This is a genomic window from Coprococcus sp. AF19-8AC (assembly GCF_003603115.1).
Taxonomy (GTDB): Bacteria; Bacillota; Clostridia; order Lachnospirales; family Lachnospiraceae; genus Coprococcus; species Coprococcus aceti.
Map to the genome: position 1 here is coordinate 692,057 of NZ_QTMI01000001.1, position 57,671 is coordinate 749,727.

Sequence of the window (57,671 nt, forward strand, 5' to 3'; positions counted from 1 at the left end):
GAGAATTTCATAAAATGTCCCGGTTTCACTTCATCTATGTTCTTGAACACACCACAGCCGGGAGTTTTGGACGGACCGATTCCAAACACTTCACACAGTCCATTTGCATCTATGACAGGTCGTATGCCCGGATAGCATAGTATCCCTTTTATCTCCGATGCAAATACCAGAGTCCTGTCGTCTGTCACTGAGTAATACAGTGGCTTGACACCGAAGTGGTCTCTGTACAGATATATTGTCTGGATATGCTCATCATATATTGCAAATGCAAATATACCGTTCAATCTATGTACAAAGTCCGGGCCATAATGCAGAAAGCAGTTGAGTATAACCTCTGTATCCGATGTTGTGTCAAATGTATATCCAAGGGCTAGCAGCTCCGATTTCAGTTCCTTTGTGTTGTAGATCTCACCGTTGTACACTATGTATACAGCATTTTCTCCGATTGTCTTTTTCATGGGTTGTTCGCCTCTTGCCACGTCACGTATGGACAGTCTGGTGTGAGCAAGCCCACAGTGGGATGACAGCACTGTATTCTGTGCATCCGGACCTCTGTGAGCAAGCGCATTATTCATGTCGTTCAATATGTATGAGTATCGTTCATGTTCGGTATTGAAATCCCTGCTGGAGTTATAGAATCCTGCGATGGAACACATATATTTACCTCTTTTTGTGGTATCTATATATTATATTGGGGAGTTGATTTTATAGAACTTTTAGATGATATGCGGTTGTAGTATGATTAAATAAAAGTTATAATCTAAACAAGATTTTTATATGAAGGACTGACATTGCGCTTGGAGAGGCACATACAGGAGGACATATAAAATGACGATATTTAAAGATAAGACTATAACGGACAATTTTATTTTTGGCGCTGTAATGCAGAATCCGAAATTGTGTAAAGCACTGCTGGAATGCATTTTAAACATAAAAATACGGGAGATAAAATATCCAGAGCTTGAAAAGACGATAAGCAAAGGCGTAGGCTCAAAAAGTGTTCGACTTGATGTGTATATTGAAGATGAATTCGACACAATATACAACATTGAGATGCAGACAACAAATAAGAAAAATCTTCCTAAAAGGATGAGATATTATCAAGGTATAATAGATATCAATATCATCGACAAGGGCGAAGATTATAACAAGTTAAAGAAGAGTTATGTAATATTTATATGTGATTATGATGAATTTGGCATGGGTCGTCATATCTATACTTTTGAGAATACGTGCATTCAGGAACCTGCACTTAAGCTTAATGATGATACTGTAAAAATTATACTTAATACAAAAGGCACTATGGATGATGTGAGCGATGAAGTAAAAGAGCTTCTCCACTATATTGGTGGAGATAAACCATCAAGCACTCTAACAAAATTGCTTGATGAAGAGGTTAATAATGTTAAAAGCAATAAGAAATGGAGGCGCGAATTTATGACATTGTTGATGAGAGATAACGAAAATAAGCTGTTGGGCAAATATATGCATCTGATTGATCAGGTAAAGAAGCTAGATGTAAAAGATGCCGAGATTGCTGCTAAAATACTGGGAATCAAAGAACAGCAAATATATGAGATAAAAGATTACATAGCAGAACATCCTGAGATGGACGAGGATGATCTTGCTGAACATATAGCATATTGGCTTGATCTGGACTGATAATTTGTAGATAAATGTATTTAAAGCAAAGTGCATGAATCGGTTTTTCATGCACTTTATTTTGTTATATCACACCACAGGTGTAATGCAGAATAAAGCATGCGTTGATATAATTGAATATGCTGTCATGTTATGATTATTGCGACAATAGAGCTTGGAGTTTATAGAAATACATATCCATAAGAAACAATACAGAAAGAGGAAATCTATCGTGAAAAATACAATAATACAGACTAATAAAAAATACCTTCCGGGACTGTTAAATATTGCGGTTCCGATCATGCTTAGCAATCTGATATCTCAGCTCCAGATGCTTATAGACAGAATATTCTTAGGACATGTAAACAGCATGTACATGAGTGCACTTGGCAATGTGACTTCACCGATGTGGACCACCATGTCGTTTTGTTTCTCCATCGTGACAGGAGCGTCTATACTGATAAGCCAGAGCGTTGGTGCAGGAGATACCGAACACATAGAGGAATACTCCGGTGCCATGGTGAAATACAATAATATCATACCGATACTGTTATTTTTCTTCTGGACATTCTGCGCTGAATTTGTATTCAGACTCATGGGTGTGTCAGACGGCCTGATGCCGATGTGTCTTGATTATTCCAGGTATTATGCGCCCGTATTTCTTATAACAGGACTGGGCGGTGCATTCAGCGTCATACTCCAGACATCAAACTATACCAAACCACTTGTCGTATATGGAATATTAAGATCTGGTGTGAATATACTCCTTGACTGGGTTATGATATTTGGAAGATTTGGGTTTCCAGCCATGGGGATAAAGGGTGCAGCCATAGCGACGACAATAGCGGAGTACTCTGGACTTATATTTGCAGTGATATTCGTGGTATCAAGCAAGAAGCTTAACACTAAACCATCAATGAAATGGGTAGTAAAGGCACATATAAAGCCGTATCTTTTGTCGGCAAAGCTGGGAGTGAACACAGCTCTTGAGGATTTTGCGTGGAACCTCGGCAATCTGTTGCTTATAAGGATTCTCAACGCCATAAATGAGATGGCTGCCGGAATTTATTCCATCATATTCAGTGTTGAAGTCCTGGCGGTTGTCATCATTGGAGCGATAGGAAATGGTACAATGACACTAACCGGTGAGGCAAAAGGAAACAATGATCTGGGTAAATACAAGGGAGTATGTGTCTGTGCGTATGGCTTGTGCATAGTAGTTGGAATCATTACACTCGGTGTCTGTTTTGCGTTTCCGCAGCAGATCATATCACTTTTCACCAACGACAAGAGTATAATTGCATCGTGTGGGATATATCTGATCTTTATCAGTATCAATCTGTTCGCAAAATCAGCAAACATAGTTGTTGGCAATGCGATCAGGGGCAGTGGCAACACGATATGGATGCTCATAACACAGCTGTTTGGCACGGTGTGGGTGGTTTCTGTGGCGCTTTTGTTTGTGTTTGTCCTTAAGCTTGGAATAGCAGGCGTCTTTCTTGCAGTCATAGTGGACGAGATCGTTAGATCATTTATCAATCTCGGTAAATATCTGAGGATAGTGAAGAACTGGGAAAGCACAGACTGGGGGAAAGAAAGTCTTATATGAAAGGGGATATATGATTTGATTTTAGAAACTAAGAGATTGATATTACGTCACTGGCAGGAGAGTGACGCAGATATATTATTTGAATATGCAAGTGACCCTGATGTGGGACCTATAGCTGGCTGGCCTGTGCATGAGAGCAGGGAGTACAGCCTTGATGTGATACGGAATGTATTTAATGGGCCGGAGTGTTATGCTGTGTGTCTGAAGGACAGCGGTCTGGTTGTCGGTGCCATCGAATTACTGTTAAATGGAAGGACAGATATGACAGACCGCGATGACGAATGTGAACTTGGATACTGGATAGGAAAGCCTCACTGGTGCAACGAATACGCACCGGAGGCGGCTGGGAGGCTTATAGAACATGGATTCCTTGATTTGGGCATGAGAACGATATGGTGCGGTTACTACGATGGCAATTCCAAGTCACGCATAGTACAGGAAAAGCTCGGATTTGTGTTTCATCATACCTGTGATGAAGTGGATGTGCCTCTTTTGAATGAAGTCCGGATAGGACATACGAATATTCTGACGAGAAAACATTGGCTGTCTGGAAAGATGAAGAATGCACTGTATGATCAGCTGGCCAGGGATTATTGCTGTGATGCGGCCGATATATATTCCAGTGACAATATATTCTCTGAATACAGACAGATAGCAGGGCAGAGGCAGTTCAAAGGACAGGAAAAGTGCCCGCTCAAAATAGCTGTGGTAAATGGCAAGCTGTTATTTACCGGTCGTAGAGAGATTGTAGATGAATGCAGAAAACGCTATGAGAATGCATCTGGAAAATGGTTCATGGATATAGAGAATTTTCGTGAACTCGACAATATTCTTTCCAGATACGGATGCAAATTGAAATCTGCCCACCCATTTTACCTTCCGACGAAACTGAGCGAACAGGCAGCGAGAAAAGATAATACAGATAAAACCGTTGATTCGATGATAAAAGAAGATTTTAACCTTGTCAGGTATACTGGGGATGAAATCCTGCAATTCAAAGGAGATGACAGATGGGATGAAGCTTTCTGTTTTGATGATAACACACCTGATGTGCTGGCTGTGGCTGCTGTATCAGATGGTGAGATTATTGGTATGGCTGGCGCAAGCGCTGACAGTGACGACTTCTGGCAGATTGGTATAAATGTTGTTCAAGATGCTGAGGGAAGGCATGTGGGTACATCGTTGGTATCTGAACTGACCAAGGATATACTCAGATGTGGCAAAATTCCATATTATGGAACTGGCATGTCCCATATAGCCTCCCAGAGAGTTGCCGCTGCGGCAGGTTATGATGTGTTCTGGTTTGAACTGCTGGCGGGCAAGTAAAAGAATCGTTGACACATCTTCATGTTAATGATAAAATAATCACATCTAAGGGTCGTAAAACGACCGGGAAATAGTCAAATGCTATGACGAGGAGGAGTACATGCATCCCCCCGATCAACAGAGAGAAGACGATGGTGAGAGTCTTCATCAGGAATGTGTGGAAGGTAGCCTTCGAGCAGTGGATTGAAAGATTGCAGCATACATATTTGTCGGCTGTTGTCGAGTAGGTTTCAACGGTTTTCCCCGTTACAGGAATAAGATATTAATAATGATTACAGTGATAATTTATTATAGTATCTGATGAGTGCAGACATTTGTCTGAATTTAGGTGGTACCACGGATATGAGCATATTCGCCCTAAGCGTAAAACAGTTGCGCTTAGGGCTTTTTCTATGCATGGGATGCATATATACATCCCGAGGCGTAAGTTTAGATTATCATGAACTTTACAGGAGGTATAAGATATGGAGATCAATGGAGCAAAGATGTTTGTAAAAGCGTTGCAGGAAGAGGGGGTAGACACTCTGTTCGCATACCCTGGTGGAACGGCGATAGACCTGTTTGATGCGTTGTATGATGCAGAAGGTATCGATATGATACTTCCAAGACACGAGCAGGCGCTTGTCCACGCAGCAGATGGATATGCACGTTCAACAGGAAGAGTTGGAGTGTGTCTGGTAACAAGTGGTCCGGGTGCGACAAACCTTGTAACGGGAATTGCCACAGCCAACTACGACAGCGTGCCACTGGTATGTTTTACAGGACAGGTTCCAATGAATCTTATTGGAAATGATGCTTTTCAGGAGGTTGATATAGTTGGAATCACAAGAAGCATATGTAAGTATGCAGTCACAGTAAGAAAGAGAGAAGATCTTGCAAGGATCATTAAAAATGCTTTTTACATAGCAAGAACCGGAAAGCCAGGTCCTGTAGTTGTTGATATTCCTAAGGATATACAGCTTGCCATGGGAAGTGACGAGTATCCTACAGAAGTAAATATCAGAGGTTACAAGCCTTCAGAGGGTGTACATGTTGGACAGATCAAGCGAGCCCTTGCGGAGCTTAAGAATGCAAAGAAGCCTGTGTTCCTCTGCGGCGGCGGAGTCAATATCGCACATGCGAGAAAAGAAATGCAGGAGCTTGCAGAGAAGACCGGTATACCTGTAGTTACTACAATTATGGGTAAGGGTGCTATACCTACTGACCATCCACTCTATGTCGGTAACATCGGTATGCATGGTAACATGGCATCCAACAAGGCTATCATGGAGAGCGATGTTCTTTTCTCCATCGGATGTAGATTCAATGACCGAATAACAGGTACTATAGATACATTTGCCAAGAATGCCAAGATCATACATGTTGATATAGATGCAGCGTCCATATCAAGAAATATAAAGGTAGATATACCTATTGTTGCTGATGCCAAGGTTGCCATATCCAAGATGCTTGAATATGCAGAACCTCTTGATATCAAAGGCTGGGTGGATGACATTATGAATGTCAAGGCTGAGTATCCTATCAACATGAACAGATATGATGGTGTGACCCCTGAGGCTATCATCAGAACCATAAACGATATGTACAGCAATCTCATCGTTACAACTGATGTTGGACAGAATCAGCTCTGGACAACGCAGTACATTGATATAGACGAGAACAAACAGCTCTTAACTTCTGGAGGCCTTGGAACCATGGGTTATGGATTTCCTGCTGCCATAGGCGCAAAGCTTGGCAACATGGATAAAGATGTTATCTGTATATCCGGAGACGGCGGAGTCCAGATGAACATTCAGGAGATGGCTACAGCTGTTGCGCTTGAGCTTCCTGTTACCCTCTGTATACTGAACAACGGCTATCTCGGCAATGTACGCCAGTGGCAGGAGCTGTTCTTCAATAAGAGATACAGCAGTACATGTCTCAGATACAGAAGAAGATGTAACAGAGACTGTCAGAATCCGGATAAATGCTGTCCAAAGTATTCTCCTGACTTTGTAAAACTGGCAGAGAGCTATGATGCAAAGGGCATCAGAGTTACAAAGCCTGAGGAAATCAGGCCGGCATTTGAGGCTGCCAGGGCAAATACAAACGGACCTACAGTTATAGAATTCTTCATCGATCCTACGGCCAACGTATTTCCTATGGTTCCGGGTGGAAAGTCACTGAATGACATGATACTTGACTGCTGATATTGATAAATTGATTTTATATTGGTAATAGAATGGTACATATATATATTTGTATATTATCCAGATGAAAGGGGTATATAGAATGAGCGTAAAGAAGAGATGGATATGCCTGTTCGTAGAGAATGAGGTAGGTGTACTTGCAAGAATTTCAGGTTTGTTTTCAAGCAAATCATACAATATAGATACTATAACCGTTGGAGTAACCGAGGATGAGACAATATCCAGAATGACCATCGGTTTCACCAGTGATGACAGGACATTTGAGCAGGTGAAAAAGCAGCTCAATAGAAGTGTTGAGGTTATCAAGGTAGTTGACTACACTGATATAGCCATTCACAACAACGAGATTTTATTTATCAAGGTCAACAGCTGCTCAAATGAAGATAAGGACGAGGTATTCCGAATTGCAAATGCATTTGGCTATAAGATAACAGATTATAATAAGAAATCTGTTCTTGTTGAGTGCGTTCAGACGGATGCAAAGAACGACAATGCCATAAAACTGTTCAAGGAGAGTTTCCCTAACAGGATAGAAGTTGTAAGAGGCGGCAGTGTTGCAGTTGAAGCGATAAGCATGTCGGACAGATAGAACAACCGGCAAATAGCGGTCAAAATGATATTGCTGGTAAAATAGTCTGTAAAAAGATTATGAAAGGATCCGTAAAATAAAATGAAATTTGTAATACAGCGTGTCAATCACGCATCAGTCGAGGTAGATGGCAAAGTGATCGGCAGCATACAGAAAGGTTTTCTGGTTTTTGTCGGAGTATACGATTCGGATACCAAAGAGATTGCTGACAAGATGATAAACAAGCTTGTGAAGATGAGGATATTTGCCGACGAAAATGGCAAGACAAATCTTGACATAAACAGTGTAAACGGCCAACTCCTGATCGTATCTCAGTTCACTCTGTGCGCAGACTGCCGGAAGGGAAACAGACCATCATTTACGGGGGCAGGAGCGCCTGATATGGCCAATGATATGTATGAGTATATAATTGAAAGATGCCGTGAGTTTGTGCCTGTGGTTGAACATGGAGAATTTGGCGCAGATATGAAAGTAGATCTGTCCAATGATGGGCCATTTACCATATTACTTGACAGTAATGAATTGTAATATATCCATGATTTGCCGAAAAAATTGTAATATATTGGGAAAATTTTATAAAATCCAACAATATTGTTGAAAAAATGAATATTTGTTAATATAATTACAAGTGGAGTTTCTATATGCAAAGGATAATATTATAGAGAGAACTAATACTGAAAAGGAGAACTATACAATGACAAAGGATCAGATTGAATCTAAAACCTTTAAAAAAGGACTTTTTGGATATAATAAGGATGAGGTTAACAGCTTCCTGCGCTCAGTTGCAGAAGATTATGCAGAACTTGAGACAAAGTATGCAGCTCTTGAGTCAGAGAACGAAGTGTCAAAGAAGAACCTTATGGAGAACAGCGTAAAGATTTATGAGCTTGAGAAGCAGCTCGAGCAGGCTGCTCCTGGTTCCAAGAAGGAAGCCAACGCAGCAAATGCTGAGGCTAACAAGATAATAAACGACGCTAAGAAGAAGGCTAACGAGGTTATCGCAAATGCAAAGGCTGAGCTTGCCAAGCTCAAGGAAGAGATGGAGACACTCAAGAGCGGATCAAGTGCAAAGGTTGCTGAGGCTGCAGATAAGGTTGAAGCTGCAGTTGAGGCGGATCCTATAACAAAGCTTAAGATGAAGTCGCAGGGCGGAGATGCACCTCAGAAGCTCAAGATGACACCAAAGGCTGCTCCAGAGGCAGAGCCAAAGCCGGCAGCATTCACAGGTAAGAGTGCTCAGGCTGCTCAGGAGGAAGAGGAAGAAGAGCTTATCATCGGAGAAGTTGAAGAGGGCGTTAAGCGTAATCAGGTACTTATCGGCGATGGCGATGAGGATGCAGATTTCGAGTTCTTATAAGATTGGGTGTTTATATGACGTATAAAGAATGCGTGGAGTGTATTGACGGCGTTCTCAGTTCTTTGGAATTGGCGGATATTGGTGATTGTTGTCTTCAGTTCAATGTTATCGGCAATGATAGTGGGGTGTTCTACATAGATATAAGGGATCATGCTGCCAGATTAACAGAGGATTCGGACAGGGAGTATAAGGTTAAATATGTATTTACAGTTCCAGTTCTTTCGAGACTTTTGAGAAGAGTTGTCGATCCGATGTATGCGTATACTACAAGTAAATATAAGATGATGGGAGATGTGTCTTTGGGAAGATGCATCCTCGTCAAACTCTGCGAGGCTTCGGCCTGACAGATAAATAAAGAAAACCGGTGGTATCATGATAGATCCGCCGGTTTTTTTTTGTTGTATAAGCACAGCACGTGTAATTGTATAAGCGCGCAGGCTTAAAATGTATTTTTTACAGAAGATCAGCAACTTCTTTGAGAAGTCTCTCTGTCTTATCCCATCCAAGACAAGGATCTGTGATAGACTTACCATAGCATCCACCATCTACTGGCTGGTTGCCATCCTCAATATAACTCTCAACCATAACACCCTTTACAAGATTCTTGATCTCAGAATCGTAATTCCTGCTGTGGATTATCTCTTTGACAATTCTTGGCTGTTCAATAAATTTCTTGCCAGAATTATTGTGGTTGGCATCAACTATACATGCATGATTTACGAGGTTGAACTTCTTGTATGTGTCAGCAAGGAGCCTGAGATCCTCATAGTGATAATTGGATATAGACTGTCCATGCTTATTCAGTGCACCTCTCAATATACAATGTGTCAAAGGATTTCCGTCTGTATGTGCCTCCCATCCAGAATAGAGGAATGTGTGGTGATGCTGTCCTGCTATACAGGAATTCATCATAACGTTGTAGTCACCACTTGTAGGATTCTTCATACCTACAGGAACATCCATTCCACTTGCGGTAAGTCTGTGCTGCTGATCCTCAACAGAACGTGCGCCTATGGCAACGTAAGAGAGGATATCATCTACATACTGCCAGTTTTCTGAATAAAGCATCTCATCAGCAGCGGTGAGTCCTGTCTCCCTGATAGCTCTTATATGCATTTTTCTGATGGCGTAAAGGCCCTCGAGCATGTCTGATGCCTTTGTAGGATCAGGCTGATGGAGCATTCCTTTGTAACCATCACCAGTAGTTCTTGGCTTGTTAGTATATATACGTGGAATGACCAGTATCTTATCCTTAACTTCATCTGCAACCTTTGCAAGACGATTCTGATAATCGCAAACAGCATCCTCATTATCTGCTGAACAAGGTCCGATGATAAATATAAATCGGTCATCATCGCCTACGAAAATTTTTCTGATCTCTTCATCTCTTCTGGCTTTGATGGCTTTCAACTCGCTTGAAAGAGGGTATAGTTCCTTGATCTCATCGCCAGTTGGTACTCGTTTAACTAATTTCATACTCATGAAACATGTCCTCCTTTTTTCTAGCCATTGATTATATCAGAAAAACTTTACAAAATAAAGAAAATAATACTATATTGGTGGGATAAAAAGTCATATTGCCGGATAAATGCATAATATAATATATAAACAGAAACTGAAAGAGGAGTTGTATGCTGCATTTTCCGGATAGAAAAAAGATGGGCAGGAAGAAAAATATCAGAAGATTATCTGTTATAACGGTACTCATCTTTATCATATTTGCAAACACAGTGAGTACGAATCTTATGGTATATGCAGAGGAACAGACAGAGACTCAGGCGGCAGACCAGACAGAAGTTCTGGAGGTGGAATCTCCAAGCTGTATACTCGTTGAGGCATCCACAGGTCAGGTGTTATTTGAGAAAAACTGTGATGAAGCCATGGCTCCGGCTTCGGTTACAAAGGTTATGACGCTTCTTCTGGCTTTTGAGGCGATAGAGGCCGGACAAATGACTCTTGATGATATTGTAACTGTGAGTGAACATGCTGCGTCCATGGGCGGATCGCAATGCTTCTTTGAGGCAGGAGAAGAACAGACTGTTGAAGATATGATAAAGTGTATTATAATTGCATCCGGAAACGATGCGGCTGTTGCCATGGCGGAAAAGGTTGCCGGAAGCGAAGAAGCGTTTGTGAAAAAGATGAATGAGAGGGCTGCTGAGCTGGGGATGACAAATGCAAGTTTCAAAAATGCGTGTGGCCTGGATGCGGATGGACATAAAATGTCAGCAAGGGATATCTCCATAATGTCCAGAGAACTCATAACAAAATATCCTGCCATCTTTGATTATTCAGGCATATGGATGGATTCGATCATACATAAAACACGAAGGGGCGAGAGTCAGTTTGATCTCGTCAACACAAATAAATTTTTGAATATGTATACAGGAGCAACCGGCCTTAAGACAGGTTTCACAAATACCGCAAAATATTGCATGTCGGCGACTGCTGAGAGGGACGGCATACAGCTTATTGCTGTCATCATGGGAGCTGATACAAAGGATATCAGAAACAAAGACGCCTGCAGGCTGCTTGATTATGGATATTCGATGTGCCAGAAATATACAGATCTGAATATTCTTCAGGAAAAAGAGATTTCCATAGACAATGGCACCGAAAGTTGTGTTACAATTAAGACCGACTCACAATTCACCGGGATCCTGCTTGCGGGAGAACACGCGGAGGATGTGAAGAAGAAACTGGAGATGAGAGATCCTCTGACTGCCCCGGTTGACAGTGGTGAAGAGCTTGGAAAGATGAGCTATTATATTGGCGAGAGGTGCATCGGTTCAGTGCCGATATATGCGGCGGAGAAGGTTGATTCCATGAGTATGAAGTACGCTTTCGTTAAAGTGCTCAAGTTACAATTTACATATTGAGGTTAAATACATGAAGATTTTTTTAGTTGTAGTTATCGTACTATGCATTATAACGCTTGTTAATGTTTTGATAGAGAGTTACCGCGAAAACAGAAGAATCTCGTTTTCAAATTATCAACTGCATGACAGGAGAATAAGAAAAAAAGCCCGGATAGTCATGATATCAGATCTCCACAATGCGGAATTTGGAAAGGACAACGAGAAGCTTATAAGCTGTATAGAAAAGATCAATCCGGATTTCATACTGGTGGCGGGGGATATAATAGTCGGGAAGCCGGGACTTACAGTAGATATAGGTATACATTTCCTGAATGAACTTGGCAAGCGTTTTCCTGTGTATATGGGAAAAGGAAATCATGAGATGCGCGCATCCATATATGAAAAATATGGTGATATGTGGAACAGGTTATATGAAGGAACAAAAGATAACATCACCTGGCTTATAAATGAAAGTGTTCATCTTGATGAATACAATGTCACGATATACGGACTTGACATGAAGACGGAATATTACAGAAGATTCAAAAAGCTCGATATGGATGAAGAGTATCTGCTGAATGAACTTCCACCGATAAGCAGATCCGATTACAATATACTTATAGGACATGATCCCGATTATTTTGAAGAATATTCCAGATGGGGCGCTGATCTTACTGTATCCGGCCATGTACATGGCGGACTTGTGATCCTGCCATTTCTCGGAGGCGTGATATCGCCTATGATCAGACTGTTTCCGAAATACTATAAGGGGTTATATTCCTGCGATGGACATAATATGATAGTCAGTGCAGGACTCGGACTTCACACTATCCGAATCAGAGTTAATAACGAACCGGATCTGGTGACCATCAATTTGTCCAGATAACAGTGCGTTAGCCTATTATATTTAAACATAATTAAGAGTTGAATTATAGCAATATAGCATATAATATTATGTATGTTGGACATAAGTTCGCATGGAATTATGTGCGAAGGGGAAGAGCGTGATTTTATGAACAATAACACAGATGATAACAATATAGATAAAGATAATGTGAACACTGATGCCACTGAAGAGACAGTTGCTGAAGAGACAATATTCGGAGGGACAGAGGCCGAACCGGAGACTGCGGCATCGGATGCAGCCATTCCCGATGGAGCAGGAATACCGATATTCCCAGATAATGAAGCTTCTGATGAAGCGGACGAACCGGATGACAAGCCTGCAAAAAAGACTCACAGAGCTTTGAAGATCACAGCGGCTATATGTGGAGCGGTGGTCGTATGTACATATATAGTTATATCGATATGGTTCATGTTCCATTACAACTACAAGACATACATCAATGATATAGACTATTCGTTTTACTCACTTGATGATGTCGATGCATACATAGAGAGTTACATACAGGATTATTCCCTCGCACTCAAGCTCAGGGGCGGTGAGGAACATGTCATAAAACCAGAAGATATATCGCTTGATATAAAGCCGAATATAACAGCCAAGAAGATCATAAGCGAACAGAATGGTTTTATCTGGCCTTATTACATGCTAAAGAGAAAAGATTATGACCTTTACTATTCAGCGTCGTATGACAAGGATGCTCTCGAGAAGCTTTTGAAGAGCTATGACAGTCTTGACGAGTCCAAGATGGAGAAACCGGAAGATGCCTATGTTACGATCAAGGATGGAGAATCAACAATTATTCCTGAATCTGAAGGAAATTATCTTGATTTTGACAGATTATGCTGTATAATAGATGAGGCGATTGTTAAAGGTGAATCCGTGCTTGATGTATCGGAAAGTGACGCATACGAGAGTCCTGAGCTCACAGCCGACAGTGAAGAGATAGTAAATGAGCAGAAGGAACTTGCAAAGATCCTTGAGATGACCATTACATATGAGATAGATCAGGTGTCATGGAAGCTTACCAGCAAGGAATATGGCGACTGGATCAGCAACGTAAAAGGAAAATGGAAATTCTCAGAAGACAAGGTGCATGAGTATGTCGAGAATATCGCAAGCAGATACGATACATACGGTGTGCCGAGGAATTTCAGAACTCATAATGGTGATGTCATCACTCTGGCGAATACCTGGTATGGCTGGATGATCGATGTGGACGGTGAGACAGAAGAGCTCATGAAGCTTCTTGAAGCCGGAGAGTCCACAACACATACACCGCCGTTTGACTGCTACGCTGCAGTTTATCACGATGGCGGCGATGATATCGGTGATTCATATATCGAATGTGATTTTGGCCAGCAGCATGTATATGCATATGTAGACGGCAATCTTGTGTGGGATTCCGACTGCGTAACCGGAAGCCTTGCAAACAATGGCAAATACAGAACACCTGAAGGTGTATATACGATCCTGTATAAGAAGACACCTGCTGTGCTTATCGGCGATGACTATGAGACTCCTGTAACATACTGGATGCCATTCATAGGCGAGCTGGGAATCGGATTCCATGATGCATCGTGGAGAAGTTCATTCGGCGGTGATATATACAAGAACAGCGGATCCCATGGATGTGTAAATCTTCCTGTATCCGCGGCAGAACAGTTGTTTAATATAGTATATGACGGAATGCCTGTCATCTGCTATTATTAAAGTGTAATTGGAGACGTACCCAAGAGGTTGAAGGGTCCGCACTCGAAATGCGGTAGGTCGGGCAACCGGCGCGAGGGTTCAAATCCCTCCGTCTCCGTTATAATTTATATAGATCCTGGTCAGGAATAATATCCTGACCTTGTTTTGTATTATGGGGGTGATGATTTGGTAACATACGATCAGTTGACGGAGGCTGCCTCGTATTTGAGACATGCGATAGGAGATGTTCCTGATATAGCCTTTATCCTGGGCAGTGGTCTGGGACATATGGCGGACGTTATTGAGAACCCTGTGTATGTGGATTACGGAGATATTCCACATTTTCCTGTATCTACAGTAGCAGGACACAGAGGCCGCTTCGTATACGGATGTATCCACGGGAAAAAGGTCCTTATCATGCAGGGACGGGTCCATTATTATGAAGGATACGATATGAGCCAGGTTGTCATGCCTGTCCGTGTCATAGGGCTGCTTGGTGTAGATAAACTTCTGCTCACAAATGCTGCAGGCGGAATATCTGAGAAGCTTGAGCCGGGCGATATCATGATGATAAGTGATCATATTTCAACATTTGTACCATCGCCACTCATTTGCAGTTACTACAATAAATTGGGTGTGAGATTTCCCGATATGACACATGTCTACGATGTGGAGCTGAATAGCTATATCAGAGAAGCATTTGCTGAAAATGATATTGATTTCAGGTCGGGTGTATATATTCAGGTCACCGGTCCTCAGTATGAGACTCCTGCAGAGATAAGAATGTTTGCGGTAATGGGGGCAGATGCAGTTGGAATGAGCACTGTATGTGAAGCCATAGCTGCAAGACATATGGGAATGCGTGTCGCAGGTCTTTCCTCAATATGCAACAAAGCTGCAGGCCTCGGCGGAGAGCTTTCGCACGAGGAGATCATTGCGGCGGGCGATGAAGCGTCAGGAAGACTTGTTCGTATCATAGACTCATTTATACAGAAAATATAATTATGGAGATCATATATGGATGTAATATTGTACACTGATGGATCTGCCAGAGGCAATCCAAATGGACCTGGTGGATATGGCGCTGTTCTTCAGTTTATCGATGCAAAGGGACAGCTTCATGAGAGAGAATACAGCCAGGGATATATAAAGACAACAAACAATAGAATGGAGCTTATGGCGGCGATAGTCGGGCTTGAGGCTCTTATAAAGCCATGTAATGTGAAATTGTATTCAGATTCACAGTATCTGTGCAACGCATTTAACCAGCACTGGATAGAGGGCTGGATCAAAAAAGGCTGGAAGCGCGGCAAGAATGAACCGGTCAAAAACCGGGATTTGTGGGAACGTCTGCTTGCAGCAAAAGCACCACACAACGTGGAATTCCTGTGGGTCAAGGGTCATGCCGGCAACCCTGGAAATGAGAGATGTGACATGCTTGCAACAGCAGCCGCAGACGGCGATGGAAAAATAACTGATGAAGGTCTGGATCAGGCCTGAGTACGAGGAGATAAGACATGAAAAAGACAGATTTCAGAAAACTGTTTGATGATAAGATACTTATACTTGATGGAGCCACAGGAACAAATCTTATGAATGCAGGCATGCCTCTTGGCGTGTGCCCCGAGAAATGGATACTTGAACATCCACAGATAATGTTTGACCTCCAGGTTGCATATCTGAACGCCGGCACAGATATTCTGTATGCTCCAACCTTTACATGTAACAGGATAAAACTCAACGAGTATGGGCTTGCCGATGACCTTGAGGACATGAACAGAAGACTTGTAAAATTGTCTAAGGAAGCGGTCAAGGCTGCAGGCCATGGCCTTGTGGCGGGCGATATCACCATGACCGGCGAGATGCTCTATCCTATGGGAAAACTGAAGTTTGAAGAGCTGGTCGACGTGTATAAGGAACAGATAAAGGTCATAGACGAGAGTGGTTGTGACCTGCTTGTGGTCGAGACCATGATGAGCCTCGCTGAGACCAGAGCTGCGGTTATTGCGGCAAATGAAGTGTCAGATCTCCCTATAATCGCCAGCCTTACATTCAACGAGGATGGACGTACCCTGTATGGAACCGATCCTGTGACAGCAGTAAATGTTCTTCAGAATCTTGGAGTGGCAGCTATAGGTGTAAACTGTTCCACAGGCCCTGATAAGATGGTCGAGCTTGTTGGACAGATGAAGAGCATCGCATTTATCCCTGTATTTGCAAAGCCGAACGCCGGAATGCCGGAGCTTGTAAATGATAAAAGCGTATATCGGATGACCCCTGAGGAATTTGCTGAAGATATGAAGATGATAATCGAGGCCGGGGCTGGAATGGTTGGTGGCTGTTGCGGTACGAGACCTGAACACATAAAGGCTCTTGCTGATATGGCTTCCAAGATGCCTGTTCCTGAGATAAGTTCAGAGCATGTCAGATGTATATCATCTGAGCGTTCATCTCTCATAATAGATCTGGATGCTCCGTTTAAGGTTGTTGGAGAGAGAATCAACCCGACTGGAAAGAAGAAGCTTCAGGCTGAACTCAGGGAGGGATCTCTTGAGCTTGTCATGAATATGGCCGAAGAGCAGGTAGATAAAGGCGCTTCAATACTTGATATCAATGTCGGTATGAATGGTATCGATGAGAGAGATATGATGCTTAAGGTAGTATATCAGGTATCGCAGGCTGTAAACCTTCCGTTATGCCTTGATTCCAGCTCACCAGAGGTACTTGAAGCGGCACTTCGTATCTATCCGGGACGTGCGCTTGTCAATTCAGTATCCCTTGAGAAGGTGAAGATGGAAGAGATACTGCCTCTTGTAAAGAAGTACGGAGCTATGTTTATTCTTCTTCCTCTGTCGGATAAGGGGCTTCCGGAGAGTCCACAGGAGAAGGAGGACATAATCAACACGGTGCTTGGCACTGCGTATGAGATGGGATTTACGAAGAATGATGTGGTTGTGGACGGACTTGTTGCAACGGTCGGTGCCCAGAAGGACGCTGCCATCAACTGCCTGAAAACCATAAACTACTGTTATAACAACGGACTTGCAACCATCTGTGGTCTGTCCAACATTTCATTTGGACTCCCTGAGAGAATGTTTGTAAATACAGCATTCCTCACCATGGCTATTTCTCGTGGACTTACGATGGCTATAGCAAATCCTTCCCAGACCATGCTTATGAATGCTGCATTTGCTTCTGATATGCTGCTTTTCAAGGAGGAGAGCGATGTCCGTTATATTGAGAATGTCAAACCTCTTGAGCTTGCCTCACCGGGAGCGGGTGCATCCGGCGGCAAAGCAGGATCTGATCTGGAAGGAAAAAGTCAGATTTATATAGATGTTCTCAAAGGAAATAAGAGAACCATACTTGACGATGTACATGCTGTGCTTGACAGCGGAGCTGATCCCCAGTCCATCATAGATAACGATCTGATAGGTGCGATAAATGAGGTTGGACGACTCTTCGAGAAGAAAAAATATTTCCTGCCACAGCTCATATCAAGTGCTGAGACCATGGAGATGGCGATAGGTGTTATAAGTCCACTTGTTCTGAAGGACAAGGACAGCTCTGATATGCCTACCATAGTCGTGGCGACAGTTGAGGGCGATATACATGATATAGGTAAGAACCTCGTGGTTCTTATGCTCAGAAACTATGGATTTAATGTTATAGATCTCGGCAAGGATGTTCCTTGTGATGTGATAATACAAGCGGCAAAGGATAATAACGCCAGCATAATCGGACTGTCAGCCCTCATGACAACCACCATGGTCAAGATGAAGGATGTTGTTGAAGCTGTGAAGGAGAATGGCCTGGACAGTAAAGTTGTTATAGGCGGTGCAGTTATAACCGAGAGCTACGCCGAGGAGATCGGTGCGGATGGATATTCCGAGGATGCGGCAAACTGCGTGGTTGTAGTCAAGAATCTTTTGGGCATAGAGTAAATATTTGGAAAAATCCGGATATCTCACTATAAGTTTTGGGGTATTTGTAAATACACAACAAAAATTATCAGAAATAACAGATAAAAATAATTACAAAATTCACGTTATAAATTGACATTAAAGTGGTTTATAACTATAATAATTTAGTACATTTTAAAGAGACGAGTTGAAAGGTGGTACATATAGATGGGTAATATTGTTTTGTCACTGCTTGTTGACAACACATCGGGAGTTTTGAGCAGAGTGTCAGGACTGTTCAGTAGAAGAGGTTATAACATTGACAGTGTGACAGTAGGAGAGACTGAGAATCCCGCTTATTCCAGAATGACTGTTGCAGTTAGCGGCGATGAAGCCAGTCTCATCCAGATTAAAAAGCAGCTCAACAAACTTGAGGATGTAGTAGATATCGTAGAACTTGAGCCGGGCAAGTCTGTGTGCAGAGAGCTTGTACTTGTCAAGGTCAAGGCAAATCCATCTGAGAGAAAAGACATTATCTCGGTTGCAGATATTTTCAGAGCAAATATAGTTGACGTTTCAAAAGATTCGGTTATTATAGAACTTACGGGAACAACAACCAAGTGTGAGGCGTTCCTCAGACTGCTCGATGGACATGAGATAGTTGAGCTTGTACGCACAGGTCTCACAGGTCTCATCAGAGGTTAATACGTTTTTAATTATCCAAGTGGTAGTTAATATATAAGTCATTTTATACATATTTAGGAGGATTAAAGAAATGGCAGAAGCAAAGATTTATTATCAGCAGGATTGCAATCTTTCATTACTTGATGGAAAGACAATCGCAATCATAGGATATGGTAGTCAGGGTCATGCACATGCCCTCAATGCTAAGGAGTCAGGATGCAATGTCATCATCGGTCTTTACGAGGGAAGCAAGTCATGGGCTAAGGCTGAGGCACAGGGATTTAAGGTATACACAGCCGCTGAGGCTGCAAAGCAGGCTGATATAATTATGATTCTTATCAACGATGAGTTACAGGCAGATATGTACAAGAAGGATATCGAGCCAAACCTTGAGCCAGGTAACATGCTTATGTTCGCTCATGGTTTCAACATTCACTTCGGTTGTATCAAGCCACCAAAGGATGTTGACGTAACAATGATCGCTCCAAAGGCACCTGGACACACAGTACGTTCAGAGTACCAGGCAGGAAAGGGTACACCTTGTCTTGTTGCTGTAGAGCAGGATGCTACAGGTAAGGCACTTGACCTTGCACTTGCATATGCACTTGCAATCGGTGGAGCAAGAGCCGGCGTTCTTGAGACAACATTCAGAACAGAGACAGAGACAGACCTCTTCGGTGAGCAGGCAGTCCTTTGTGGTGGTGTTTGTGCACTTATGCAGGCTGGTTTCGAGACTCTTTGCGAGGCTGGTTATGATCCAAGAAACGCATACTTCGAGTGTATCCATGAGATGAAGCTTATCGTAGACCTTATCTACCAGTCAGGATTCGCTGGAATGAGATATTCAATCTCTAACACAGCAGAGTACGGTGACTATATAACAGGTCCTAAGATCGTTACAGCAGAGACAAAGAAGGCTATGAAGCAGATCCTTAAGGACATCCAGGATGGTTCATTTGCTAAGGAGTTCCTACTTGACATGTCACCAGCAGGACGTCAGGTTCACTTCAAGGCTATGAGAAAGCTTGCTTCAGAGCATCCATCAGAGAAGGTTGGAGAGCAGATCAGAGCACTTTATAGCTGGAACAACGAGTCAGACAAGCTTATCAACAACTAATTTCTGGTTATATATTTAAACGTATACACTTTACCCGGTAATTACTGCATGCAGTGGTTGCCGGGTATTTTTTATGAGGGCCGTATCCGCACTGGATACAGGCAGCCGCCATGATAACCAGTGCAGCAACACCTCATTTTACTTTGAATGGATTTTGTGATAGTATATATAAAGTATTGCGTTAGATTTGGAGGCGTATCGATATGGGTAAGCAGCTTACAAAAAAAGACATCGAAAAGATGGAACAGGAGATCGAATATAGAAAATGTGTAGTCAGGAAGGAGAAGCTTGAAGCCGTAAAGGAGGCCAGAGCTCAGGGGGATCTCAGTGAGAATTTCGAATATTATGCAGCAAAGAAAGACAAGAATGCCAATGAGCGAAGGATCAGATATCTGGACAGGCTTGTCAGGACTGCAGATATAATAGATGATACTTCAGCAGACGATGAGGTTGGAATTGATAACACGGTAACCGTTTATTTTGAGGATGACGACGAGGAGGAAACATACAGAGTTGTCACAAGCGTTCGTGCTGATGTGCTTGACGGAAGGGTGAGCAACGTATCACCTATAGGCAGGGCGATCATGGGACACAAGGTTGGCGACAGAGTCCAGGTCGTTCCAGAGAAGGGTGAACCGTATTATCTGGTCATAAGAAAGATTGAAAACACACAGGATGATGGATCATTTGAGATTAACTAGGTGGATCATATGAATTGTTTGGAAGCACAGTCAAAGATAATGGCGTTTATTGAGAATAAACTCCCTGACGATGAACTCAGAGAGTTTATTAAGCATGTCAGATCATGCAAAAACTGCTATGAAGAGCTGGATATCTATTACACGCTTATAGTTGGTATGAAACAACTGGACGAGTCTGATAACATATCTACAGATTTTAAGAATGCCCTGGATAAGCATCTTGAGGAAGAGATGAACAGACTTACCACGGTAAAGAGAATAGCAAATTCTACGATACTGGTCGGAATTGCAGCCGTTGTTGCCGGACTTATATGGCTGTACAGCGGTGCTCTTGACAAGGTCTACAACTATGAACAGAATTCCAAACTCAGTGAGCAACCTGAATACTATTATGCTGAATTCTTTGGCTCAAGACTTTTGGACGATTCCCGCTATGATCTCAGTGATATCGACAGATATTACGAAGAACAAAACAAAGTCAGGGATGAAAGTACGGAATTTATGCAGAATATCAAAAAATATAATGCAAATCATAAGGGTATCGAATAGTCAGAATACTCTATGGCGAGCGGTAAATAAGAGGAGGTTTTCATGCCAGATAGAGGTAAAAAGATATTGATAATAGATGGACACAGCATACTTAACAGAGCTTTTTACGGGCTTCCGGATCTCACCAACTATGAGGGACTTCACACGAATGCTGTCCTCGGTTTTCTTAATATTATATTCAGGATAATCGACGAAGAGAATCCGACAAATGTATGCGTGGCATTTGACGTTAAACAGCCTACATTCAGACATCTTGTGTACAAAGAGTATAAGGGCACAAGAAAGCCTATGCCGGATGAACTGCGGGAGCAGGTACCACTCATAAAAGAAGTCTTGACAGCGATGAACGTCACCATAGTTGAGAAGGGTGGGTATGAGGCTGATGACATTATAGGAACATTGTCAAGAGTTGCAGATTCTGCCGGATACAAAGTCGTGATAGTATCGGGTGACAGGGATCTTCTGCAGCTTGCAACAGACAATATCCTCGTCCGTATTCCGAAGACAAAAGCAGGTGGAACCACGATAGAGAACTATTACGCAGATGATGTGAAGGATCTCTACGGAGTTACACCAGTCCAGTTTATAGATATGAAGGGACTTATGGGAGATACGTCAGATAACATCCCAGGGGTTCCCGGAATAGGCGAGAAGACCGCATCCAAGATCATTCAGCAGTGGGGATCTGTGGCCGGAGCTCTTGAACATATAGACGAGATCAAACCTCCTAAAGCCCAGAAAAATCTTGCGGAGTTCTCAGAACAGGCAATAATGTCCAGGGAGCTTGCAGCGATCAAGCTTGACTGTGAACTGGATTTCAAGCTTGAGGATACCACATATGAGAACGCGTTTAATGACAGTTCATACAACATTTTCAAAAGGCTGGAATTCAAGAGTCTCTTAAAGAAGTTTGACAACAAGCAGACCGTAAGTGAACTGAAACCGGATATAACAGTGGTAAATTCTACAGCCGACTTTGCTTATATTGAGGATGCTGCAAAGAAATCAGAAGCTGTCGGTGTATACGTTGCCCACAGTGATGACATGATGTTCGGCATAGCCATTGCCTGTGATTCAAAGAATGTGTATGTGATAAACTGTTCATCGGGTATAGATCCTGATGAGGCAGTCAAATTCATATACGATCTGAAGAATGCCGGAATCATCATATGCATGGAGGATCTTAAGAGCGCGCTGAAATATGTAGATTTTCATGAATGTGATACAAATGTACTTGATATAGGAGTGGCAGCATATCTCCTCAATCCGATGGAGGATTCATACGATTATGATGATGTCGCAAAGGAATATCTTGGCAACATACTTCCTTCTGAGAAGGAACTCATCGGCAAAGATGAATTGAATATATTTACATTTATAAGTGATAATTTCCTTGAAGTATTTTCGTACAAGGCGGTCGTTCCGCTCCTTGCAAAGGATATCGTCATGGATAAGCTTGCCAAAGAAGGCATGCTTGAATTGTACAATAAGGTTGAGCTCCCTACTGTTTACACCTTATACGACATGGAAAAACGCGGAATAAGAGTCGATAAGGCAGAGCTTGAGGAATACAGCAAAAAGCTTGAGAAGAGGATTCAGGAGCTTCACGATTCGATAATCGGTTACGCAGGAAAAGAGTTCAATATCAATTCTCCGAAGCAGCTTGGACCTATCCTTTTTGAAGATATGGGCATACCGGGCGGCAAAAAGACCAAGACGGGCTACTCAACAAGTGTGGATGTACTTGAAAAGGTCAAAAACGAACATCCTATCATCGGAGATATTCTGGAATACAGACAGCTCACAAAACTCAATTCCACATACGCAGTGGGACTTGTGAACTATATATCGGATGACGGACGTATTCACGGAACCTTTAACCAGACTATCACGGCAACCGGAAGAATAAGCTCAACAGAGCCTAACCTTCAGAATATACCTATGAAGCTGGAACTCGGAAGACTTATCAGAAAGGCATTTATCCCTAAGGAGGGATATATATTTGTAGATGCCGATTACTCACAGGTAGAGCTCCGTGTACTTGCCCATCTGTCGGGAGATGAGGTTATGAAGAACGCTTTCCTTAACAACGTGGACATACACGCCACAACCGCATCCGAAGTGTTTGAGGTTCCTATCGATGAGGTTACATCTCTTCAGAGACGGCATGCAAAGGCTGTCAACTTCGGAATCGTGTACGGAATCAGCGCATTTGGTCTGAGTGAGGATTTGGGTATATCTAGAAAGGAGGCTTCAGATTTCATTGCAAAGTATTACGACACCTATAAGAGTATAAAAGCGTATTTGGATGAACAGGTAGCCCACGCAAAGGAAAAAGGCTATGTGACGACCATGTTCGGAAGGATCAGGCCTATCCCTGAGCTGAAGTCATCCAACTTTATGCAGAGGAGTTTTGGCGAGAGGGTTGCCATGAATTCGCCTATACAGGGAACCGCTGCGGACATAATCAAGATCGCCATGGTGAGAGTTAACATGAAGCTCAAGGAGCTCGGACTGAAGTCACAGCTTATCCTGCAGATACACGATGAGCTTCTTATAGAGGCTGCCGAGGATGAAGTGGACATAGTGAAGAAGCTTCTCGTTGATGAGATGATGCATGCCGCAGATATGACCGTACCTCTTGAGGTGGGCGTTGCATCAGGAAATAACTGGTATGAGGCAAAATAATATGAAAATCATAGGAATAACTGGTGGTATCGGTTCTGGAAAAACCGCTGTGCTTGATATAATGCAGCGAGACTACGGAGCATTCATTATGGAGGCCGATGCCCTGGCTCACAGACTCATGGAACCGGGACAGATATCATACAATGACATAGTGGAACACTTTGGAAGAGATATTCTTGATGAAGACAGCAGGATCGACAGAGCAAAACTTTCAGCGGTCGTTTTCAGCGATCAGAAGCAGCTCGATATCCTCAATTCCATAACCCACCCAAATGTAAAAAAGGCCATTCTTGAATCCATGGAGGAGCAGAAAAAGTCAGGATGCAGACTATACGTTCTTGAAGCTGCACTGCTTATCCAGGATGGGTATTTGGACATCTGCGATGAGATGTGGTATGTCTATGCAGACGTTTCAAAACGAATTGAACGTTTGTGCGCTTATCGCGGGTTTACCGATGAAAAAGCAAGAAAAGTCATCGCTTCGCAGGAGCCTGACAGCTATTATGAGGAAAATTGTTCAAAAAAGATAGACAATTCAGGCAATTTAGAAAAATTGAGAAACCAGCTTAAGCTGGCGATGGGAATTGAGTGTTAGATTTTTTTAGTTATTATCACGGATTGTACGGATAAAAAGACAATTTTTTTGGCTATTTCTATTGAGAATAATGGGGCAATGAGTTAAACTTTAACTATGTGTGTTTTCATTATTTCAAAGGGGGAAATAAACATGAAGTTTATTGATCAGTTAAAAGAAAAAGCCAAACAGAATAAGAAAACGATCGTACTGCCTGAGACATCAGACATGAGAACAATCGAGGCAGCCGGCAAGGTATTGGCAGAGGGCATTGCGAACATTATCCTGGTTGGAGACAAGGAAGATATCATGAGCAGAGCTGGTGATATCGATCTCAGCGGAGCATCATTTGTTGACCCTAAGAATTATGAGAAATTTGATGAATACGTGGATGCTTTTGTAGAGATGAGAAGAAAGAAGGGCATGACCGAGGCAAGAGCCAAGGAACTGCTTTTAACAAACCCATTATATTTTGGATGTATGATGGTTAAGCAGGATGATGCAGACGGTATGGTTGCCGGTGCGATCAACGCATCAGCAGATGTGCTCCGTGCAGCACTTCAGACACTGAAGACTGCTCCGGGAACAAGAATCGTATCAGCATTCTTCCTGGTTGTAGTTCCAGATTGTCAGTATGGTGCCAACGGAACATTTGTATTTGCAGATGCAGGACTCAATCAGAGCCCGTCAGCGTCAGAGCTTGCAGATATCGCAGAGCAGTCAGCGAAGTCATTTGAACTTCTGGTTGATGAGACACCTGTTGTGGCTATGCTGTCACATTCAACAAAGGGAAGCGCAAAGCATCCTGACGTTGACAAGGTTATTGAAGCTACAGAGATCGTTAACGCTGAGTTCCCTGACCTTCTGTGTGATGGTGAGCTTCAGTCAGATGCAGCACTCGTTCCTGAGGTTGCAGCATCAAAGGCACCTGGAAGCAAGGTTGCAGGACATGCGAATGTTCTTGTGTTCCCTGATCTTGATGCAGCGAACATCGGATACAAGCTTGTACAGAGACTCGCAAAGGCTGATGCATATGGTCCTGTTACACAGGGTATTGCAAAGCCTGTAAACGACCTGTCAAGAGGCTGTGTTGCAGACGATATAGTTGGAGTTGTTGCCATAACAGCTATCCAGGCTCAGGCTCAGGAGGACGGCAGAATGAAGGTAACTCCAAAAGAGAGATAGTAAAAGATAATTTTTAAAGATGATTTATTTACACATAAGTTGTGCAGGAGGATTGAAATGAAGGTTCTTGTAATTAATTGTGGTAGTTCATCACTGAAGTATCAGCTTATTGATTCTGATACAGAGGCTGTTATAGCAAAAGGACTGTGTGAGAGGATCGGTATCGACGGAAAGCTCACACATCAGACCATGGGTAAAGATAAGTATACAGTGGATGCCGCTATGCCGGATCACAATGCTGCTGTAAAATTTGTTCTTGACGCTCTTCTTGATACAGATAAGGGAGCTATCGCTTCACTGTCAGAGATCGACGCTGTTGGACACAGAATAGTTCACGGCGGTGAGAAGTTTGCGAATTCAGTAGTTATAACAGACGAAGTAATGGCGGCCATAGAAGAGTGTAATGATCTTGCACCACTTCACAACCCTGCCAACCTCATTGGAATCAGAGCATGTCAGGCACATATGCCGGGTGTTCCTATGGTTGCGGTATTTGATACAGCATTCCACCAGACCATGCCTGATAAAGCATATACATATGCAATACCTTACGAATATTACGAGAATTATAAGATAAGAAGATACGGTTTCCACGGAACAAGCCACAGCTTTGTATCCAAGAGACTGGCAGAGCTCATAGGCAAAGATATCAAAGATACCAAGCTTATCGTATGTCACCTTGGAAACGGATCAAGTATCACTGCGGTTGACGGCGGTAAGTCAGTGGACACTTCCATGGGACTCACACCTCTTGCAGGTCTTCCTATGGGAACAAGAAGCGGTGATATAGATCCTGCGATTCTTGAGTTCATTGCCGGCAAAGAGGGCAAGAGCGTTGAGGAGATAACAACTATTCTTAATAAGAAGTCAGGTGTATCAGGACTTTCAGGCGTATCAAGTGATTTCAGAGATCTTGACGCCGGCATGAAGGAAGGCAATGACAGATGCCGTCTTGCTCTCGATGTATTCTGCTACAGTGTCAAGAAATATATTGGAGCATATGCAGCCGCAATGGGAGGTCTTGATGCGATAGCGTTTACGGCAGGAATCGGAGAGAACAATCCATATGTAAGAAGAGTTTCAACAATGGATCTTTCATTCATGGGTATCGATATAGATGAGACTAAGAACGAGATCCGCGGCGAAGAGCAGAAGATCTCCACTGACGCTTCAAAGGTTCAGGTATGGGTAGTTCCTACAAACGAAGAGCTTGCCATTGCAAGAGAGACTGTAGAGCTTGTTACAAAATAAGTCTTCTGTATAACGACAGGATTCAGTTGACGGAATTGTATAAAAATTTTGCAATATTTTGTTGACAATAAATATCTGTATATGTATAATAGCAGATGTGCGATTTTTAGGAGATATTATGTTAATTGATTTATCTGAGATTTTATCCACTGAGGGATTGACTAAAAGCGTTGAAGTACATGTAGACTTTGATAATTTCCAGTTTAAGGGAATGGACTACCGGATTGGACAGGCAGATGATTTTCAACTGAATCTGTCGAATGACGGCAAGAACAGAGTCAAGGTTACCGGAAGCACTGATGTTGTCATGGAGCTTGTGTGTGACAGATGTCTGGAGGAGTTTGAGAGAACTTTCCATATAGATATCGACACAGTTATTGATACTTCCGTTTTGGATTCTGATAAGGTAGATGAGATAGATGAGTTAAGCTATTTTGAAGACTGTAATATCGATATGGACGCACTGTTGAAAAAGGAACTGATGGGTTTAGTTCCAATACAGATTCTGTGCAGGGATGACTGCAAGGGACTCTGTAAGGTGTGTGGAACGAATCTGAATCATGGTACATGTAACTGTGATGATTTTGTTCCTGATCCGAGATTATCAGTTTTTAATGACATCTTAAAGAATTGAGGAGGTGTGAATAATGTCAATTTGTCCAAAGAATAAGAGCTCAAAGGCTAGAAGAGATAAGAGAAGAGCTAACTGGAAGATGTCTGCACCAGCATTAGTTAAGTGCAGCAAGTGTGGCGAGTTAATGGTTCCACACAGAGTTTGTAAGAACTGCGGTTCATACAACAAGAAAGAGATTATCTCAGTTGCTGAGTAATTTCCAGTTCTCACTCGGTATTTGAGTAGTAGAATAAACAAGACCTTTCTTATTTTTATAATAAGGAAGGTCTTTTTTCGTGCACATATATACATAGCGGTTTGTATATTTGTACTGAAATATTTGACTTTGACAATTCAGAAATATATAATGACCTTGTGCGTTTGCACCTAAAAATAATTATATGGTGGGATATCCCATAATACACGTAAGATAGGAGAGTTTTGATATGGGCGATACAAGAATTGTAGTAGATGCTATGGGCGGAGATTATGCACCGGAGTGGATCATAAGAGGTGCTGTAGAAGCTGTGAACGAAGGGGCAAAGGCTCATATAATTCTCACTGGAAAAGAGGCTGTCATAAAGGGTGAGCTTGCAAAATACACATATGACACCTCCAAGATAGAGATAAAGAACTGTACTGAGGAGATCACATGTCACGATGCACCTGTTCAGGCAATCAGAAGCAAGAAAGACTCATCACTTACAGTTGGAATGAATATGGTGAAAAGCGGTGATGCAGATGCGATAATATCTGCGGGAAGCTCAGGAGCCATACTTGCAGGAGGTCAGCTAATAGTTGGAAGATCTAAAGGTGTTAAGAGATCACCACTTGCGCCTCTCATCCCAACAACAAAAGGATACTCCCTGCTCATAGACTGTGGTGCGAATGTTGATGCAAGACCTGAGCATCTTGTTCAGTTTGCTAAGATGGGCACTGTATATATGGAGAACATAGAGAAGATCAAAAAACCTAGAGTAGCCATTGTGAATATCGGCGACGAGGAAGAGAAGGGCAACGCTCTCGTAAAGGAGACATACCCGCTTCTTAAGGAATGTAAGGATATCAACTTTATCGGAAGTATAGAGGCTCGTGAGATACCAAACGGTGCTGCAGATGTAATTGTCTGTGAAGCATTTGTGGGAAATGTAATATTAAAGCTTTATGAGGGGCTTGCAAAAATGCTTCTTGGAGAGATAAAGAAGGCGGTCATGTCCTCATTCAAATCCAAGATCGGAGGCGCACTGATAAAAGGTTCACTCGGCGAGCTCAAGGAGAGATTTAATGCCAAGACTAAGGGTGGCGCACCGCTCCTCGGTCTCAAGGGTCTTGTTGTCAAAATCCACGGCAATTCACATAACGAAGAAGTTAAAAGTGCAATATTCCAGTGTATCAGTTTCAGCGAGACCGGTGTAAATGCCAAGATAGCTGATAAGCTGAGTGAGGAGCAGGCATAATGAAGAAGGATTATGGTGAGCTTGAAAAAAGAATAGGATACGAATTCAAGGATATAAGACTTCTGATAACGGCTCTGACACACACGTCATTTGCAAATGAGCTTAAGGTTAATAAAACTGAGTCATATGAGAGACTTGAGTTTCTCGGGGATGCCATCCTTGAGTATATTGTGAGTGACTATCTCTTCCACAAGAAGAGAGAATATGAGGAGGGAAAACTCACAAAGCTGAGGGCAAGTCTCGTATGCGAATTTACTCTTTCACAGATATCCGAGAGTCTTGGATATGGCAAATTTGTCCTTCTTAGCAAGGGTGAAGCCCAGACAGGCGGAAGAACAAGGAAATCCATTCTGTGTGATCTCTTTGAATCCGTTCTCGGTGCGATGTATCTTGATGGCGGAATGGATGTCGCCAAGAAGTTTGTCCATCAGTTCCTGCTGGATGACGTTGAGACAAAATCATTGTTCTACGATGCAAAGTCAACCCTTCAGGAATTCTGCCAGAAGAATGGAAAAGAATTAAAGTATGAGCTCATAGAGGAGAAGGGGCCTGAACATAACAAGATATTTGTATCGGATGCCATGATAGATGGCCAGGCTACAGCCAGAGGTGAGGGTTCAAACAGAAAAAACTCCGAACAGATGGCTGCATACAAAACATTGTTACAATTAAGAAAAAAGCAGGATTAATTTATGTATTTAAAGAGTATAGAGGTAAATGGCTTCAAGTCATTTGCAAACAAGATAGTATTCAAATTCAATCACGGAATAACCTGTATCGTTGGACCTAATGGTTCGGGTAAGAGCAATGTAGCGGATGCAGTGAGATGGGTTCTGGGTGAACAGAGTGCCAAGAGTCTCCGTGGTTCCAAGATGGAGGATGTCATTTTCTCGGGAACACAGCTCAGAAAGCCGCAGGGCTCCGCATATGTTGCCATAACTCTTGACAACAGCGATCACAGCCTTCCTATAGATTATAATGAAGTCACAGTTGCAAGACGAGTATACAGATCAGGAGAGTCTGAATATCTGATTAACGGTACTGTCAGCAGACTGAAGGATGTATATTCTCTCTTCTTTGACACTGGTATCGGTAAGGAGGGTTATTCAATCATCGGACAGGGCCAGATCGAGAAGATCCTCAATGGTAAACCTGAGGAGAGACGAGAGCTTTTTGACGAGGCTGCCGGAATCGTAAAGTTCAAGAAGAACAAGGCTGCTGCGGAGAAATCACTTGAAGCAGAGAGGGACAATCTCAGCCGTGTCAACGACATTCTCAAGGAGCTTGAAAAACAGGTCGGACCACTCAAGGAGCAGTCTGAGACCGCAAGGAAATACCTGGCATTTAAAAATGAATTAAAAAAACTCGATGTGAATGCATTCCTTCTCGAGACAGAGAAACTTAAAACAGCTCTCGAGGAAGATCAGAACAGGCTCACTATCGTAAACGATGATATAGATGAGAGCAAGCAGGCGTATGAACAGACAAAGGAAGAATACGACCAGATAGAGACTGCTATAGAGCAGCTCAATTCCATAATTGAGTCATCTAAAAACGAGATTCATGAGAACAGGCTTGCAAAAGAGCGTGCTGAAGGTGAGATAAATGTTATCAACCAGCAGATAATCACACTCAAAATGAACGATCAGAACATACATGATCAGATAGACCGAATCAACAGTCAGATCGAGTCCGGCGAGAAAGAACTCACAGATTACACATCCCAGAAAGATGAACTGGATGACTCTATCTCAGAAGTTGAACAGGCACTTAAAACAGCCCAGAAGGAAAGCTCCGACATGACCTCCTACATAGAGGCCTGCCAGCAGGAGATTGAGAGCTGCAAGGCTGACATCATAGAATATATGCATGAGAGCGGTAATCTCCAGGCAAAGGTCGGAAGATATGACGCCATGCTGGAGAATATCAACTTTAGAAAGACACAGCTCAACCAGAGACTTCTGCAGTTTAAGAGCGACGATGCCGAGGACAAGAAGGACTATGAGTCACTGTCATCACAGCTTGCCGAACTTGAGGCGGGAGCAAAGGTCATTCTCGCGGGATTGGACAGTGCAACCGATCAGCTTGCCCAGAATCAGAATAGAAACAAAACTAACCGTGAGCTGATCCACAACACCAACGAGAAGCTTTCGGCAACAGAGTCCAAGATGGAGGCTCTCAGAAATATAACTGAGAGATACGACGGATACGGCAACAGTATCAGACGAGTCATGGAACAGAAGCAGTGGAATCCGGGTATAATAGGCGTTGTTGCGGACATAATCACGGTAAATCAGAAGTACGAGGTCGCTGTGGAGACTGCCCTTGGCGGAAGTATACAGAACATTGTCACTGAGGACGATGCCACTGCCAAGAGAATGATCTCATATCTGAAGACCAACAGACTCGGACGTGCAACATTTCTTCCGCTTAACACCATAACAGACCGCGGTTCCGTCAGAAATGATGTGCTCAGGGAAAAAGGAGTCATAGGAGTTGCATCAGATCTTGTTGAGGTCGATTCCAAATTCAACACGCTGGTAAAGAACCTTTTAGGCAGGATCATAGTTGTCGACAATATCGATAATGCCCTGGCGGTAGCGCGTAAGAACAATCAGTCGCTCAGACTTGTCACCATAGAGGGAGAACTGATAAATCCGGGCGGATCAATGACCGGAGGTGCATTCAGGAATTCCAGTAACCTTCTCGGAAGGAAGAGGGAGCTGGATGAACTCAAGGAGCAGATCGATAACCTGAAATCAACAGCGTCAAAGGCTGCGGCTCTCGACGCACAACTTAAGACTTCAAGAGATCAGCTCAGACAGGATATAGACAAATACAACTCCGAACTGCAGCAGGCATATCTGAAAAAGAATACTCTGACCATGAGTATTGAACAGGTCAAAGAAAAGCTTGCCGAATCTGAAAGAGTATTTGTCTCGATTGAGAAAGAGGTAGCAGAGCTCAATAATCAGATAACGGAGATAAACAACAATAAGAATTCTCTTGCCGACAACAACAAAAAGCATGAAGCCATGAGGCTTGAAGCTGAGGCAAGAGTGGAAGAACTTGAGGGACAGGGACAGGAGAACAAGGATAAGCTCACCGCTGCAAACGCAAGGGTATCTGAGCTTATGATTAAGTTTAATTCCGTCAAGCAGAAAGAGGACTTCATTGTAGAAAATATCCGAAGAATAAATATGGATATCGAAAAATACAAGGAAGAACTTGAGGGCTTTACAAGCCGCGTGGAGTCATCATTCAGTGAGATCACAGAGCTGGAAGACAGGATAGCTGCTATAAAGACAGATATCGCAAGCAGAACCGGAAGTATCGCTGACAACGAGGACAAGGTAAACGAATTCTCAGTCAAGAGAGAGGAATTACAGCAGAGCCACAAGGAATTCTTTGCCAGACGAGAAGAACTTTCCGAAAAGATTGCAGGACTCGAGAAGGACTCATACAAGCTCACATCGATAATCGAGAAGAACACTGAGAAAGCAGACGAACTCAGCAACTATATGTGGGAGGAGTATGAGCTTACATACAGCAGTGCCCAGGAACTCAAGGACGATAATCTTCCTGAACTGCCGGCACTAAAGAAGGAGATCGTTGCAGTAAAGGCCAAGATCAAATCCCTTGGAGATGTCAACGTCAATGCCATAGATGACTACAAGGAAGTCTCTGAGAGATACGAATTTCTCAAGGGACAGCATGACGATATAGTCAGTGCGGAGACCAACCTTGTAAATATCATTGCGGAGCTTGAAAAATCAATGCAGGAGCAGTTTGCCGAGAAGTTCAAGGAGATACAGGTCATGTTCGACAAGGTATTCAAGGAGCTGTTCGGTGGTGGACGTGGTGCACTTGAGCTGGTTGATACCGAGGATCTTCTTGAAACAGGTATCAGGATCATAGCACAGCCACCTGGAAAGAAGCTCCAGAATATGATGCAGTTGTCAGGTGGAGAGAAGTCCCTCACCGCCATAGCACTGTTATTTGCAATTCAGAGTCTGAAGCCATCACCTTTCTGTCTGCTGGACGAGATAGAGGCGGCTCTTGACGACTCGAACGTAAGAAGATTTGCACAGTATCTCAACAGGCTTACAAAGGATACGCAGTTCATAGTTATATCACACAGAAAGGGAACCATGGAGGCTGCTGATATCCTATACGGTATAACCATGCAGGAGAAGGGTGTATCTACCCTCGTATCAGTCAACCTTATTGAGAACGATCTGGATAAATAACAATAGAAGATATTAAACAGGAGGTATGTCATGGCAGAGGAAAAAGAGAAAAAAGGATTTTTTGCGAGACTTAAGGCAGGTCTTGCAAAGACAAGAGATAATATAGTAGAAAGCTTTACAGATGTATTCGGTGCATCCCATATAGATGATGATTTCTATGAGAATCTTGAAGAGACATTTATCATGGCTGATATGGGATATGAGACGACTGAGAAGGTTATAGAGGGACTTAAGCAGAAGGTTGAGGATTCACACATCAAAGAACCTGCTGCCTGCAAGGAACTTGTGATCAATATAATCAAGAACCAGATGTCTGTGGACGATTCAGCGTACGACTTCGAGAATAAGAAGTCCGTTGTGCTGGTCATCGGGGTAAATGGTGTCGGCAAGACAACGACCATCGGAAAGCTTGCTGCCCAGTACCGCCAGAGAGGCAAGAAGGTTCTCATGGCTGCTGCCGATACATTCAGAGCTGCCGCCATAGATCAGTTAAAGACCTGGGCTGACAGGGCACAGGTTGATATAATTTCACACAATGAGGGCGCTGATCCCGCTGCAGTTGTATACGACGCAGTGGCTGCCGCCAAGGCAAGAGATACGGATATCCTTCTCGTTGATACAGCGGGAAGACTTCACAACAAGAAGAATCTCATGGACGAGCTTGCAAAGATGAGAAGGATCATCACAAGGGATTATCCGGAGGCAAATGTTGAGGCGCTCATAGTTCTGGACGGAACAACAGGTCAGAATGCCCTTGAACAGGCAAGACAGTTCAGCAATGTAACTGAGCTTGACGGTATAGTTATCACCAAGCTTGACGGAACTGCCAAGGGTGGTATTGCGATAGCGATCCAGGCAGAGCTTGACGTACCGGTCAAGTTTATCGGAGTTGGTGAGAAGATCGGTGATCTCCAGAGATTTGACCCTCAGGAATATGTCAACGCATTGTTCGCAGATTTTGACGAGGACAGATCCGAGATCGATATGCTCATCGGCGATGACATGTAATACTACGGCATATATAATGATCATATGTATGTATGTCAATGTACTTATATCTGTGCACAACCATATATGATTTTCAAAAGGATTTTTACATAAGGAGACATTAACAAATGGCAGAACAGAACACAACAGACAAACTGACACTTGCGAAATTTGAGGAGGCCTACGACATTGTACATAAGGTGGTTCTCCCTACAAAGCTCATATACAGTGACTATTTCAGTGGGATAACAGGCAACAAGGTATACTTCAAACCTGAGAACCTTCAGAAGACCGGTGCATACAAGATCAGGGGTGCATATTACAAGATAAGCACTCTTTCAGATGAAGAGAGACAGAAGGGACTGATAACAGCTTCTGCTGGAAATCATGCCCAGGGTGTGGCATATGCTGCAAAAGCATATGGAGTAAAGGCGACCATCGTTATGCCTTCATCTACACCTCTCATCAAGGTTAACAGAACTAAGGCATACGGCGCAGAGGTTATACTGTATGGAGACGTATATGATGAATCATGTGCATACGCTCTTGAGCTTGCAGAGGACAAGGGTTATACATTCATTCATCCGTTCGATGATCTCGATGTTGCCACAGGACAGGGCTCGGTTGCTATGGAGATCATAAAGGAGCTTCCTTTCGTTGACTATATCCTTGTTCCTATCGGAGGTGGCGGTCTGGCAACAGGTGTGTCCACACTTGCCAAGATGATGAATCCGAACATCAAGGTCATAGGTGTTGAGCCTGCCGGAGCAAACTGTATGCAGGCATCACTGAAGAACAAGAAGGTTACAACACTTCCATATGTCGACACCATTGCAGATGGAACTGCAGTAAAGACACCGGGAAGCAAGATTTTCCCATATATACAGAAGAACATAGATGATATTATAACTGTAGAGGATAACGAACTCATCGTTTCATTCCTCGATATGCTTGAGAACCACAAGCTTCTTGTTGAGAATTCAGGCCTTCTCACAGTGGCAGCACTTAAGCATCTCGATGTAAAGGGTGCCAAGGTCGTAAGCATACTGTCGGGCGGCAATATGGATATGATAACATTTGCCTCACTTGTACAGCACGGACTTATCGCAAGAAGCAGGATCTTCACAGTTTCAACACTTCTTCCTGACAAGCCGGGTGCACTCATGAACATTTCAAAGGTTATCGCTGATCTCCAGGGAAATGTTATCAAGCTTGAGCACAACCAGTTCGTATCCATCAACAGGAATTCAGCAGTTGAGCTTGTTATCACTATGGAGGCATTTGGCCCTGAGCACAAGCAGCTCATCATCAACACACTTGCTGATAAGGGCTACAAGCCAAAGGAAGTCATGACAAAGGGAATATACAATTAATTGTAGTTGATATCGATGATTAACGATGAACTCACTTTAACCGTAAATGACAACAAAATAATCGCCTGCAGACGCGGTGACAATCTGTTCAAGGTGCTGTGCAGCGCCGGATATGTGTTCAGTGGAAACTGCGGAGGTCTTGGAAGGTGTCAGAGATGTCTGGTGGATGTAAAAGGTGCGGGCACGGTAAAAAGCTGTACCTACACTATCACTGATAACATACAGATAACCATAGGTGAGGATAACATGTCAGTCCTTGCTTCGTACAAGGGTGCTGATGAATCCAACAACGTATATAATGGCGATGGTTGTGGTATAGGCATAGCTATAGATTTAGGCACCACCACCATCGCCATAGAACAGATAGATATGTCTGATGGAAGTGTCACGGACAGATGTGGATTTATGAATCCGCAAATTGAATATGGCAGCGATGTCATATCAAGGATCCGAACAGGCTCCACAGAAGATGGTCTGGCAAAGCTCAGAAGCTCAGTAGTCACAAGGATTTCCTCAGAGTTGGCCGGAATGGGGGATGCCCCTGCAGATATATCAAGGATAATTATTTCCGGAAACACCACCATGAATGCAATACTTGAGCGGCTGCTTCTGGACAATCTCGGGCATGCACCATTTGAGATCAGGAATCCTGACAGTATAACAGTATCAGGGAAGGATTTCTTTGATGATGATAGATTTTGCAGTGCGGAAGTCACATGTCTTCCTAATCTCAGCGCATTTGTTGGAGCTGACGCATTGTGCGGTGCAGTCGTCTGTAACATTGACAGGTCTGACAAATATCAGTTGTTTGCAGATCTCGGAACAAACGGAGAACTCATACTTGCAAAGCAGGGCATCGGTTATGCCACCTCATGTGCATGTGGTCCGGCATTTGAGGGAATGCTGAGGAGAGGTGTTGCAGCTCCAACCACAGCCTTTGATCTGCTGAACAGACTTAATTTGCTACACATAGTGAATGACGATGGAGTCCTGGTTGATCAGTATATAGACGGAGGCTACAGACTTGCGGGTGGAGTGACAATTGACATGGATATGATCAGAAGCTTTCTCCTTGCAAAGGCAGCCATATGTGCAGGGATAGAATCCCTCATGGATATGGCGGGGATAACGGCAGAGGACGTATCACGTGTATATCTGGCAGGAGGCTTCGGGTGCAGTCTTAATATATCAAGTGCGGTAAGCCTTGGACTTTTTCCGGACAGTTTTCAGGGAAAATCAGAATTTGCAGGAAATACATCCCTGCACGGAGCACATAAGTGCTTGATTGATAAGAGTTTTATTGATAGAATATATGCGTTTAAAGAGACCCTGACTGCTGTGAATCTCGGTGAGCTTGAGGGCTTTGACAGAAGATATTACAGTCATATGGATCTCAGACCATGGACCGCACAGTCACATGGTACAAATAAATTACAACAGAAGAGTAGATTATGAAATTACTAAGTATAGCAAGCGGTAGCAGCGGTAACTGCTATTACGTCGGCAATAGCGATACCCATCTTCTTGTGGATGTAGGCATAAGCTGCAAGAGGGTTGAAAACGCTCTTAAGGATGAGGGAATAAAGCCGTCTGAACTCGATGGTGTTCTTGTAACGCATGAGCATATAGATCATGTGAAGGGCATAGGTGTTCTGGCAAGAAAGCACGGTGTTCCTATATATGCCACTGCAGGAACCATAGCTGAGATGAAGAAGATGACCTCCCTTGGCAGTATCGATGAGGGACTGTTTCATGAGATTCGTCCTGATGAAAAGATACTAATAAAGGATATAACCGTTGATCCGTCATCCATCTGGCATGACGCAGCGGATCCGGTATGCTACAGCCTATATGGAGATGGCAAAAAAGTGTCCATAGCGACTGATATGGGCAATTATAATGATTATATTGTAGATAAGCTTGACAACTCAGATATAATGGTAGTTGAGGCCAATCATGATGTCAGAATGCTTGAGGCAGGACCATATCCTTATTATCTCAAGAGACGAATCCTTGGCAACTATGGTCATCTGTCCAACGAATTGTCAGGGCAGCTCATATACAGACTTCTGAATGACCATGTGAAGGGTATCCTTCTGGGACATCTGAGCAAGGAGAACAATTTTGAAGAGTTGGCATACGAGACAGTCAAGCTGGAGCTTGAAAACAATTCATACGCCAACGATGTAAGGGAATTTGGGCTGGCAGTAGCCAGAAGAGACATGCCTATGGCTGCCATAGAGGCATAGGCTGATTTTTAGGAGTGAATAAAGATGGGTTCTGTATGTACAGGCTCCATCATCAACAAGGAGGATAAATGAAATGAAAAAGAGAATCATAACTGTAGTAGGTAAGGACAGCGTGGGAATCACAGCTAAGGTATGTGTATATCTGGCAAACAACCAGATCAATATACTTGACATATCACAGACTATAGTTGCAGGGTACTTCAACATGATGATGGTGGTTGATACACAGGAGTCATCCAAATCAACAGAGCTCATCGCATCAGAGCTCGGACAGATCGGAGAAGAGATTGGAGTACAGATAAAGGTACAGCACGAGAAGATCTTTGAGACAATGCACAGAATCTAATAATATACAGTCTGACAGACAGAAAAGAGGATATACATGATTAGCATAAATGAAGTAATCGAGACCAATAAGATGATCTCAGACATGAATCTGGATGTTCGTACCATCACAATGGGAATCAGTCTTTTGGATTGTGTAGGTACAGATGTGGATGATACATGTACAAAGATATATAACAAGATAACAACATATGCCAAGGATCTTGTATCAACAGGTCAGGAGATATCAAGAAGATATGGTATACCAATCGTCAACAAGAGAGTTTCTGTAACACCTATAGCACTGGTTGGTGGTTCCGTATGTAAGACCACCGGAGATTTTGTAAAGATCGCAAAGGCTCTTGACAAGGCTGCAGACACCATAGGAGTCAACTTCATCGGAGGATATTCAGCGCTTGTAAATAAGGGCATGACTCCTGCTGATGAGCTTCTTATCCGTTCAATTCCTGAAGCACTCTCAAGCACAGGAAAGGTGTGCAGCTCCATAAATGTAGGTTCAACCAAAACCGGTATAGATATGGATGCAGTCAAGATTCTCGGAGAGATGATCAAAGACACTGCCGAGCTCACCAAGGAAGCAGATTCCATCGGTTGTGCAAAGCTTGTAGTATTCTGTAACGCACCTGATGACAACCCATTTATGGCCGGTGCATTCCACGGTGTTACCGAGGGAGACTGTGTCATCAATGTCGGAGTCAGCGGCCCTGGTGTTGTAAAGAAAGCCCTTGAGAAGGTAAGAGGAGAAAACTTTGAGGAACTCTGCGAGACCATCAAGAAGACAGCTTTCAAGGTAACCAGAGTTGGACAGCTCGTTGCAAAAGAGGCATCCAAGATGCTCGGCGTACCATTTGGTATAGTTGACCTGTCACTTGCCCCTACTCCTGCAGTCGGAGACAGTGTAGGTGAGATTCTCGAGGAGATCGGTCTTGAATACGCCGGAGCTCCTGGTACAACAGCAGCACTTGCGCTCCTCAACGATCAGGTTAAGAAGGGTGGAGTTATGGCTTCATCATACGTCGGAGGACTCTCCGGTGCATTCATCCCTGTATCTGAGGACCAGAGAATGATCGATGCAGTTTCCGCAGGAGCATTAACTCTTGAGAAACTTGAGGCCATGACATGTGTATGTTCAGTAGGTCTTGATATGATAGCAATTCCTGGTGATACATCACCTGCAACCATATCAGGAATTATCGCTGATGAGATGGCTCTTGGTATGATCAACCAGAAGACAACCGCTGTAAGACTTATCCCTGTTATCGGTAAGACAGTTGGAGATCAGGCTGAATTTGGCGGACTTCTCGGATACGCACCTATCATGCCTGTCAACAGATTTGCATGTGATAAGTTTGTCAACAGAGGTGGACGTATTCCAGCCCCTATCCATAGTTTCAAAAACTAATATTGGATAATGCGGTATAGGATCACAGTTCCTGATACGATATAGATATATAGAGGATGCGCACTGAATACGGAAATTCCGTGCGCATCTCTTTTGCTGTAATTGAATATTTCCATTTGGAGATATCAGATAATATGATCACAAGAAAATTATTTAAGGATATTATTTTATGAGAAGATTAGCTTTACCGGATGAAATACTGATGAAGGTTGAAAAGCCCGCCAGATATATAGGCGGAGAATACAACAGTGTTATGAAGGACAAGGACAAGGTTGATGTGCGTTTCTGCATGTGTTTTCCTGATGTATACGAGATAGGTATGTCCCATCTCGGAATTCAGATACTGTACGATATGTTCAACAGGAGAGAGGACACATGGTGTGAAAGAGTTTATTCGCCATGGCCTGATCTGGACGCGGAGATGAGAGAACATGACATCCCTCTGTTCGCGCTGGAATCCCAGGATCCTATAAAGGATTTTGATTTCCTTGGAATAACACTCCAGTACGAGATGTGTTACACCAATATTCTTCAGGTGCTTGATCTGGCTGGAATCCCACTCCGTACAAGAGACAGAAAAAAGGGAGACACACTTGTTATAGGCGGAGGCCCATGCTCATACAATCCTGAGCCTATAGCAGACTTCTTTGACATATTCTATATGGGTGAGGGCGAAGTATCATATGATGCACTTCTGGAGCTTTACAAGGTGTATAAGCACTCTGATATGACCAGGGAAGAATTTCTCATAAAGGTGTCCAACATTCCGGGATTATACGTTCCTGAGCTCTATGAAGTCACATACAAGGAAGATGGCACGATAGCTTTATTTGCTCCTAGATTTGAAGATGTGCCTGCCACGATAACCAAGACGGTTGTCATGGATCACAGCAAAGTCACATACCCTGAGAAGCCTGTTGTGTCATTCATGAAGCTCACTCAGGACAGAGTTGTTCTTGAGATCATGCGCGGATGTATAAGAGGCTGCAGATTCTGCCAGGCTGGAATGATATACAGACCAACCAGACCTAAGGATGTCAATCTGTTAAAGGGCTATGCTGAGAAAATGCTGGCAAGTACAGGACACGAGGAGATAACCTTCAGCAGTCTGTCGTCGAGTGATTACGAGGAGCTTCCGGAACTCACAGACTGCCTGATCGAGAAGATGGACAATGAGCATGTAAATATCTCTCTGCCATCGCTCCGTATAGACGCCTTTTCTCTGGATGTCATGAGCAAGATCCAGGATGTGAAGAAGAGTTCACTTACATTTGCCCCTGAGGCAGGAACGCAGAGACTCAGAAATGTTATAAACAAGGGTCTCACAAAGGAGAACATAATGGATGGTGCCCTGAAGGCCTTCAAAGGCGGCTGGGATAAGGTGAAGCTGTACTTCATGATGGGCCTTCCTACTGAGACATATGACGATATTGCCGGGATTGCAGACCTGTCGGAGGAGATCACTGAGCTTTTCTTTGCAAATATCCCAAGAGAAGAACGAAATGGACGTGTCATGGTCACCGCATCGGCATCATATTTTGTGCCAAAGCCATTTACTCCGTTCCAGTGGGCTCCGATGATAAGGCCTGAGGAATTTGTCAAGCGTGCATACTTTGTGAAGGACAGATTCCGCGCAGAGAAGAACCATAAGAGTCTTAAGTTCCAGTACCACGAAGCAGATATCACCATACTTGAGGGACTGCTTGCTCGAGGCGACAGGAAGCTCTGCGATGTAATATATGATGTCTATAAGGCCGGTCAGATATTTGACGCATGGACAGAGTTCTTCAAAAAAGAAAACTGGGACAACGCCATGGCAAAGCACGGTCTGGATATAGATTTCTACACATACAGGGACAGAAGTGTTGATGAGATACTTCCATGGGATTTCATTGATATAGGAGTCACAAGAAAGTTCCTTGAGAGAGAGTGGGAGAACGCCCAGAACGAAAAGGTAACCCCTAACTGCAGACAGCAGTGTTCCGGCTGTGGTGCCGCAAGATTTGGAGGAGGTGTATGTTTTGAAAATAAGAATTAAATACTCCAAGCTCGGTAACCTCAGATTTATAGGACACCTTGACGTTATGAGATATTTCCAGAAGGAGATAAGACGTGCCGGTCTGGATGTGAGCTATTCCAAGGGATATTCGCCTCACCAGATCATCTCGTTTGCCGCTCCGCTGGCCATGGGAATCACTTCTGATGGCGAATACTTTGACGGAGAATTTGAATCCGTTACAACATCCAGAGAGATGATCGACGCATTGAATGCCGTATCGGTTGATGAGATGAAGGTCACTGAGTGTGTACTTCTTCCCGATGATGCAAAGAACTCCATGTCAGTTGTGTCAGCATCGGACTATGTCATCTCATTCCTTGACAAAGCAGGAACTGAAGAACGGCATAATATACTGGACAGTGTGGAATCCTTCATGTCGCAGGATCAGATCGTCATTCTGAAAAAAACAAAGAAGAGCGAACGCGAGGAGAATATAAAACCTGGTATCATGACCTGCGAGCTGAGGGACGATCAGATATATATGCTGCTGTCAACCGGAAGTGAATACAACCTCAAGCCGGAGCTCGTCATGCAGGCTCTCTGCGCGTATGCGGGTGTCAGTCACAACCAGTTCCATTATCATATTCACAGACTGGAGACGTACATGGATGGCCCTGATGGCAATATAATACCTCTATACAAGGCCGGTTCACCATTCTAAGAGTCTGCCTGACCGTATATTTGAAAGATTATAAGGGGAATATCACATGAGAAAGCTGGTAGTTACACACTACGACAACAAAATATTACAGGCTGTTATACAGGATGGCAAAGTCACAGATCTTAACCTGTCAGAGGGCAGTACAGTCCTCGGCAATATCTATGTGGGCAAGGTGGCCAACATCGTAAACAATATAAATGCCTGCTTCGTGGATTACGGTGACAGACTTCCCTGCTACTACAGTCTGGATGACAATGATATTATATACGCCGATGGCAGGGAGCACACAAAGCTCAGGATCGGCGATGAGATAGTCGTTCAGATCAGCCGTGACGCAGTCAAGACCAAGAACCCTGTTGGTTCATCGGAGCTCACCCTCCGCGGGGATTACTGTGTGGTCCACACCGGGGAACAGATCGGTGTATCGAACAAGATAAGCAGCAGAAAGCTCCGGGACGAGCTTAAGGACATCGCGCGAAATACCCTCCCGGCGGGTATAGGTTGTATCATTAGGACAAATGCTGTGGATGCGGACCCTGAACTCATAAAACGTGAACTGAATGAGCTGGGCGGTCGTCTCACGCAGATCCTGAAGGCCGCAGCAACCAGAAAATGCTTTTCCTGTCTGTACCGGAATCCACCGGAATATATAGAAAACATAACTTTCATGGGAAGTAATAAGCTAGATTCACTGGTAACCGATGATGAAGAAATATTCCACGTATTTGAGGATTACATAGAGAAAAAACAGCCTGGAACAATAGACTTAACGCTTCATACCGATACAGCATGTCCGCTTACGGCAATCTACAATCTCAATAAAGAAGTGGAGGGAGCTCTAAAGGAGAGAGTATGGCTTAAGTCAGGTGCCTACCTTATAATCCAGCAGACTGAGGCCATGGTAGTTGTGGATGTGAATACAGGCAAGGCTATATCAGGCAGAGATATGGAACAGCACATGCTGAAGGTCAACACCGAGGCTGCCATCGAAACCTGCCGTCAGTTAAGACTCCGCAATCTGTCAGGGATAGTAGTCATAGACTTTATAAACATGAAGAATCCCGATGATATTCTCAGGATACGTGATACCCTGATAAGAGAGCTGGCAGACGATCCTGTACCAGCCAAATTCGTAGATATCACCAAGCTTGGACTTATAGAGCTGACCAGAAAGAAGTTAAAGAGACCGCTTCACGAAATGGTTAAGCTTTGATGAAAATAAATCAAAAAATATTGTAAAAATATATCAGAAAATTATTGACAAATAATCATCTCAATGGTAGATTATATGAGTATGCCGCACAGTTAGGTATAAGTGTGTCAACAGACACCACCAAAACTGGCGAGTTTGATTAAGGAGGTATTAACCATGTACGCAATTATAGCAACAGGCGGTAAGCAGTACAAGGTAGCTGAAGGAGACGTGATCAAGGTTGAGAAGCTCGCAGCAGAGGCTGGAAGCGAAGTAACATTTGATGATGTTATCTTAGTAAGCACTGATTCAGACGTTAAGTGTGGAGATGCAGTTGCTAATGCATCTGTAACAGCATCAGTAGTTGGTGAAGGCAAGTCTAAGAAAGTTATTGTTTACAAGTACAAGAGAAAGACTGGCTATCACAAGAAGAATGGTCACAGACAGTCATATACTAAGGTTGAGATCAAGAAGATCAACGCTTAATTGGTATTGATTGTATCGATTATAAGACATGATTGATGTAGTTATTTATCAGAACAGCAATTCGGAATATATAGGATTTAAGACAGATGGACATGCGGAATATGATGATCCTGGACAAGATATCGTCTGTAGCGCAGTTTCAGCGATCACGATAACCATCCTGAACTCTGTTGAGAAGCTTTCAGATGTGAATTTCACACTTGACTGCGATCAGGAGAGCGGACATATGGATTTCATATTCACAGAGGAGCCGGATATCAAGGCACAGACTTTGATGCAGGCGCTTGTGATCGGTATATCCGGAATCGAAGAATCCTATGGCGATTATATTTGTATGACCTTTAAGGAGGTGTAATTGACATGATGAAGATGGAACTTCAGTTTTTCGCTCATAAGAAAGGTGTAGGTTCTACAAAGAACGGCAGAGACTCAGAGTCCAAGAGACTTGGCGCTAAGAGAGCTGACGGTCAGTTCGTAAAGGCTGGTAACATCCTTTACAGACAGCGTGGAACAAAGATTCACCCAGGTCTTAACGTTGGTATTGGCGGAGATGACACACTGTTCGCTACAGCTGATGGTATCGTTAGATTTGAGAGAAAGGGTAGAGACAAGAAGCAGGTTTCTATCTATCCAGTAGTTAACGAGTAATATTGGATATATATAAGTAATACTATCAAGAGACTGGAGTAATTTTTATTATTCCAGTCTTTTTTTACAGACAAAAGTGCAGATATGGGGTATACTATGAAATAGTGTGCAGATGTATCTGCAGAACTTGACACAGGTAGTTTAGACATTGAATATTCGGTATAGAATATCTGACATAGAAAGGCGGTATATTATGTTTGCCGATAGAGCCAGAATATATGTGAGATCAGGCAAGGGCGGTGACGGACATGTATCCTTCAGAAGAGAGAAATATGTTCCAAACGGCGGTCCTGACGGCGGTGACGGAGGTAATGGCGGTGACGTTATCTTTGTTGTCGACGAGGGAATGAACACGCTCACTAACTATAGACATGTAACAAAATACAGAGCCGGTGACGGTGAAGAGGGCGGCAAGAAGAACTGCCATGGCAGCAATGGTGCCGATATCGTGCTCAAGGTTCCACCTGGAACTGTTGTCAAAGATTCAGAGACAGGTAAGGTTATTCTCGATATGGCATACAAGAAGGAACCTGTTGTTTTCCTTAAAGGAGGCCGTGGTGGCCGTGGCAACAGAACATATGTAACTTCGACCATGCAGGCGCCAAAGTATGCACAGCCTGGTCAGCCAGCCAAGGAGCTTACAGTAGATCTTGAACTCAAGTGTATAGCTGACGTAGGACTTGTCGGATACCCAAGTGTAGGTAAATCAACCTTCCTTGCAAGAGTTACGAATGCCCGTCCTAAGATCGCGGCATATCATTTTACCACTTTAGTTCCGAACCTGGGTGTGGTGGATCTCGGGGATAAGAACGGCTTCGTGATCGCAGACATTCCAGGCATAATTGAAGGTGCGTCAGAAGGAACAGGTCTTGGACTTCAGTTCTTAAGACATATAGAGCGTACAAAGGTTATAATCCACATCGTGGATGCAGCCTCGGTGGATGGAAGAGATCCGATCAATGATATCCACGTAATCAATGAAGAGCTCAAGAAGTACAATAAAGACATCGAGAACCGTCCACAGGTTATAGCAGCCAACAAGGTCGATCTTCTGGATGATATGGGCTATGAGACTGTCATAGAGATGCTTAAGGAGGAATTCCCGGAGGATGAAGGATATAAGATATTCCCTATATCTGCAGTATCAGGAAAGGGTATCAATGAACTTCTCTGGTATGTCAATGACCTTGTAAAGCAGTCTCCAAGGGAGATCATCGAATTTGAACCTGAGATAGATCTGTCCATGCAGGATGATCCTGAGCTTCCATTTGAAGTCAGAAAGTCAGACGAGGAGGAGGGTGTATATATCGTCGAGGGTCCACGAATCGAGAAGATGCTCGGATATACGAACCTTGAATCTGAGAAGGGCTTTGATTTCTTCCAGAAGTTCCTCAGAGACAATGGAATACTTGCACAGCTTGAGGAGCTTGGCTGTGTAGACGGAGATACTGTAAGAATGTATTTCCTTGAATTTGATTATTATAAGTAAAGGAATAAACACGTATGAATAGCAAACAGAGAGCATATTTAAAGGGGCTGGCACAGACCATCCAGCCTATACTCAACATAGGCAAATCATCACTCACACCTGAGTTCACAGAATCTGTTGCAGAGGCTCTTGAGGCGAGAGAACTAATCAAGATCTCTGTTCTCAAGAACTGTCTTGACGATCCTCGTGAGATAGCAGCTATGCTCGGTGAGAGAACACACTCACAGGTAGTTCAGGTGATCGGCAGAAAGATCGTTCTGTACAAGGAGTCAAAGGAACATAAGAAGATCGAACTTCCATAGGGGGAATAAGCCATGCTGGCACAAAAAGCAGGACATGTAGGTATACTCGGCGGAACATTCAATCCTATACACTATGGACATATAGAGCTTGGCGTACAGGCACTGGAACAGTTTAGACTGGATAAAGTGCTTGTGATGCCCAACAATAAGCCTGGTTATAAAGATATTTCCAACGAAGTTACAACAGATCACCGGGTCAACATGATAAAACTTGCCATAGATGGCATAAAAGGGTTGGAGTATTCTGATTTTGAGCTCAGACGTCCCGGAATCACATACACCTCAGATACGCTTGAGGCCCTTCATGAGTTATATCCTGACGTTCACTGGTATTTTATCATGGGCGGGGATTCCATTATGTATTTTGACCACTGGCACAGACCTGACATCATATCAAGGCATGCAACGCTGCTTGTCACAACAAGAAGTGGAGCTCCTGAGGATATGATCAACAACAAGATAGCAAGCCTGCACAGCCTGTTTCCGGCTTCTGATATCCGTCGGGAGTACATCCACCAGCACGATATATCCTCAAGTGATATAAGAGCTGCTGTGCGGTCAGGAGAAGATATCAGGGATATGGTTCCCGACAGCGTGATAACATATATCAAGGACAATGGTCTATATCACGTTTGATCTGGCAGGTATAACAACATATATTGAATATTACTTATACTTGAACATTTGCAACAGATAGGAGATAAGATGAACAGATTTGAGATGCGTGAGCGCCTTGAAAACAAGCTCACAAAGAAAAGATTTGAACATTCACTTGGTGTGGAATATGTATCAGGCTGCCTGGCCATGGTTCACGGAGCAGATGTTAACAAAGCTTTGACTGCCGGACTTCTACATGACTGCGCCAAATGTCTGCCTGCAGACGAGAAGATAGCAAGATGCAAAAAACACGGACTTCCAATAAGCCAGGTCGAATTTGCTAATCCTGAGCTTTTACACGCAAAGCTGGGAGCATATTACGCAAGAGAAAAATACGGAGTTGACGATGAGGACATCCGATCGGCTATAGAATTCCATACAACTGGAAGACCGGCTATGTCGCTTCTGGAAAAGATTGTTTTTGTGGCTGACTATATAGAGCCGAACCGTAAGCCTTTGCCGGAGATAGATGAAATAAGAAATGAGGCATTCTCCGATATTGACGCTTCGGTGGCCCACATATTAAAGAATACTTTAACTTATCTGGACAGTGGCAGCTGTGGAGACACGGACGAAATGTCTGTCCGGACATATAAATATTATACATCATTGAACAGTGAGGACTAATATGGCAGATTCCAGAGAGATGCTCAAGATAGCATGTGCTGCTCTTGAGGATAAAAAAGCATTTGACATCAAGATAATAGACATAAGCAAAATATCAACATTATGTGATTATATCGTGATAGCTGATGGAACAAACAAAAAGCAGGTTCAGGCACTCAGCGATAATGTTGAGGACAATATGCACGAAGCTGGATATTCCCACAAGGGAGTGGAGGGATATTCTGAAGGTGGATGGATTTTGCTGGATTATTATGATATAATAATCCATATATTTTCTGAAGAATCAAGAAGATTCTACAACATAGAGAAGATATGGAGTGACGGAGATATTGTATCTCTGGACAGCATATAAGATATTCAGTTTAAAATAAGATTGGGTTGCAAGTAAGAATTTGGGGATTAAAACATGGAGAGTAACAGGCTATTAAGCGACAATTATATCAAGATCAATCATATAGCCTCAAAATGTATGAGGCTTTTCGTGATATTGATACTTCTATATTGGGTATTTACATATATCGGGGGACAGTGCAATATTGTGATCCTGTGTTCATGCATGAGCGTGTGCTGTATTCTGACCCTTATACCTACAATTTTTATTGATGTTCTCAAGAACAACGAAAGCAAAAGCATCAAATATGTAGTAATTGCCCTGGCAGTACTCATTTGCTCTATACTAAATACTACTTTATCATACACTGCTATGATCGTCTGGATCTTTCCTATGCTTGTAGCTTCCCTTTATTATAACAAGACAATGGTTCTCTATACTGCGCTTTTATCTACAGTCGGTGTATTCGCTGCAGATATAGTCAATTACAGATTATGTGATCTTGTTATTCCACCCGCACATGATGATTTTGCTGACAATATGATACTGGTCATAGCGCCATGTGTTATAGCCATTTTTATCATGTCATTTGTATCATATTTCATAGTATCAAGAAACTCAACAATGCTCAATAATGTTATAGACCATGCTGAAGAGGTCAAGACTAATCAGAAGGAACTCATATATGCGTTTGCCGAGCTCTCAGAGAGCAAGTCAAAATCAACAGGTGAGCACATCAAGAGAGTTGCAAAATACATGGAGGTTCTTGGAAAGGCATCCGGTTTTGATGACGATTATGTTGACATGCTTTCAACCGCAGCCATGATGCACGATATCGGCAAACTGATGATCAGCGAAGAAATACTCAACAAACCTTCCCGTCTTACAGATGAGGAGTTCGCCATTATGAAGAGTCATGTATTATATGGCGACGCACTTCTCTCAAAATGTCCGGGACAGATCCTTCAGATTGCAAGAACGATCGCCAAGGAACATCATGAGAAGTGGGATGGCTCTGGATATCTGCATATGAAGGGAGAAGAGATCGCATATATCAGCAGGCTTATGGCTGTATGTGATGTATTCGATGCCCTTACATCAGCAAGATACTACAAGAAAGGCTGGTCTATGGAGGAGGCTTATACCGAGATAGTAAGCCAGAGTGGTAAACAGTTTGATCCAAAGGTGGTATTATTATTCCAGGCTCATTTCAAGGAATTCAAACAGATAGCAGAACAGAATGCTGATAAGCACATATACTAAAATGTGATTACTTAAAAATAGACTAAATATACATTAAGCTAATAGACTAAAAAACTGTTTTTTATGGTTTTTTAGTCTATTTTTTTGGATTTAGGCTTGAAATAAGCTAATTAATTGGTATAATGTAATTAACAAATTGATATAAATTAACTATTTTGAAGTTAATTTACTTTTAATAAGCCCCCTCTTAAAAAATATGACATAAATTGATCCCCAGGTCATATACGTAAATGTTGCTGACGTATGTTGACCTGGGGATCTCTTTCTTAATGGATTTATTATATTATATTGTAATTACATCTGCCTGAATAATCCGATAACCTTTCCGAGTATATCACAGTGGTCTACGATAATTGGATCCATATAATCATTCTCCGGCTGAAGTCTTATATGACCATTCTCCTTAAAATATCTCTTTACTGTAGCCCCGTCATCGATAAGTGCAACCACAATATCACGATTGGAAGCAGAAGAGCATTGTTCAACAATAAGGAGATCACCATCGTTGATTCCGATGTTGATCATACTTTCGCCCTTAACGCGAAGCATGAATGTCTGATTATTGGTGTTATGTAAATATTCCGGTGGAATAGGAAAATAATCCATAATATTCTGTGTGGCAAGGATAGGAAGTCCAGCTGCAACCTGTCCAACAACAGGTATATTAATAACCTCACGCCTTGACAATGCAAAATCATCATCTATTATCTCTATAGCCCTTGGTTTTGTTGGATCACGCCTTATATATCCGTTCTCCTCAAGAGATGCGAGATGAGCATGTACTGATGATGTAGACTTGAGTCCAACAGCCTTGCAGATCTCTCTTACTGAAGGTGGATAACCCTTCTTAAGCTGTTCTTCCTTGATATATTCCAAAATCTCTGTCTGTTTATCAGATATCTTTCCTTTTCCCATGTATATTGAACCTCCACAAATAAATTCTATTTAACATAATCTGTTATATACAAAATATGATAGCACATATGTTCTGATATTGCAAACGAATGTTCTGTTATAATTTTGCTTTGTTTTGAATATTCTTGACCGGATCTATTCTTTCGTGGGAATAAAAATGGACACCTGATAGTGCATAATATAGGAGTATTAAGGATTCAGAGTTACAATACGAACTGCAGTCGTACAAGTGTTCGAAAATCACTTGACAACAAAACATCTGTTCGGTATAATACGAACATAGTAACAAACATACGTTCAGGAGGGATAGAGATGAATAGATTATTTAATTTCATTAGCAATAAAAAGGTGACAATAATTGTAGCCATAATCATAGCAGCAGTATTATATGTTTCGATCACACACATGGATGCATCCGAAGCTGATGCCACCAATGCCAGCACCAAGTATTACACATGTATATCCGTTGAGTCTGGCGATTCACTTTGGGATATAGCTCAGAAGTATATGACTGATGAATATACATCAACCCAGGATTATATCGATGAAGTTGTCTCGATCAACAATCTGAACAACGATTCATCGATAGTAGCCGGAACAAACCTGGTAATACCATATTATGAAGTGACTGATCTCAATTAAACAAGGAATTATATGTTCTTGATCAACGCATATAGATTCTATTAAATGATAGATTCTATATGCGTTTTCTGTTTAGATTTTTGCTTAGAGAGTCGTAAGAATCAGTGAAAGCAGTGCAGTTGGAATGTATTTTGGTCTATATGTTTCTATTCGCTAAACTCAGGTTTTACGAAAAAATATAGCATATTTTATTACATTATGCTATAATCCATTTAGTCATATACATGAATATGCCCACAAATTAACATATATCAGGAGGTTTCAAATATAACGATGCCAGCCAAGCCATACAACAAACAGGTCGATGAGAATAATATATTATTGCTCAGAGATATTCTTTCCGAGTTACCACAATACGCAACGATCGCTTTTCGTGGAATTGAGAATACTACATCCACAAGAACACGCCTTGGTTACGCCAGGGATATAAAAACATTCTACGAGTATTTATGTGAAAATAACCCATTCTTTCGTGATAAAACTCCACTTGATATTACTACTGAGGATCTCAGCAGACTTGAGGCCGAGGACATCGAGGAGTTCCTGCATGCCATGAAGCTTTACACTAAAAACGGACGTACATACACCAACGGTGAGCAGGCGTTAAAACGCAAATTATCTGCACTCCGGGTATTTTTTGCATACCTGTATAAAAACGACCGTATAAGCTCAAACGCTGCAGAAAAGGTCGACATGCCAAAGATACACGATAAGAAAATTATACGAATGGAGCCAAACGAAGTTGCAGATTTTCTTGATAATGTTGAGTATGGCAGCGGCCTGACTGAACGCCAGAAAAAATATCATGAGAAAAATAAAGTCCGTGACCTGGCGCTTTTATCACTTATGCTCAGCACCGGCATGCGTGTATCCGAATGCGTTGGAATTGATATACGTGACGTTGATTTCGATAATATGCGGATTAAGATCGTTCGAAAAGGTGGCAAGGAGGCATACGTATACTTCAGTGATGAGGCAAGTGAAGCTTTGCTTGAATATCTTGATGAAAGGAAAAAACTGATACCGGAAAAAGGCCATGAGGATGCGTTATTTCTGTCCGGTCAATTAAAAAGAATATCTGTCAGATCAGTTGAGAATATTGTAAAAAAATACTCTCTTACCTCCGTTCCTTTAAAGCATATAACACCTCACAAACTCAGGAGTACGTTTGGCACTGAACTTTATAGGGCTACAGACGACATATACCTGGTGGCGGACGTATTAGGCCACTCGGATGTAAATACAACAAGAAAACACTACGCTGATATGGATGAGGACAGAAAACGTCGTTTCAGGAACGAAGTACAGCTTCGTGAAAAACGCACAATTAAACCATAATAATATTATGTTAACTTAAGGAGTATTTTTATGAAATCACAAAAGCTTTTATCATATACAAGACGAGCTATAACTGATTACGATATGATCAGTCCCGGTGACAAGATAGCCATAGGAATATCCGGAGGCAAAGACAGTCTGACACTTTTATATGCAATGTCCAAACTGAAAAAGTTTTATCCCATACCATTTGAAATTGAAGCTATAACCGTAGATCTTGGATTTAAGGATTTTGACACGTCCAGACTTAAGGAATATTGCGAGTCACTTGGAGTCAATTATACGGTTTGCAAAACTCATATAGGCGAGATCGTTTTCGATTACAGGAAGGAACCTAATCCATGTTCACTCTGCAGTCGTATGCGTAAAGGAGCCTTCAATGATTGTGCTGCAGAACTTGGCTGCAACAAGATCGCATATGCCCATCACAAGGATGACGTTATAGACAGCTTCCTGATGTCCATGCTGTATGAGGGGCGCATTCACACCTTCTCTCCTGTCACTCATCTGGAGAAATCAGGTGTCACACTCATAAGACCTCTTATATACGCCCTGGAAGGCGAAATAAGAGCATTTGCACGCGCCAACGATCTTCCAGTCTGCAAGAACCCTTGTCCCGCTGACGGCGTCACAAAGCGTCAGGAAAGCAAATACATTATAGACGAACTCAAAGTACGCGTGCCTAATGTAAAAGATCGTATATTTTCCTCCATCGAGGGTGCCGGAATAGACGGATGGTCAAGGCACTGATTAATAGCTTATGTATATAAAAAATAAATCCAATCACAAAACAAAAATGACAGTAAGCGTTTAACAAACAACCTACTGTCATTTTTTATATACAAGATTTTATAATAACATTATTATGATGATATATTACAATTTTCAATAATAATCATGACTGAGATCAATAATTGTTTACAATGTCATATAACAGATCTATCGTCTTATCTATGCCGTACTTCGAAGTATTGATACATATGTCGTATCCCTTCATCTCGCCCCATCTCTTGGATGTATAATAGTTGTAATATGAAGCTCTTGCCTTGTCTTCCTTCTTGATCATATCCTTGGCCTTCGATTCACTTATGTTGTACTTCTTGGCGATTCTGGCTGTTCTGTCATCCATGTCTGCATACAGGAATATATTCACCACGTTGTCCAGATCCCTGAGTGCGTAATCAGCACATCTGCCGACAAATACACATGAACCATCTTTCTCTGCAAGATTCTTGATGGTGTCAAATGCCGCAAGGAAAACTTTGTGGTTGAGAGGAAGCTCTGTTGAATTGCCAAATCCCAGTGAATATGGATCCATCACCAGTGAGTAAAGAAAGCTATTCGTAGGCTTTTCGTCAAAGCTGTCAAAAATCTCTTCACATATTCCACTGTTCTTTGCTGCCTCTTTAAGTAACTCCTTGTCGTAAAATGGTATGTTCATCTTTTCTGCAAGAGCTTCTCCGATCTGCTTGCCTCCACTTCCGAACTGTCTACCTATAGTAATAATCTTCTTCTCTGCCATAGTAACCACTCCCATCTTCTCGTATTCTCCATGTAAGAAATATCAAAATATATTACTTATGTACAAAATACTTAAATTCCTATATGGGTTATTATAACATTTATACAATAAACTGTAAATAAAAAAGTATAGACAATTGCACGTAATTTGTGACAATTGTCTATACTCGTTTGTTACATTATATTAATTTAACAGTTTTAGCTTCTTTATAAGATCTTCAAAATATTCCGGCAGATCAGCCTTGAACTCAACGTATTCCCCGGTTGAGGGATGTTCAAAACCGAGAATACCCGCATGCAGCGTCTGTCCCTGCAGCTTAAACGGACATTTCTTCGGTCCATAAACTTCATCCCCAAGTATGGGATGTCCAATGGATGCCATATGAACTCGGATCTGATGTGTCCTGCCGGTCTCAAGCTGACACTCAATAAAGGTATACTTTCCTCCAAAACGCTCCAGAACCCTGTAATGTGTGACGGCATGTCTGCCATTTCTGGTATTGATCGCCATCTTCTTCCGATCCTTAGGACTTCTTCCAATCGGCGCATCCACAGTACCATCATCCTGTGCGATATTTCCATGGACTATGGCATAATACTTTCTGGTTATACTATGCTCGTGAAGCTGCTCAGACAATGATCTATGGGCATTATCGTTCTTACACACCACAAGTACACCTGTTGTATCCATATCTATCCTGTGAACGATTCCCGGCCTGAATTCCCCATTTATACCGGAAAGGGAATCCTTAAAATGGTACATCAGTCCGTTGACCAGAGTCCCACTGTAGTGTCCCGGTGCCGGATGGACCACCATTCCCTTTGGTTTATTCACAAGTATCACGTCATCATCCTCATATATGATGTCGAGCGGTATGTTCTCAGGCTCAATGTCAATGCTGACCGGATCCGGCACAGATATATCAAAAATATCTCCAGTACGTACACTGTAGCTCGGCTTTGAAGCCTTACCGTTGACCTGAATATATCCGTCATCAAATAACTTCTTTATGAAAGATCTCGAATAATCGCTGAAATACCCGCTGAGAACCTTGTCTATTCTTTTCCCTGCCCAGTCGCTGCTGGCTTCGATGTTATATTCTTCCATATACTATTCCTGTCCATCTGTCTGTTTTTGGTGTATGATCTCTGAGAGCTCATCATCCTTATACTTGAACAGCACCAGAATAACTATAACAATAAAACTGCATGTGACAAATATATCTGCGACATTGAATACCGGGAAGTTAATAAGGCAGAAGTCAAACATGTCAACCACATATCCACGGGCAACTCTGTCGATCATATTGCCGACAGCTCCCGATATGAGAAATACCAGTGATATCCTGAGCGGTGTATATTTCTTTTCCTGATTGTCTGCAAGCCTGATGTATACATATATAGCCGCAAGCAGGATAACAAATGTTATCGCAAGCAGGAAAACGATCTTACCTGAGAAACTTCCCCAGGCCGCACCTCTGTTCTGAACATAGTTGAGCTGGAAAACTCCGTCAATTATTTTCCTTGTCTGTCCAACCTGAAAGTTGGTGGATATGAGATGTTTCACCAGTTGATCTAAAGCTGTAAGAATAATAATGGCAAGTATAGCCATCGGTATTCTCTTTTTCATAATATCCGTTCCTCCTTTGAACATCAATGCCACTCAAATGCCTTTTTCATATCATCAGGAACGACATCGGTATTGATATATGCATCGCCAATAGTGTAAAGAAGAATAAATTTGATCTTGCCCCCAACCATCTTCTTATCGTTCTTAGTGTACTCTATGACAGCATCTGCATCGACAGGGCAGTCCTCAAGAGTAGGGAAACCAAACATATCAAATGCGTGTATGATCTTATGAAGCTCGTCCTCTGTGATGTCACCCCTGTTGTATGAGATAACAGACGCAAGGCAGCATCCGATGCCGACACATGCCCCATGACTCAGCTTAAGGTCGAGGTATCTCTCTATGGCATGTCCAAGAGTATGTCCAAAATTGAGCAGAGCTCTGTCGCCCTTCTCAGTAGGATCGTTTTCCACAACAACTCTCTTGATGTTGCAGCTCACCCTGATCATCTCCATCAGGACATCCTTATCCCTTGCAAGTATTCTGTCGTGATTTTCTATAAGCCAGTCAAAATATGCAGAATCCTTTATGAGTCCATGTTTTATGATCTCACCCATTCCCGAAATAAACTGCTCATCGGATAACGTGGTGAGTGTTGACACATTGATATACACAAGCTTTGGCATGTGAAAGGCTCCGACCATGTTCTTATATGAATCAAAGTCAACGCCTGTCTTTCCACCGATACTGCTGTCCACCTGTGCCAGAAGGCTTGTAGGTATCTGTACAAAGTCTATGCCTCTGAGATACGTTGCAGCAGTAAATCCGGTTATATCGCCCGTTACGCCGCCTCCAAGAGCCACCAGAAGATCTTTTCTGTCAAACTTTGCAAGAATAAGCTTCTCGTAGATCATCTTTACTGTATCAAGATTCTTCTGAGACTCTCCGGCCTCAAATACGATAGATATCAATTCTTTGCATTTTCCATCAAGCTGATTCCTGATCTCATCGAGATAAAGAGGCGCAACATTACTCTCTGTAACGATACATACCCTTCTATCAGCAATTCCCTGTCCGGCTAAAAGCTCAGGCAGGGAATTAAAATCGTTTGCAAAGAAAATGTCATAGATTGGTTCATCATTCAGATGAACTGTGAGTGCATTACACATATAAACATTCTCCCTTAGTATAAAATATATTGTTAGTTTCCAAATGGATTAACAAATGACTTACCGCCAAGATTCTTTGTGTATACAGACGAATCACTTGTAACACTTCCGCCACCGGCACCGCCAAGTGTTGAATCACCCATGGCTGAGCCACCTCCTGATCCGAGAGTTGATTCCTCGCGGCCCTGTGGATCGCCGTCATAGGAGTTCATAAACGAATTCATGGCTGCGCTCTGTGTCGACTGTGAATAAGAAGCATTTGAACTGCCCTCGCTTAATACATCGTCAAAATTAAGCCCCATCTCCTCATTGATAGGATTCTGGGCAAGGTAATTCATATGGGCTTCCATGAGTGCCTTGAATGCACATACATAGTCCTTGTACTGCTGTTTTATTCCATCAATACTTCCCTCTATGCGCTCAAGCTCCTCCCTGGCCTCCTGCACTATATTATTAGCCTTGATCTTGGCATCATTCTCTATCAGTCTCGCCTTATCAGTGGCGTTCTTTGTAGACTCCTCAGCATTCTTCTCTGCTAGCATGAGAGATTTCTGAAGCTTTGACTCGGTTGTTCTGTAATGTACTAAACTGTCAGTCAGAGTCTTTACCTGATTGGTAAGATCTGCATTGGACTTATACAGTTCTGTGTAGCTGAGCACAACTATGTCAAAAAATGCATCTACATCTTTTCGCGCATATCCCATTCCATGCGTGAACTTCTTCTGTTGTAAATCAACTGGTGTAAGCATATGTAATCCCCCGTAAAAACATATATTAGTAAGTTGCCTTACTTGAAAGAGTTTCCCCCTGAAGAGATCCTCCAGCCAATTCCTCCCTTAAATCACCAGATACGTAGGTTCCATTAGGTGTGGCAAGGAATATGTTGCCCGAAATAGCCTGAAACAGGCCATCCACAGCATAACTTGCTCCTCCAATGAAATCCGCTATTCTCTGTGCAGTTGGAAGATCAAGATCCTCCATGTTTATTACGATTATCTGTCCTCGATTGAGATGATCGATTATCATCTGCGCATCGTCAAACTCGTCCGGCTTGATAACAAATACTTCACTGTCATCCATTGCTCTGGATCTGCTGTTGATCGATACGAGCTTTCCATTACCTGCTCCTGACTGCTGACCATGAGAAGATCTTGCAGCTTTTGATCTGGCCGATCCATTGTCAGATGATGCAGAACCTTTGTACTTATTAAAGGACTTGAGCGGTGAAGCCTTCACTCTGGACTCTGTCTGAGGCGCATCGTAATCATCCTCATCATCGTACTCATCATCTAAGCGATCGTCCATATCG

The 57,671-nt window shown here is 42.7% G+C and carries 57 protein-coding genes, 1 tRNA gene and 1 other annotated feature (2 of these 59 running past the window's edge); of the genes, 49 read left to right on the forward strand and 9 right to left on the reverse strand.

Annotated features, from left to right (window positions below):
• A protein-coding gene (gene asnB, locus DWX57_RS03070) for an asparagine synthase (glutamine-hydrolyzing) (RefSeq protein WP_120123018.1) crosses the window boundary here: on the reverse strand, positions 1 to 656 show its beginning. It extends 1,201 nt beyond the left edge of the window; 656 of the gene's 1,857 nt are visible here — the first part of the coding sequence; it begins with the start codon at positions 654 to 656; its stop codon lies off the left edge, out of view.
• 172 nt (positions 657 to 828) lie between these two features.
• On the opposite strand from asnB, the gene DWX57_RS03075 reads away from it, so the two are divergent.
• The 8 genes from DWX57_RS03075 to DWX57_RS03115 all read left to right on the forward strand — a co-directional run bounded on the left by DWX57_RS03075 (position 829) and on the right by DWX57_RS03115 (position 9,055).
• On the forward strand, positions 829 to 1,662 hold the full coding sequence (locus DWX57_RS03075; protein WP_117548936.1) for an Rpn family recombination-promoting nuclease/putative transposase: 834 nt from the start codon (positions 829 to 831) through the stop codon (positions 1,660 to 1,662).
• A gap of 211 nt (positions 1,663 to 1,873) precedes the next feature.
• Positions 1,874 to 3,250 carry an MATE family efflux transporter gene (locus tag DWX57_RS03080; protein ID WP_120123019.1) on the forward strand — a complete coding sequence of 459 codons (1,377 nt, stop codon included), beginning with the start codon at positions 1,874 to 1,876 and terminating at the stop codon, positions 3,248 to 3,250.
• A 15-nt stretch (positions 3,251 to 3,265) separates the two neighbouring features.
• Positions 3,266 to 4,576, forward strand: a complete 1,311-nt coding sequence (locus DWX57_RS14345) for a GNAT family N-acetyltransferase (protein ID WP_243106155.1) — start codon at positions 3,266 to 3,268, stop codon at positions 4,574 to 4,576.
• Between the two features lie 74 nt (positions 4,577 to 4,650).
• Positions 4,651 to 4,939: a binding site (T-box leader), on the forward strand.
• Between the two features lie 101 nt (positions 4,940 to 5,040).
• Entirely contained in the window at positions 5,041 to 6,765 is a 1,725-nt protein-coding gene (gene ilvB / locus DWX57_RS03095) for a biosynthetic-type acetolactate synthase large subunit (protein ID WP_022216433.1), read from the forward strand.
• 82 nt (positions 6,766 to 6,847) lie between these two features.
• Positions 6,848 to 7,354, forward strand: a complete 507-nt coding sequence (gene ilvN / locus DWX57_RS03100; protein ID WP_055272955.1) for an acetolactate synthase small subunit — start codon at positions 6,848 to 6,850, stop codon at positions 7,352 to 7,354.
• An 81-nt stretch (positions 7,355 to 7,435) separates the two neighbouring features.
• Complete coding sequence (gene dtd, locus DWX57_RS03105; protein ID WP_120123020.1) at positions 7,436 to 7,882, forward strand: D-aminoacyl-tRNA deacylase; 447 nt, start codon at positions 7,436 to 7,438, stop codon at positions 7,880 to 7,882.
• 166 nt (positions 7,883 to 8,048) lie between these two features.
• Complete coding sequence (locus DWX57_RS03110) at positions 8,049 to 8,711, forward strand: DivIVA domain-containing protein (protein ID WP_117548939.1); 663 nt, start codon at positions 8,049 to 8,051, stop codon at positions 8,709 to 8,711.
• A 14-nt stretch (positions 8,712 to 8,725) separates the two neighbouring features.
• A complete protein-coding gene (locus DWX57_RS03115; protein WP_120123021.1) occupies positions 8,726 to 9,055 on the forward strand; it encodes an SCP2 sterol-binding domain-containing protein in 330 nt (109 codons plus the stop codon).
• A 109-nt stretch (positions 9,056 to 9,164) separates the two neighbouring features.
• Here DWX57_RS03115 and DWX57_RS03120 read toward each other — a convergent pair whose 3' ends face one another.
• On the reverse strand, positions 9,165 to 10,193 hold the full coding sequence (locus DWX57_RS03120; protein ID WP_022216437.1) for a 3-deoxy-7-phosphoheptulonate synthase: 1,029 nt from the start codon (positions 10,191 to 10,193) through the stop codon (positions 9,165 to 9,167).
• Positions 10,194 to 10,342: 149 nt separating this feature from the next.
• Here DWX57_RS03120 and DWX57_RS03125 point away from each other — a divergent pair, with 149 nt between their 5' ends.
• The 38 genes from DWX57_RS03125 to DWX57_RS03310 all read left to right on the forward strand — a co-directional run bounded on the left by DWX57_RS03125 (position 10,343) and on the right by DWX57_RS03310 (position 49,207).
• Positions 10,343 to 11,590: a D-alanyl-D-alanine carboxypeptidase family protein gene (locus DWX57_RS03125; protein ID WP_120123022.1), complete on the forward strand. Its 1,248-nt coding sequence runs from the start codon at positions 10,343 to 10,345 to the stop codon at positions 11,588 to 11,590.
• 10 nt (positions 11,591 to 11,600) lie between these two features.
• On the forward strand, positions 11,601 to 12,455 hold the full coding sequence (locus tag DWX57_RS03130; protein WP_242992604.1) for a metallophosphoesterase: 855 nt from the start codon (positions 11,601 to 11,603) through the stop codon (positions 12,453 to 12,455).
• Between the two features lie 126 nt (positions 12,456 to 12,581).
• Positions 12,582 to 14,186, forward strand: a complete 1,605-nt coding sequence (locus DWX57_RS03135; RefSeq protein WP_165852752.1) for a L,D-transpeptidase family protein — start codon at positions 12,582 to 12,584, stop codon at positions 14,184 to 14,186.
• 9 nt (positions 14,187 to 14,195) lie between these two features.
• Positions 14,196 to 14,283 (forward strand) — tRNA-Ser (locus DWX57_RS03140).
• Positions 14,284 to 14,351: 68 nt separating this feature from the next.
• Entirely contained in the window at positions 14,352 to 15,167 is an 816-nt protein-coding gene (locus DWX57_RS03145) for a purine-nucleoside phosphorylase (protein ID WP_243106157.1), read from the forward strand.
• A gap of 15 nt (positions 15,168 to 15,182) precedes the next feature.
• A complete protein-coding gene (gene rnhA, locus DWX57_RS03150) occupies positions 15,183 to 15,665 on the forward strand; it encodes a ribonuclease HI (protein WP_022216442.1) in 483 nt (160 codons plus the stop codon).
• 17 nt (positions 15,666 to 15,682) lie between these two features.
• A complete protein-coding gene (locus tag DWX57_RS03155) occupies positions 15,683 to 18,109 on the forward strand; it encodes a homocysteine S-methyltransferase family protein (protein WP_120123025.1) in 2,427 nt (808 codons plus the stop codon).
• A gap of 186 nt (positions 18,110 to 18,295) precedes the next feature.
• The gene (ilvN, locus tag DWX57_RS03160; RefSeq protein ID WP_015534958.1) at positions 18,296 to 18,772 is read left to right on the forward strand and encodes an acetolactate synthase small subunit; all 477 of its coding nucleotides are present in this window, start codon (positions 18,296 to 18,298) and stop codon (positions 18,770 to 18,772) included.
• A 70-nt stretch (positions 18,773 to 18,842) separates the two neighbouring features.
• Positions 18,843 to 19,868: a ketol-acid reductoisomerase gene (gene ilvC / locus DWX57_RS03165; protein ID WP_015534957.1), complete on the forward strand. Its 1,026-nt coding sequence runs from the start codon at positions 18,843 to 18,845 to the stop codon at positions 19,866 to 19,868.
• Between the two features lie 203 nt (positions 19,869 to 20,071).
• Positions 20,072 to 20,569, forward strand: coding sequence for a transcription elongation factor GreA (gene greA / locus DWX57_RS03170; protein WP_015534956.1), 498 nt, complete (start codon positions 20,072 to 20,074; stop codon positions 20,567 to 20,569).
• 9 nt (positions 20,570 to 20,578) lie between these two features.
• On the forward strand, positions 20,579 to 21,118 hold the full coding sequence (locus tag DWX57_RS03175; protein ID WP_022216444.1) for an anti-sigma factor family protein: 540 nt from the start codon (positions 20,579 to 20,581) through the stop codon (positions 21,116 to 21,118).
• 42 nt (positions 21,119 to 21,160) lie between these two features.
• Positions 21,161 to 23,806 (forward strand): DNA polymerase I, encoded by a 2,646-nt coding sequence (polA, locus tag DWX57_RS03180; protein WP_120123026.1) that lies wholly within the window; start codon positions 21,161 to 21,163, stop codon positions 23,804 to 23,806.
• A gap of 1 nt (position 23,807) precedes the next feature.
• Positions 23,808 to 24,401: a dephospho-CoA kinase gene (gene coaE / locus DWX57_RS03185; protein WP_117548947.1), complete on the forward strand. Its 594-nt coding sequence runs from the start codon at positions 23,808 to 23,810 to the stop codon at positions 24,399 to 24,401.
• Positions 24,402 to 24,533: 132 nt separating this feature from the next.
• On the forward strand, positions 24,534 to 25,565 hold the full coding sequence (pta, locus tag DWX57_RS03190; protein WP_055222666.1) for a phosphate acetyltransferase: 1,032 nt from the start codon (positions 24,534 to 24,536) through the stop codon (positions 25,563 to 25,565).
• Positions 25,566 to 25,622: 57 nt separating this feature from the next.
• Positions 25,623 to 26,816 (forward strand): acetate/propionate family kinase, encoded by a 1,194-nt coding sequence (locus tag DWX57_RS03195; protein ID WP_118016537.1) that lies wholly within the window; start codon positions 25,623 to 25,625, stop codon positions 26,814 to 26,816.
• Positions 26,817 to 26,934: 118 nt separating this feature from the next.
• The gene (locus DWX57_RS03200; protein WP_117548949.1) at positions 26,935 to 27,450 is read left to right on the forward strand and encodes a YceD family protein; all 516 of its coding nucleotides are present in this window, start codon (positions 26,935 to 26,937) and stop codon (positions 27,448 to 27,450) included.
• Positions 27,451 to 27,463: 13 nt separating this feature from the next.
• On the forward strand, positions 27,464 to 27,646 hold the full coding sequence (gene rpmF, locus DWX57_RS03205) for a 50S ribosomal protein L32 (RefSeq protein ID WP_004850916.1): 183 nt from the start codon (positions 27,464 to 27,466) through the stop codon (positions 27,644 to 27,646).
• Positions 27,647 to 27,875: 229 nt separating this feature from the next.
• Complete coding sequence (plsX, locus tag DWX57_RS03210; RefSeq protein ID WP_118649149.1) at positions 27,876 to 28,886, forward strand: phosphate acyltransferase PlsX; 1,011 nt, start codon at positions 27,876 to 27,878, stop codon at positions 28,884 to 28,886.
• Positions 28,886 to 29,575, forward strand: a complete 690-nt coding sequence (gene rnc / locus DWX57_RS03215) for a ribonuclease III (protein WP_117548951.1) — start codon at positions 28,886 to 28,888, stop codon at positions 29,573 to 29,575. Before plsX ends, rnc begins: the two co-directional genes overlap by 1 nt.
• A gap of 3 nt (positions 29,576 to 29,578) precedes the next feature.
• Positions 29,579 to 33,136 carry a chromosome segregation protein SMC gene (smc, locus tag DWX57_RS03220; protein ID WP_118757751.1) on the forward strand — a complete coding sequence of 1,186 codons (3,558 nt, stop codon included), beginning with the start codon at positions 29,579 to 29,581 and terminating at the stop codon, positions 33,134 to 33,136.
• 30 nt (positions 33,137 to 33,166) lie between these two features.
• Positions 33,167 to 34,144 (forward strand): signal recognition particle-docking protein FtsY, encoded by a 978-nt coding sequence (gene ftsY / locus DWX57_RS03225; RefSeq protein ID WP_022216450.1) that lies wholly within the window; start codon positions 33,167 to 33,169, stop codon positions 34,142 to 34,144.
• A gap of 107 nt (positions 34,145 to 34,251) precedes the next feature.
• The gene (ilvA, locus tag DWX57_RS03230; protein WP_119999599.1) at positions 34,252 to 35,496 is read left to right on the forward strand and encodes a threonine ammonia-lyase; all 1,245 of its coding nucleotides are present in this window, start codon (positions 34,252 to 34,254) and stop codon (positions 35,494 to 35,496) included.
• A gap of 15 nt (positions 35,497 to 35,511) precedes the next feature.
• The gene (locus tag DWX57_RS03235; RefSeq protein ID WP_120123147.1) at positions 35,512 to 36,951 is read left to right on the forward strand and encodes an ASKHA domain-containing protein; all 1,440 of its coding nucleotides are present in this window, start codon (positions 35,512 to 35,514) and stop codon (positions 36,949 to 36,951) included.
• Complete coding sequence (locus DWX57_RS03240; RefSeq protein ID WP_015534947.1) at positions 36,948 to 37,745, forward strand: MBL fold metallo-hydrolase; 798 nt, start codon at positions 36,948 to 36,950, stop codon at positions 37,743 to 37,745. Before DWX57_RS03235 ends, DWX57_RS03240 begins: the two co-directional genes overlap by 4 nt.
• Positions 37,746 to 37,818: 73 nt before the next feature.
• Complete coding sequence (locus tag DWX57_RS03245; RefSeq protein WP_015534945.1) at positions 37,819 to 38,091, forward strand: ACT domain-containing protein; 273 nt, start codon at positions 37,819 to 37,821, stop codon at positions 38,089 to 38,091.
• A gap of 36 nt (positions 38,092 to 38,127) precedes the next feature.
• Positions 38,128 to 39,492, forward strand: coding sequence for a PFL family protein (locus DWX57_RS03250; protein ID WP_022216453.1), 1,365 nt, complete (start codon positions 38,128 to 38,130; stop codon positions 39,490 to 39,492).
• 169 nt (positions 39,493 to 39,661) lie between these two features.
• Entirely contained in the window at positions 39,662 to 41,530 is a 1,869-nt protein-coding gene (locus DWX57_RS03255; protein ID WP_120123027.1) for a TIGR03960 family B12-binding radical SAM protein, read from the forward strand.
• Complete coding sequence (locus DWX57_RS03260; RefSeq protein WP_242859136.1) at positions 41,505 to 42,212, forward strand: TIGR03936 family radical SAM-associated protein; 708 nt, start codon at positions 41,505 to 41,507, stop codon at positions 42,210 to 42,212. The genes DWX57_RS03255 and DWX57_RS03260 overlap by 26 nt, the downstream gene beginning before the upstream one ends.
• 46 nt (positions 42,213 to 42,258) lie before the next feature.
• A complete protein-coding gene (locus DWX57_RS03265) occupies positions 42,259 to 43,425 on the forward strand; it encodes a ribonuclease E/G (protein WP_120123028.1) in 1,167 nt (388 codons plus the stop codon).
• A 156-nt stretch (positions 43,426 to 43,581) separates the two neighbouring features.
• A complete protein-coding gene (gene rplU, locus DWX57_RS03270; RefSeq protein WP_004850943.1) occupies positions 43,582 to 43,890 on the forward strand; it encodes a 50S ribosomal protein L21 in 309 nt (102 codons plus the stop codon).
• Positions 43,891 to 43,918: 28 nt separating this feature from the next.
• Positions 43,919 to 44,245, forward strand: coding sequence for a ribosomal-processing cysteine protease Prp (locus DWX57_RS03275; RefSeq protein WP_015534943.1), 327 nt, complete (start codon positions 43,919 to 43,921; stop codon positions 44,243 to 44,245).
• Positions 44,246 to 44,250: 5 nt separating this feature from the next.
• Entirely contained in the window at positions 44,251 to 44,538 is a 288-nt protein-coding gene (gene rpmA, locus DWX57_RS03280; RefSeq protein WP_004850948.1) for a 50S ribosomal protein L27, read from the forward strand.
• Positions 44,539 to 44,731: 193 nt separating this feature from the next.
• Positions 44,732 to 46,027, forward strand: coding sequence for a GTPase ObgE (obgE, locus tag DWX57_RS03285; RefSeq protein ID WP_120123029.1), 1,296 nt, complete (start codon positions 44,732 to 44,734; stop codon positions 46,025 to 46,027).
• Positions 46,028 to 46,041: 14 nt separating this feature from the next.
• Positions 46,042 to 46,329, forward strand: a complete 288-nt coding sequence (yhbY, locus tag DWX57_RS03290; RefSeq protein ID WP_022216458.1) for a ribosome assembly RNA-binding protein YhbY — start codon at positions 46,042 to 46,044, stop codon at positions 46,327 to 46,329.
• 12 nt (positions 46,330 to 46,341) lie between these two features.
• Positions 46,342 to 46,965, forward strand: a complete 624-nt coding sequence (gene nadD / locus DWX57_RS03295; protein ID WP_119999601.1) for a nicotinate (nicotinamide) nucleotide adenylyltransferase — start codon at positions 46,342 to 46,344, stop codon at positions 46,963 to 46,965.
• 69 nt (positions 46,966 to 47,034) lie between these two features.
• On the forward strand, positions 47,035 to 47,613 hold the full coding sequence (yqeK, locus tag DWX57_RS03300) for a bis(5'-nucleosyl)-tetraphosphatase (symmetrical) YqeK (RefSeq protein WP_082418046.1): 579 nt from the start codon (positions 47,035 to 47,037) through the stop codon (positions 47,611 to 47,613).
• A gap of 1 nt (position 47,614) precedes the next feature.
• Complete coding sequence (rsfS, locus tag DWX57_RS03305; protein WP_120123030.1) at positions 47,615 to 47,965, forward strand: ribosome silencing factor; 351 nt, start codon at positions 47,615 to 47,617, stop codon at positions 47,963 to 47,965.
• Positions 47,966 to 48,337: 372 nt separating this feature from the next.
• Positions 48,338 to 49,207, forward strand: a complete 870-nt coding sequence (locus tag DWX57_RS03310; RefSeq protein WP_243106158.1) for an HD-GYP domain-containing protein — start codon at positions 48,338 to 48,340, stop codon at positions 49,205 to 49,207.
• A gap of 294 nt (positions 49,208 to 49,501) precedes the next feature.
• Here DWX57_RS03310 and lexA read toward each other — a convergent pair whose 3' ends face one another.
• A complete protein-coding gene (gene lexA / locus DWX57_RS03315; RefSeq protein WP_022216463.1) occupies positions 49,502 to 50,122 on the reverse strand; it encodes a transcriptional repressor LexA in 621 nt (206 codons plus the stop codon).
• Positions 50,123 to 50,434: 312 nt separating this feature from the next.
• On the opposite strand from lexA, the gene yneA reads away from it, so the two are divergent.
• From yneA to DWX57_RS03330, 3 genes are all read left to right on the forward strand, one after another.
• The gene (gene yneA, locus DWX57_RS03320) at positions 50,435 to 50,764 is read left to right on the forward strand and encodes a cell division suppressor protein YneA (protein WP_015534940.1); all 330 of its coding nucleotides are present in this window, start codon (positions 50,435 to 50,437) and stop codon (positions 50,762 to 50,764) included.
• Between the two features lie 273 nt (positions 50,765 to 51,037).
• Complete coding sequence (locus DWX57_RS03325) at positions 51,038 to 52,102, forward strand: tyrosine-type recombinase/integrase (protein WP_055144446.1); 1,065 nt, start codon at positions 51,038 to 51,040, stop codon at positions 52,100 to 52,102.
• Between the two features lie 30 nt (positions 52,103 to 52,132).
• Positions 52,133 to 52,852 (forward strand): tRNA 2-thiocytidine biosynthesis TtcA family protein, encoded by a 720-nt coding sequence (locus DWX57_RS03330; protein WP_120123032.1) that lies wholly within the window; start codon positions 52,133 to 52,135, stop codon positions 52,850 to 52,852.
• Between the two features lie 157 nt (positions 52,853 to 53,009).
• Here DWX57_RS03330 and DWX57_RS03335 read toward each other — a convergent pair whose 3' ends face one another.
• From DWX57_RS03335 to DWX57_RS03360, 6 genes are all read right to left on the reverse strand, one after another.
• Positions 53,010 to 53,624, reverse strand: a complete 615-nt coding sequence (locus tag DWX57_RS03335; RefSeq protein ID WP_022216466.1) for a cytidylate kinase-like family protein — start codon at positions 53,622 to 53,624, stop codon at positions 53,010 to 53,012.
• Between the two features lie 183 nt (positions 53,625 to 53,807).
• Positions 53,808 to 54,731, reverse strand: coding sequence for an RluA family pseudouridine synthase (locus DWX57_RS03340; RefSeq protein ID WP_118649145.1), 924 nt, complete (start codon positions 54,729 to 54,731; stop codon positions 53,808 to 53,810).
• A gap of 3 nt (positions 54,732 to 54,734) precedes the next feature.
• Positions 54,735 to 55,253: a signal peptidase II gene (gene lspA, locus DWX57_RS03345; RefSeq protein WP_118649144.1), complete on the reverse strand. Its 519-nt coding sequence runs from the start codon at positions 55,251 to 55,253 to the stop codon at positions 54,735 to 54,737.
• Positions 55,254 to 55,276: 23 nt separating this feature from the next.
• Positions 55,277 to 56,362 (reverse strand): 3-dehydroquinate synthase, encoded by a 1,086-nt coding sequence (aroB, locus tag DWX57_RS03350; RefSeq protein WP_120123033.1) that lies wholly within the window; start codon positions 56,360 to 56,362, stop codon positions 55,277 to 55,279.
• A 32-nt stretch (positions 56,363 to 56,394) separates the two neighbouring features.
• Positions 56,395 to 57,111 (reverse strand): DivIVA domain-containing protein, encoded by a 717-nt coding sequence (locus DWX57_RS03355; RefSeq protein WP_015534936.1) that lies wholly within the window; start codon positions 57,109 to 57,111, stop codon positions 56,395 to 56,397.
• A gap of 25 nt (positions 57,112 to 57,136) precedes the next feature.
• A protein-coding gene (locus DWX57_RS03360) for a cell division protein SepF (RefSeq protein WP_015534935.1) crosses the window boundary here: on the reverse strand, positions 57,137 to 57,671 show its 3' portion. It continues 119 nt past the right edge of the window; only the last 535 of its 654 coding nucleotides appear in the window; its start codon lies off the right edge, out of view; the stop codon is at positions 57,137 to 57,139.

What these genes read in the sequence shown, in the direction of transcription:
- DWX57_RS03075 (WP_117548936.1), top strand. Translation starts at nt 829, where the DNA reads ATGACGATATTTAAAGATAAGACTATAACGGACAATTTTATTTTTGGC.
- ilvB (WP_022216433.1), top strand. Translation starts at nt 5,041, where the DNA reads ATGGAGATCAATGGAGCAAAGATGTTTGTAAAAGCGTTGCAGGAAGAG.
- ilvN (WP_055272955.1), top strand. Translation starts at nt 6,848, where the DNA reads ATGAGCGTAAAGAAGAGATGGATATGCCTGTTCGTAGAGAATGAGGTA.
- dtd (WP_120123020.1), top strand. Translation starts at nt 7,436, where the DNA reads ATGAAATTTGTAATACAGCGTGTCAATCACGCATCAGTCGAGGTAGAT.
- DWX57_RS03110 (WP_117548939.1), top strand. Translation starts at nt 8,049, where the DNA reads ATGACAAAGGATCAGATTGAATCTAAAACCTTTAAAAAAGGACTTTTT.
- DWX57_RS03115 (WP_120123021.1), top strand. Translation starts at nt 8,726, where the DNA reads ATGACGTATAAAGAATGCGTGGAGTGTATTGACGGCGTTCTCAGTTCT.
- DWX57_RS03120 (WP_022216437.1), bottom strand. Translation starts at nt 10,193, where the DNA reads ATGAGTATGAAATTAGTTAAACGAGTACCAACTGGCGATGAGATCAAG.
- DWX57_RS03125 (WP_120123022.1), top strand. Translation starts at nt 10,343, where the DNA reads ATGCTGCATTTTCCGGATAGAAAAAAGATGGGCAGGAAGAAAAATATC.
- DWX57_RS03130 (WP_242992604.1), top strand. Translation starts at nt 11,601, where the DNA reads ATGAAGATTTTTTTAGTTGTAGTTATCGTACTATGCATTATAACGCTT.
- DWX57_RS03135 (WP_165852752.1), top strand. Translation starts at nt 12,582, where the DNA reads ATGAACAATAACACAGATGATAACAATATAGATAAAGATAATGTGAAC.
- rnhA (WP_022216442.1), top strand. Translation starts at nt 15,183, where the DNA reads ATGGATGTAATATTGTACACTGATGGATCTGCCAGAGGCAATCCAAAT.
- DWX57_RS03155 (WP_120123025.1), top strand. Translation starts at nt 15,683, where the DNA reads ATGAAAAAGACAGATTTCAGAAAACTGTTTGATGATAAGATACTTATA.
- ilvN (WP_015534958.1), top strand. Translation starts at nt 18,296, where the DNA reads ATGGGTAATATTGTTTTGTCACTGCTTGTTGACAACACATCGGGAGTT.
- ilvC (WP_015534957.1), top strand. Translation starts at nt 18,843, where the DNA reads ATGGCAGAAGCAAAGATTTATTATCAGCAGGATTGCAATCTTTCATTA.
- greA (WP_015534956.1), top strand. Translation starts at nt 20,072, where the DNA reads ATGGGTAAGCAGCTTACAAAAAAAGACATCGAAAAGATGGAACAGGAG.
- DWX57_RS03175 (WP_022216444.1), top strand. Translation starts at nt 20,579, where the DNA reads ATGAATTGTTTGGAAGCACAGTCAAAGATAATGGCGTTTATTGAGAAT.
- polA (WP_120123026.1), top strand. Translation starts at nt 21,161, where the DNA reads ATGCCAGATAGAGGTAAAAAGATATTGATAATAGATGGACACAGCATA.
- coaE (WP_117548947.1), top strand. Translation starts at nt 23,808, where the DNA reads ATGAAAATCATAGGAATAACTGGTGGTATCGGTTCTGGAAAAACCGCT.
- pta (WP_055222666.1), top strand. Translation starts at nt 24,534, where the DNA reads ATGAAGTTTATTGATCAGTTAAAAGAAAAAGCCAAACAGAATAAGAAA.
- DWX57_RS03195 (WP_118016537.1), top strand. Translation starts at nt 25,623, where the DNA reads ATGAAGGTTCTTGTAATTAATTGTGGTAGTTCATCACTGAAGTATCAG.
- DWX57_RS03200 (WP_117548949.1), top strand. Translation starts at nt 26,935, where the DNA reads ATGTTAATTGATTTATCTGAGATTTTATCCACTGAGGGATTGACTAAA.
- rpmF (WP_004850916.1), top strand. Translation starts at nt 27,464, where the DNA reads ATGTCAATTTGTCCAAAGAATAAGAGCTCAAAGGCTAGAAGAGATAAG.
- plsX (WP_118649149.1), top strand. Translation starts at nt 27,876, where the DNA reads ATGGGCGATACAAGAATTGTAGTAGATGCTATGGGCGGAGATTATGCA.
- rnc (WP_117548951.1), top strand. Translation starts at nt 28,886, where the DNA reads ATGAAGAAGGATTATGGTGAGCTTGAAAAAAGAATAGGATACGAATTC.
- smc (WP_118757751.1), top strand. Translation starts at nt 29,579, where the DNA reads ATGTATTTAAAGAGTATAGAGGTAAATGGCTTCAAGTCATTTGCAAAC.
- ftsY (WP_022216450.1), top strand. Translation starts at nt 33,167, where the DNA reads ATGGCAGAGGAAAAAGAGAAAAAAGGATTTTTTGCGAGACTTAAGGCA.
- ilvA (WP_119999599.1), top strand. Translation starts at nt 34,252, where the DNA reads ATGGCAGAACAGAACACAACAGACAAACTGACACTTGCGAAATTTGAG.
- DWX57_RS03235 (WP_120123147.1), top strand. Translation starts at nt 35,512, where the DNA reads ATGATTAACGATGAACTCACTTTAACCGTAAATGACAACAAAATAATC.
- DWX57_RS03240 (WP_015534947.1), top strand. Translation starts at nt 36,948, where the DNA reads ATGAAATTACTAAGTATAGCAAGCGGTAGCAGCGGTAACTGCTATTAC.
- DWX57_RS03245 (WP_015534945.1), top strand. Translation starts at nt 37,819, where the DNA reads ATGAAAAAGAGAATCATAACTGTAGTAGGTAAGGACAGCGTGGGAATC.
- DWX57_RS03250 (WP_022216453.1), top strand. Translation starts at nt 38,128, where the DNA reads ATGATTAGCATAAATGAAGTAATCGAGACCAATAAGATGATCTCAGAC.
- DWX57_RS03255 (WP_120123027.1), top strand. Translation starts at nt 39,662, where the DNA reads ATGAGAAGATTAGCTTTACCGGATGAAATACTGATGAAGGTTGAAAAG.
- DWX57_RS03265 (WP_120123028.1), top strand. Translation starts at nt 42,259, where the DNA reads ATGAGAAAGCTGGTAGTTACACACTACGACAACAAAATATTACAGGCT.
- rplU (WP_004850943.1), top strand. Translation starts at nt 43,582, where the DNA reads ATGTACGCAATTATAGCAACAGGCGGTAAGCAGTACAAGGTAGCTGAA.
- DWX57_RS03275 (WP_015534943.1), top strand. Translation starts at nt 43,919, where the DNA reads ATGATTGATGTAGTTATTTATCAGAACAGCAATTCGGAATATATAGGA.
- rpmA (WP_004850948.1), top strand. Translation starts at nt 44,251, where the DNA reads ATGATGAAGATGGAACTTCAGTTTTTCGCTCATAAGAAAGGTGTAGGT.
- obgE (WP_120123029.1), top strand. Translation starts at nt 44,732, where the DNA reads ATGTTTGCCGATAGAGCCAGAATATATGTGAGATCAGGCAAGGGCGGT.
- yhbY (WP_022216458.1), top strand. Translation starts at nt 46,042, where the DNA reads ATGAATAGCAAACAGAGAGCATATTTAAAGGGGCTGGCACAGACCATC.
- nadD (WP_119999601.1), top strand. Translation starts at nt 46,342, where the DNA reads ATGCTGGCACAAAAAGCAGGACATGTAGGTATACTCGGCGGAACATTC.
- yqeK (WP_082418046.1), top strand. Translation starts at nt 47,035, where the DNA reads ATGAACAGATTTGAGATGCGTGAGCGCCTTGAAAACAAGCTCACAAAG.
- rsfS (WP_120123030.1), top strand. Translation starts at nt 47,615, where the DNA reads ATGGCAGATTCCAGAGAGATGCTCAAGATAGCATGTGCTGCTCTTGAG.
- DWX57_RS03310 (WP_243106158.1), top strand. Translation starts at nt 48,338, where the DNA reads ATGCTTGTAGCTTCCCTTTATTATAACAAGACAATGGTTCTCTATACT.
- lexA (WP_022216463.1), bottom strand. Translation starts at nt 50,122, where the DNA reads ATGGGAAAAGGAAAGATATCTGATAAACAGACAGAGATTTTGGAATAT.
- yneA (WP_015534940.1), top strand. Translation starts at nt 50,435, where the DNA reads ATGAATAGATTATTTAATTTCATTAGCAATAAAAAGGTGACAATAATT.
- DWX57_RS03325 (WP_055144446.1), top strand. Translation starts at nt 51,038, where the DNA reads ATGCCAGCCAAGCCATACAACAAACAGGTCGATGAGAATAATATATTA.
- DWX57_RS03330 (WP_120123032.1), top strand. Translation starts at nt 52,133, where the DNA reads ATGAAATCACAAAAGCTTTTATCATATACAAGACGAGCTATAACTGAT.
- DWX57_RS03335 (WP_022216466.1), bottom strand. Translation starts at nt 53,624, where the DNA reads ATGGCAGAGAAGAAGATTATTACTATAGGTAGACAGTTCGGAAGTGGA.
- DWX57_RS03340 (WP_118649145.1), bottom strand. Translation starts at nt 54,731, where the DNA reads ATGGAAGAATATAACATCGAAGCCAGCAGCGACTGGGCAGGGAAAAGA.
- lspA (WP_118649144.1), bottom strand. Translation starts at nt 55,253, where the DNA reads ATGAAAAAGAGAATACCGATGGCTATACTTGCCATTATTATTCTTACA.
- aroB (WP_120123033.1), bottom strand. Translation starts at nt 56,362, where the DNA reads ATGTGTAATGCACTCACAGTTCATCTGAATGATGAACCAATCTATGAC.
- DWX57_RS03355 (WP_015534936.1), bottom strand. Translation starts at nt 57,111, where the DNA reads ATGCTTACACCAGTTGATTTACAACAGAAGAAGTTCACGCATGGAATG.